This window comes from Chryseobacterium luquanense (genome assembly GCF_026460945.1).
Lineage (GTDB): Bacteria > Bacteroidota > Bacteroidia > Flavobacteriales > Weeksellaceae > Chryseobacterium > Chryseobacterium luquanense.
Genome location: NZ_JAOVZV010000005.1, coordinates 114,425 through 172,095, shown reverse-complemented (window position 1 = coordinate 172,095; position 57,671 = coordinate 114,425). Strand labels below are relative to the sequence as shown.

47 protein-coding genes, 5 tRNA genes and 2 pseudogenes (2 of these 54 running past the window's edge) are annotated in these 57,671 nt (G+C 32.4%); 22 read left to right on the top strand and 32 right to left on the bottom strand.

Annotation, left to right across the window (positions count from 1 at the left end; translation table 11 throughout):
• The 5 genes from bshC to pckA form a co-directional block, all read left to right on the top strand.
• Window positions 1-906, top strand: the 3' portion of a protein-coding gene (bshC, locus tag OEA66_RS07475; protein ID WP_267280772.1) for a bacillithiol biosynthesis cysteine-adding enzyme BshC. It extends 681 nt beyond the left edge of the window; 906 of the gene's 1,587 nt are visible here — the last part of the coding sequence; its start codon lies off the left edge, out of view; the stop codon is at window positions 904-906.
• Window positions 907-943: 37 nt separating this feature from the next.
• A complete protein-coding gene (locus OEA66_RS07470; protein ID WP_267280771.1) occupies window positions 944-2,671 on the top strand; it encodes a LysM peptidoglycan-binding domain-containing protein in 1,728 nt (575 codons plus the stop codon).
• Window positions 2,672-2,723: 52 nt separating this feature from the next.
• Window positions 2,724-3,599 (top strand): ACP S-malonyltransferase, encoded by an 876-nt coding sequence (fabD, locus tag OEA66_RS07465; RefSeq protein ID WP_267266549.1) that lies wholly within the window; start codon window positions 2,724-2,726, stop codon window positions 3,597-3,599.
• Between the two features lie 11 nt (window positions 3,600-3,610).
• On the top strand, window positions 3,611-4,516 hold the full coding sequence (locus OEA66_RS07460) for a GYDIA family GHMP kinase (protein ID WP_267280770.1): 906 nt from the start codon (window positions 3,611-3,613) through the stop codon (window positions 4,514-4,516).
• Between the two features lie 127 nt (window positions 4,517-4,643).
• Window positions 4,644-6,260, top strand: a complete 1,617-nt coding sequence (pckA, locus tag OEA66_RS07455) for a phosphoenolpyruvate carboxykinase (ATP) (RefSeq protein ID WP_267280769.1) — start codon at window positions 4,644-4,646, stop codon at window positions 6,258-6,260.
• A 130-nt stretch (window positions 6,261-6,390) separates the two neighbouring features.
• Here the strand turns inward: pckA and OEA66_RS07450 are convergent, their stop codons facing one another.
• Window positions 6,391-6,798, bottom strand: coding sequence for a type II 3-dehydroquinate dehydratase (locus tag OEA66_RS07450; RefSeq protein WP_267280768.1), 408 nt, complete (start codon window positions 6,796-6,798; stop codon window positions 6,391-6,393).
• A gap of 163 nt (window positions 6,799-6,961) precedes the next feature.
• Between OEA66_RS07450 and OEA66_RS07445 the strand changes: the two genes are divergently transcribed.
• The 5 genes from OEA66_RS07445 to OEA66_RS07425 all read left to right on the top strand — a co-directional run bounded on the left by OEA66_RS07445 (window position 6,962) and on the right by OEA66_RS07425 (window position 9,567).
• Entirely contained in the window at window positions 6,962-7,324 is a 363-nt protein-coding gene (locus tag OEA66_RS07445) for a hypothetical protein (RefSeq protein WP_267280767.1), read from the top strand.
• A 213-nt stretch (window positions 7,325-7,537) separates the two neighbouring features.
• Window positions 7,538-7,813, top strand: a complete 276-nt coding sequence (locus tag OEA66_RS07440; protein WP_267280766.1) for a YHS domain-containing protein — start codon at window positions 7,538-7,540, stop codon at window positions 7,811-7,813.
• Window positions 7,800-8,483 (top strand): SCO family protein, encoded by a 684-nt coding sequence (locus OEA66_RS07435; RefSeq protein WP_267280765.1) that lies wholly within the window; start codon window positions 7,800-7,802, stop codon window positions 8,481-8,483. Before OEA66_RS07440 ends, OEA66_RS07435 begins: the two co-directional genes overlap by 14 nt.
• A gap of 108 nt (window positions 8,484-8,591) precedes the next feature.
• Window positions 8,592-9,266 carry a superoxide dismutase gene (locus tag OEA66_RS07430; protein WP_267280764.1) on the top strand — a complete coding sequence of 225 codons (675 nt, stop codon included), beginning with the start codon at window positions 8,592-8,594 and terminating at the stop codon, window positions 9,264-9,266.
• A 64-nt stretch (window positions 9,267-9,330) separates the two neighbouring features.
• Window positions 9,331-9,567, top strand: a complete 237-nt coding sequence (locus tag OEA66_RS07425; protein WP_267280763.1) for a hypothetical protein — start codon at window positions 9,331-9,333, stop codon at window positions 9,565-9,567.
• A 480-nt stretch (window positions 9,568-10,047) separates the two neighbouring features.
• Here OEA66_RS07425 and OEA66_RS07420 read toward each other — a convergent pair whose 3' ends face one another.
• The 11 genes from OEA66_RS07420 to OEA66_RS07370 all read right to left on the bottom strand — a co-directional run bounded on the left by OEA66_RS07420 (window position 10,048) and on the right by OEA66_RS07370 (window position 18,155).
• Entirely contained in the window at window positions 10,048-11,274 is a 1,227-nt protein-coding gene (locus tag OEA66_RS07420) for an MFS transporter (protein WP_267280762.1), read from the bottom strand.
• Between the two features lie 28 nt (window positions 11,275-11,302).
• The gene (locus OEA66_RS07415) at window positions 11,303-11,959 is read right to left on the bottom strand and encodes a FadR/GntR family transcriptional regulator (RefSeq protein ID WP_267280761.1); all 657 of its coding nucleotides are present in this window, start codon (window positions 11,957-11,959) and stop codon (window positions 11,303-11,305) included.
• A gap of 130 nt (window positions 11,960-12,089) precedes the next feature.
• Window positions 12,090-12,161 (bottom strand) — tRNA-Glu (locus OEA66_RS07410).
• A 96-nt stretch (window positions 12,162-12,257) separates the two neighbouring features.
• A tRNA-Glu gene (locus OEA66_RS07405) sits at window positions 12,258-12,329 on the bottom strand.
• A gap of 96 nt (window positions 12,330-12,425) precedes the next feature.
• A tRNA-Glu gene (locus tag OEA66_RS07400) sits at window positions 12,426-12,497 on the bottom strand.
• A 96-nt stretch (window positions 12,498-12,593) separates the two neighbouring features.
• Window positions 12,594-12,665: transfer RNA gene (locus tag OEA66_RS07395), tRNA-Glu, on the bottom strand.
• Between the two features lie 10 nt (window positions 12,666-12,675).
• Complete coding sequence (rpsT, locus tag OEA66_RS07390; protein WP_048501176.1) at window positions 12,676-12,930, bottom strand: 30S ribosomal protein S20; 255 nt, start codon at window positions 12,928-12,930, stop codon at window positions 12,676-12,678.
• 77 nt (window positions 12,931-13,007) lie between these two features.
• Window positions 13,008-13,328: a hypothetical protein gene (locus OEA66_RS07385; protein WP_267280760.1), complete on the bottom strand. Its 321-nt coding sequence runs from the start codon at window positions 13,326-13,328 to the stop codon at window positions 13,008-13,010.
• Window positions 13,329-13,506: 178 nt separating this feature from the next.
• A complete protein-coding gene (locus OEA66_RS07380) occupies window positions 13,507-15,630 on the bottom strand; it encodes a cation:proton antiporter (protein ID WP_267280759.1) in 2,124 nt (707 codons plus the stop codon).
• 6 nt (window positions 15,631-15,636) lie between these two features.
• Window positions 15,637-16,200, bottom strand: a complete 564-nt coding sequence (locus OEA66_RS07375) for a hypothetical protein (RefSeq protein WP_267280758.1) — start codon at window positions 16,198-16,200, stop codon at window positions 15,637-15,639.
• 110 nt (window positions 16,201-16,310) lie between these two features.
• Complete coding sequence (locus OEA66_RS07370) at window positions 16,311-18,155, bottom strand: chloride channel protein (RefSeq protein ID WP_267280757.1); 1,845 nt, start codon at window positions 18,153-18,155, stop codon at window positions 16,311-16,313.
• 182 nt (window positions 18,156-18,337) lie between these two features.
• Here OEA66_RS07370 and OEA66_RS07365 point away from each other — a divergent pair, with 182 nt between their 5' ends.
• Window positions 18,338-18,664: a hypothetical protein gene (locus OEA66_RS07365; RefSeq protein ID WP_267280756.1), complete on the top strand. Its 327-nt coding sequence runs from the start codon at window positions 18,338-18,340 to the stop codon at window positions 18,662-18,664.
• A 533-nt stretch (window positions 18,665-19,197) separates the two neighbouring features.
• Here the strand turns inward: OEA66_RS07365 and OEA66_RS07360 are convergent.
• The 11 genes and pseudogenes from OEA66_RS07360 to OEA66_RS07315 all read right to left on the bottom strand — a co-directional run bounded on the left by OEA66_RS07360 (window position 19,198) and on the right by OEA66_RS07315 (window position 31,360).
• Entirely contained in the window at window positions 19,198-20,358 is a 1,161-nt protein-coding gene (locus OEA66_RS07360; protein WP_267280755.1) for a putative phage abortive infection protein, read from the bottom strand.
• Between the two features lie 158 nt (window positions 20,359-20,516).
• Window positions 20,517-21,368, bottom strand: a complete 852-nt coding sequence (locus OEA66_RS07355; RefSeq protein WP_267280754.1) for a toll/interleukin-1 receptor domain-containing protein — start codon at window positions 21,366-21,368, stop codon at window positions 20,517-20,519.
• Between the two features lie 80 nt (window positions 21,369-21,448).
• Window positions 21,449-23,353: an AAA family ATPase gene (locus OEA66_RS07350; protein WP_267280753.1), complete on the bottom strand. Its 1,905-nt coding sequence runs from the start codon at window positions 23,351-23,353 to the stop codon at window positions 21,449-21,451.
• Window positions 23,341-23,844 carry a hypothetical protein gene (locus OEA66_RS07345; protein WP_267280752.1) on the bottom strand — a complete coding sequence of 168 codons (504 nt, stop codon included), beginning with the start codon at window positions 23,842-23,844 and terminating at the stop codon, window positions 23,341-23,343. The genes OEA66_RS07350 and OEA66_RS07345 overlap by 13 nt, the downstream gene beginning before the upstream one ends.
• Window positions 23,834-24,940, bottom strand: a complete 1,107-nt coding sequence (locus OEA66_RS07340) for a trypsin-like serine protease (protein WP_267280751.1) — start codon at window positions 24,938-24,940, stop codon at window positions 23,834-23,836. The genes OEA66_RS07345 and OEA66_RS07340 overlap by 11 nt, the downstream gene beginning before the upstream one ends.
• Entirely contained in the window at window positions 24,933-26,030 is a 1,098-nt protein-coding gene (locus OEA66_RS07335) for a ComEC/Rec2 family competence protein (protein ID WP_267280750.1), read from the bottom strand. The genes OEA66_RS07340 and OEA66_RS07335 overlap by 8 nt, the downstream gene beginning before the upstream one ends.
• 103 nt (window positions 26,031-26,133) lie before the next feature.
• Window positions 26,134-29,192 (bottom strand): annotated as a pseudogene (locus OEA66_RS07330) (DNA polymerase III subunit alpha).
• Between the two features lie 8 nt (window positions 29,193-29,200).
• Window positions 29,201-29,824, bottom strand: a pseudogene (locus OEA66_RS07325) (DNA polymerase Y family protein); the annotation flags it as partial.
• A complete protein-coding gene (locus OEA66_RS20515; RefSeq protein ID WP_375379292.1) occupies window positions 29,814-30,191 on the bottom strand; it encodes a putative phage abortive infection protein in 378 nt (125 codons plus the stop codon). The pseudogene OEA66_RS07325 and the gene OEA66_RS20515, both read right to left, overlap by 11 nt.
• Window positions 30,145-30,606, bottom strand: coding sequence for a hypothetical protein (locus OEA66_RS07320; RefSeq protein ID WP_267280749.1), 462 nt, complete (start codon window positions 30,604-30,606; stop codon window positions 30,145-30,147). Before OEA66_RS07320 ends, OEA66_RS20515 begins: the two co-directional genes overlap by 47 nt.
• 25 nt (window positions 30,607-30,631) lie before the next feature.
• Window positions 30,632-31,360, bottom strand: coding sequence for a hypothetical protein (locus tag OEA66_RS07315; protein ID WP_267280748.1), 729 nt, complete (start codon window positions 31,358-31,360; stop codon window positions 30,632-30,634).
• Between the two features lie 763 nt (window positions 31,361-32,123).
• Here OEA66_RS07315 and OEA66_RS07310 point away from each other — a divergent pair.
• Genes OEA66_RS07310 through OEA66_RS07295 form a run of 4 tightly spaced genes read left to right on the top strand, consistent with a single transcriptional unit; the run spans window position 32,124 to window position 41,591 of the window.
• Window positions 32,124-33,461 carry a tetratricopeptide repeat protein gene (locus OEA66_RS07310; RefSeq protein WP_267280747.1) on the top strand — a complete coding sequence of 446 codons (1,338 nt, stop codon included), beginning with the start codon at window positions 32,124-32,126 and terminating at the stop codon, window positions 33,459-33,461.
• Window positions 33,458-34,660, top strand: a complete 1,203-nt coding sequence (locus OEA66_RS07305) for a lamin tail domain-containing protein (RefSeq protein ID WP_267280746.1) — start codon at window positions 33,458-33,460, stop codon at window positions 34,658-34,660. Before OEA66_RS07310 ends, OEA66_RS07305 begins: the two co-directional genes overlap by 4 nt.
• 1 nt (window position 34,661) lies before the next feature.
• Window positions 34,662-41,300, top strand: a complete 6,639-nt coding sequence (locus tag OEA66_RS07300) for an RHS repeat-associated core domain-containing protein (RefSeq protein WP_267280745.1) — start codon at window positions 34,662-34,664, stop codon at window positions 41,298-41,300.
• 3 nt (window positions 41,301-41,303) lie between these two features.
• On the top strand, window positions 41,304-41,591 hold the full coding sequence (locus tag OEA66_RS07295; protein ID WP_267280744.1) for a hypothetical protein: 288 nt from the start codon (window positions 41,304-41,306) through the stop codon (window positions 41,589-41,591).
• Between the two features lie 987 nt (window positions 41,592-42,578).
• Here OEA66_RS07295 and OEA66_RS07290 read toward each other — a convergent pair.
• The 5 genes from OEA66_RS07290 to OEA66_RS07275 all read right to left on the bottom strand — a co-directional run bounded on the left by OEA66_RS07290 (window position 42,579) and on the right by OEA66_RS07275 (window position 47,046).
• Complete coding sequence (locus tag OEA66_RS07290) at window positions 42,579-43,523, bottom strand: hypothetical protein (RefSeq protein WP_267280743.1); 945 nt, start codon at window positions 43,521-43,523, stop codon at window positions 42,579-42,581.
• Window positions 43,524-43,964: 441 nt separating this feature from the next.
• The gene (locus tag OEA66_RS20510) at window positions 43,965-44,180 is read right to left on the bottom strand and encodes a helix-turn-helix domain-containing protein (RefSeq protein ID WP_375379294.1); all 216 of its coding nucleotides are present in this window, start codon (window positions 44,178-44,180) and stop codon (window positions 43,965-43,967) included.
• 190 nt (window positions 44,181-44,370) lie between these two features.
• Window positions 44,371-45,447, bottom strand: a complete 1,077-nt coding sequence (locus OEA66_RS07285) for a tyrosine-type recombinase/integrase (RefSeq protein WP_267280742.1) — start codon at window positions 45,445-45,447, stop codon at window positions 44,371-44,373.
• Window positions 45,448-45,623: 176 nt separating this feature from the next.
• A tRNA-Glu gene (locus OEA66_RS07280) sits at window positions 45,624-45,698 on the bottom strand.
• Window positions 45,699-45,753: 55 nt separating this feature from the next.
• Window positions 45,754-47,046 (bottom strand): N-acetylmuramoyl-L-alanine amidase family protein, encoded by a 1,293-nt coding sequence (locus OEA66_RS07275; protein ID WP_267280781.1) that lies wholly within the window; start codon window positions 47,044-47,046, stop codon window positions 45,754-45,756.
• A gap of 52 nt (window positions 47,047-47,098) precedes the next feature.
• Here OEA66_RS07275 and OEA66_RS07270 point away from each other — a divergent pair, with 52 nt between their 5' ends.
• From OEA66_RS07270 to OEA66_RS07260, 3 genes are read left to right on the top strand one after another with little or no spacing between them, the layout of a single operon-like run.
• Complete coding sequence (locus OEA66_RS07270) at window positions 47,099-49,687, top strand: putative LPS assembly protein LptD (protein ID WP_267280741.1); 2,589 nt, start codon at window positions 47,099-47,101, stop codon at window positions 49,685-49,687.
• 60 nt (window positions 49,688-49,747) lie between these two features.
• A complete protein-coding gene (locus tag OEA66_RS07265) occupies window positions 49,748-50,128 on the top strand; it encodes a RidA family protein (RefSeq protein ID WP_089754687.1) in 381 nt (126 codons plus the stop codon).
• The gene (locus tag OEA66_RS07260; RefSeq protein ID WP_267280740.1) at window positions 50,128-50,580 is read left to right on the top strand and encodes a hypothetical protein; all 453 of its coding nucleotides are present in this window, start codon (window positions 50,128-50,130) and stop codon (window positions 50,578-50,580) included. Before OEA66_RS07265 ends, OEA66_RS07260 begins: the two co-directional genes overlap by 1 nt.
• A 70-nt stretch (window positions 50,581-50,650) precedes the next feature.
• Here OEA66_RS07260 and OEA66_RS07255 read toward each other — a convergent pair whose 3' ends face one another.
• On the bottom strand, window positions 50,651-52,174 hold the full coding sequence (locus OEA66_RS07255) for a trypsin-like peptidase domain-containing protein (RefSeq protein WP_267280739.1): 1,524 nt from the start codon (window positions 52,172-52,174) through the stop codon (window positions 50,651-50,653).
• Window positions 52,175-52,507: 333 nt separating this feature from the next.
• Here OEA66_RS07255 and trhO point away from each other — a divergent pair, with 333 nt between their 5' ends.
• On the top strand, window positions 52,508-53,860 hold the full coding sequence (gene trhO, locus OEA66_RS07250; protein WP_267280738.1) for an oxygen-dependent tRNA uridine(34) hydroxylase TrhO: 1,353 nt from the start codon (window positions 52,508-52,510) through the stop codon (window positions 53,858-53,860).
• 92 nt (window positions 53,861-53,952) lie between these two features.
• Window positions 53,953-54,525, top strand: a complete 573-nt coding sequence (locus tag OEA66_RS07245; protein WP_267280737.1) for a 5-formyltetrahydrofolate cyclo-ligase — start codon at window positions 53,953-53,955, stop codon at window positions 54,523-54,525.
• Here the strand turns inward: OEA66_RS07245 and OEA66_RS07240 are convergent.
• Both OEA66_RS07240 and OEA66_RS07235 read right to left on the bottom strand, forming a co-directional pair.
• Window positions 54,477-55,052, bottom strand: coding sequence for a hypothetical protein (locus OEA66_RS07240; protein WP_267280736.1), 576 nt, complete (start codon window positions 55,050-55,052; stop codon window positions 54,477-54,479). The two genes, OEA66_RS07245 and OEA66_RS07240, sit on opposite strands and share 49 nt — an antisense overlap.
• Window positions 55,036-56,202 (bottom strand): hypothetical protein, encoded by a 1,167-nt coding sequence (locus OEA66_RS07235; RefSeq protein WP_267280735.1) that lies wholly within the window; start codon window positions 56,200-56,202, stop codon window positions 55,036-55,038. The genes OEA66_RS07240 and OEA66_RS07235 overlap by 17 nt, the downstream gene beginning before the upstream one ends.
• Window positions 56,203-56,385: 183 nt before the next feature.
• On the opposite strand from OEA66_RS07235, the gene OEA66_RS07230 reads away from it, so the two are divergent.
• Window positions 56,386-56,643 (top strand): hypothetical protein, encoded by a 258-nt coding sequence (locus OEA66_RS07230; protein ID WP_267280734.1) that lies wholly within the window; start codon window positions 56,386-56,388, stop codon window positions 56,641-56,643.
• A 76-nt stretch (window positions 56,644-56,719) separates the two neighbouring features.
• On the opposite strand, the gene OEA66_RS07225 is transcribed toward OEA66_RS07230, so the two are convergent.
• Window positions 56,720-57,487, bottom strand: coding sequence for a TrmH family RNA methyltransferase (locus OEA66_RS07225; protein ID WP_267280733.1), 768 nt, complete (start codon window positions 57,485-57,487; stop codon window positions 56,720-56,722).
• A gap of 169 nt (window positions 57,488-57,656) precedes the next feature.
• Here OEA66_RS07225 and OEA66_RS07220 point away from each other — a divergent pair, with 169 nt between their 5' ends.
• A protein-coding gene (locus OEA66_RS07220; protein ID WP_267280732.1) for a trypsin-like serine protease crosses the window boundary here: on the top strand, window positions 57,657-57,671 show its start. It continues 726 nt past the right edge of the window; only the first 15 of its 741 coding nucleotides appear in the window; the start codon lies at window positions 57,657-57,659; its stop codon lies off the right edge, out of view.

Below are 57,671 nucleotides of genomic sequence, written 5' to 3'. Positions count from 1 at the left end.
GGTGATTCTAAAGCTTTAAAAAGTCAAATTAAAGATGTTTTTAGAGATGAAATTGAAAATTTTAGTCTAAATAAAAATTCAAAAGATAAAGTTGATTTTCTGACGGAAAAATACGGTAAAGTTCAGGTAAATCCTCGCGAAATAAACCTTTTCTATCTTTCTGAAACTCGAGACAGAATAGATTTTGAAGGTAAAAAATATAGAATTGTTGACACTAATATTGAGTTTACAAAAGAAGAAATTCTTGACGAACTTGAAAATTTCCCTGAAAAATTTAGTCCAAATGCAGTAATGAGACCTGTTTACCAGGAAACAGTTTTGCCTAATCTTGCTTACATTGGTGGAAATGCCGAAATTATGTATTGGCTTGAACTAAAAGATTATTTTGCTGAATTAAATTTGCCTTTCCCAATATTGATTCCAAGAAATTCAATGTTGTTTTTGAAAGAAAAAACATTAGGTAAAATTGATAAACTGGAGCTAAAAATAGAAGACTTCTTTCAAAACTTTAGTAAAATAACCAATGAAAAGATTTTAGATAATAATGAAATCCTTACTTTGCTTAATGAAAAAGAAAATCTTCTGACGAAACAGTTTTCAGAATTGAAAAATATTGCTGAAACTACAGAACAATCTTTTGGAAATTTAGTAAAAGCGGAAGAAACAAGACAGTTGAAATCTTTCGGAAGAATGAAGAAAAGACTTATTCGGGCTGAAAAAATCAAACAAAGTGAATTGTTGGAGCGTTTGGAGAAGTTATTTTTAGATGTACATCCTTCGAAAACCTGGCAGGAAAGAATTTACAATTTCTCGGTCTTTTTTGCAGATTTTGGATTTTCTTGGATAGAATTTTGTTTGGAAGAAATGGTGGTTGATGATTCAAAACTAATAATTGTTGCCATTTAATTTTAAAGAAGTATTTTTGTAAATTATAATATCGAAAATGATTAAGAGGTTTTTTATACTATCTGGTTTGTGTATGTTTTTGAGTTTAACGGCTCAGAAGACACACACTGTTGTAAAAGGTGACACTCCTTATAATATTTCTAAGAAATACGGAATTTCTGTAGATGAATTGTTGAAGTTGAATCCTAAAGTTAAAGACGGAAAACTTACATTAGGAGATGTTGTTAATGTAAAATCGGGAGGTGGCGTAAATACCGCTTCAAAAACTCCTGCTACAAATACATCTGCTAAAACCGGAAAAATTATTCTTCAGCCTAAACAAACGGTTTACGGTATTACAAAACAATACAGAATCTCTGAAACTGATTTGAGAAAACTAAATCCTGATTTGGATTCTCACTTAAAAATTGGTGATGAAATAACTTTACCATTTGACAGCATCAAAAAATATGGTGGAAATCAAGTTGTAACAACTACAGTTACAAAACCGGTTGAAACTGTTGCAGAAATGACTTCTACAAATAGTAATAAAACTAAAATAGATTCTGGAAACGAAAGGTCTTCTTCCAGTTCTCATTCTAATCAGGATGAATACGCAACGTATGTTGTGGAGCAAGGAGATACTGTTTTTTCAATTGTTAATAAATTCGGAATTTCGATTGATGAGTTAGTTGCTTTAAACCCTGATTTATCAAAAGGATTGAAAGGTGGAATGATTTTAAAAATCAGAAAGCTTGACGCAGCATATATCAAAAAAAATGGCGATGCTTTAAGTGTTGTTTTGATGCTTCCTTTCGGATATAGCACAAACGAAACTCAATATCGTGCGATGGCAACAGATTTTCTTACGGGAGCTAAATTAGCCATCGAAAGAAACGCTTTGGGCGGACAAAAATTAGATATAAAAATTGTTGATTCTGGTAATGAAGCTTCATTTAAGAGCTCTTTATCTCAAATAAATCCTAACAATACCGATTTAATTATCGGTCCTTTCTTTAAATCAAACGTAATTGATCTTTTAGATTTTACTAAAACTCAGAAAATTCCTGTGGTTGCGCCATTTGCAAACTCTCCGGAATTATACAACTACAGCAATTTAATTATTGTTGAAACCAATGAACATACTTATGCAGATAAAATTGCAGAAGAAGTAAAATCGGTTTATTCTGATCAGAAAATTTATATCCTTGCAGACGCTAAAAAAGAAAATGCAAACTATCTGAAGTCCAGCCTTGAGAAAAATGTAAAAAATGCTCAGATTACGATTGTAAATTCGGCTTCAGACATTCAGCTGGATCAAAATATGATGACAGGACAATCTGCTCCGGTTATTGCAATTTTGGCAAGTGATAATGATGCAGTAGGTGAAGCTTTTTCTAATAAAGTGATTGCTTTATCAAAAGAAGTTCAAGGCGTAAAAGCGTTCAGTATGTACGCTGCTCCAAGTTTTGATAAGAAAGTTGATGAGTTGAGCCAGGCAAGTCTGGTTTACTTAATGGACAGAAAAATCAATGCTGACGGAAATTTTGAAAAAGAAATTTTAGCTGCTTACAAAGCTAAGTATTGCAAAACTCCCGGAAAATATGCGGTAATTGGTTTTGATGTTGTGAACGATATGTTGACAAGAGAAAACAAAAAAGGAGAAATCTTTAAGCAAATCAATAAAGTGCAGACTCAGTTGGCTACTAAATTTGAATTTGTAAAATCTAAAGCAAACGGAGCTTATGTGAATACTGGTTTCCGTGTGATCAGATTGGTTCCGTAATTTTAGGAACTTTATAATTAAACTATATTTGTATTAATTTTTAAATAAATAAATGAAAGCACTTGTATTTCCTGGGCAGGGATCACAGTTTGTAGGTATGGGAAAAGAATTATACGATTCCCGTAAAGACATTAAAGATTTGATGGAATCTGCCAATGAAATTTTAGGTTTTGACATTCTATCCATTATGTTTAGTGGTGCAGATGAAGATCTTAAGAAAACGGAGGTTACTCAACCTTCAATATTTATACATTCTGTTGCTGCTTTGAAAGCAGTAAACGGTCTTGGAGCTGAAATGGTTGCAGGACATTCTTTAGGAGAATTTTCAGCATTGGTTGCAAACGGAGTTTTATCTTTTGATGATGGTTTGAAACTGGTTTCTGAAAGAGCAAAAGCTATGCAGGCTGCTTGTGATGCAAATCCTAGTTCTATGGCTGCAATTTTAGGATTGGATGATGCTAAAGTGGAAGAAATCTGCGCATCAATCAGCGGAATTGTAGTTCCTGCAAATTACAACTGTCCCGGGCAATTGGTAATTTCAGGAGAAACTGTTGCTGTAGAAGAAGCATGTGCAAAATTAAAAGAAGCCGGAGCAAAAAGAGCATTGTTATTACCGGTAAACGGAGCTTTCCATTCACCTTTAATGCAGCCTGCACAAGAAAGACTGGCTGCTGCAATTGAAAATACGAAGTTTAGAAAAGCAACAATTCCTGTTTATCAGAATATTACCACCACTTCGGTTACAGATCCTGATCAAATTAAAGCAAATCTAATTGCTCAATTAACAGGTCCTGTAAAATGGACGCAGTCTGTACAAAATATGATTAAAGATGGTGCAACTCACTTTGTAGAAGTGGGTCCTGGAAAAACACTTCAAGGTTTAATCAAGAAAATTGATGGCGAAGTAACTTCTGCTTCTGCAATCTAAATTATAATAAAATGGGCGAAATTTATTCACCGGGAAAGCTGATGCTTACTTCAGAATATTTCGCTGTAGACGGAGCTCTTGTCTTAGCTGTACCCACAAAGCTAGGACAGGAGTTTTTTTTTGAAGAAAAGTCAGACGGAAAATCAATTGTTTTCTGGGAAGCTTGTCATCAGAATAAATTATGGTTAAAAGCTGTCATCGATTATAAAAATTGGCAGGTTTTAGAGACCAATATTACTACAAGCGCAGAGTTTATTCTTAAAACTCTCAAAAACGTTCAGGGTCTTTCTGAAACAAAATTTAAAAAAACAGATACATACCATTTAAAAACCAACCTTCAGTTTCCTGCCGATTACGGTTTGGGAAGCAGTTCTACTTTGATGAATAATTTGGCGGAATGGTCTCAAATTAATCCTTTTCATTTAAATTCAATAAGTTTGGGCGGAAGTGGATATGATATTGCCGTTGCTCATGCTAAATCTGCAGTGTTATTCCAAAACAAACCTGAAATTCATTTTGAAAAGGTAAATTTTAATCCGAAATTTAAGAATGAACTGATTTTCATTCACTTAAATCAAAAGCAAAACAGCCGGGAAGGAATCAATCTTTATAAGTCTAAAATAAAGTCTCAAAAATTAGTTGACGAATTTTCTAATCTCACAAGAAATATTTTATTGTGTGATGAATTAGATAAATTTTCTGATTTAATTATGCTACATGAACAACGAATTTCAGATTTTATTGAAATTCCTACAGTTAAATCAATTTATTTTGCAGATTGTGCAAAATTTGTCAAAAGTTTAGGCGCTTGGGGCGGAGATTTTGTAATGAGTGCAAAATTTGATGGCTTTGAAGACTATTTTTGGGGCAAAGGTTTTACCACTATTTACGAATGGGATGATTTAATATATTGTTAATCAATTAGTTAAAAGGTCTATTTTTTATTTGTCATTTTCACTTATATGTTTATATTTATCGAAGTTTAACAATTAGTTAATATTACTGCTGTTAAACCAACAAAAAGAAACAGAAAATATAAGTAAAATGAAAAACGCTAAAATCGTCCAAGATTTACAAAAATTAGGGATTAAAGGAGATTACGAATTAATTTATAATCCTTCTTACGAAGAATTATATCAAGCGGAAATGTCACCTGAAAATCAGGGTTTTGAGAAAGCTGAATTAACAGAATCTGGTGCAGTATCTGTAAAAACAGGAATTTTCACAGGTCGCTCACCTAAAGACAGGTATATTGTAGAGGATGATGTTACAAAAAATACTATTTTCTGGGATGGTAAGGTAAATTTACCTACAACACCCGAAATTTTCGAATCTTGTAAAGATTTAGTTTTAAATCAACTTTCTGATGCCAAAAAAATCTACGTTGTCGATACATTTTGCGGTACCAATGATGATACAAGACTTAAAGTAAGATTTATCGTAGAAGTTGCGTGGCAAGCGCACTTCGTTACAAATATGTTCATTCGTCCCTCTCATTTCGATTTAGAAAACTATGGAGAGCCGGATTTCACAGTAATTAATGGTTCAAAAACTACAAATCCAAACTGGGAAGAGCAGGAATTAAATTCTGAAAACTTCGTGATGTTCAACCTTACTGAAAAACTTCAGATTATCGGCGGAACTTGGTACGGTGGAGAAATGAAAAAAGGAATGTTTGCGATGATGAATTATTACCTTCCATTAAAAGGAATGGCATCAATGCACTGTTCTGCAAACGTTGGTGAAGATGGAGATGTAGCGTTATTCTTCGGACTTTCGGGAACAGGAAAAACTACTTTGTCAGCAGATCCTAAAAGATATTTAATTGGTGACGACGAGCACGGGTGGGATAACAACGGAGTTTTCAATTATGAAGGCGGTTGTTATGCTAAAGTAATCGATTTGTCAGCAGAAAAAGAGCCGGATATTTTCAGAGCAATTAAGAGAGATGCACTTCTTGAAAACGTTGTAGTAAATGAGGGAATTGCTGATTATACAGACGGATCTATCACAGAAAACACGAGAGTTTCTTACCCTATTTATCATATTAACAAAATCGTTTTGCCTTCTAAAGCAGGTCACGCAAGTAAGATTGTTTATCTTTCTGCGGATGCTTTCGGAGTTTTGCCTCCGGTTTCAATTTTAGATGAAGATCAGGCTCAATATCACTTCCTTTGCGGTTACACTTCTAAATTAGCAGGAACTGAAAGAGGAATTACAGAACCTGAACCGTCTTTCTCTCCGGCATTTGGAGAAGCATTCTTAACATTACATCCAACTATGTATTCTAAGACATTGATTGGTAAAATGAAAGAGCACGGTGCTAAAGCTTACTTGGTAAACACAGGTTGGAACGGAACCGGAAAAAGAATTTCTTTAAAAGACACAAGAGCAATCATTGATTCTATCATTGACGGATCAATTGAAAATGCTGAGAAAACTACGATTCCAGTGATGAATCTTGAAATTCCAACTTCGTTACCAAATGTTTCTGAAGGAATTTTAGACCCAAGAAATACTTACAGTGACGTTGCAGAATGGGAAGAGAAAGCAAAAGATCTTGCTGCAAAATATATCAAAAACTTCGAGCAGTACTGCGGTAATGACGAAGCCAAAAAGCTGATTGCTTCTGGTCCTCAGTTACAGGAACAGACCATTTAGAAATAGTGAAGAGCCTCGTCGATTGATGAGGCTTTTTTATTTTATTTATTGAATCAAAAAATCTGCGTAATCTCTAAAATCTGCGAGTGTATGATGAAATTTGCAGAATTATTGATGTGCTGTTGGAAGACTATTTCAAACTCAAAACCGCCAATCGATAACCCTCCATCCCAAAACCTGACAAAACCGCATCCGTACATGCTGCCGTCACAGATTTTTGTCTGAATTCTTCTCTCTTGTAAATATTGCTGATGTGCACTTCCACTTTCTGTTTCTGAATATTTTTTAAACAATCAGCAATTGCATACGAATAATGTGTGAAAGCTCCCGGATTAATCACAACCGCATCAAAATTATCTTCCTGAAGTCTGTTAATCAATTCACCTTCGATGTTTGATTGGTAATAATTTATTTCATGCGAAGAAAACTCAGATTTCAGCTTTTCCAGATAATCTTCCATGGAAATGTTTCCATAGATTTCAGGTTCTCTGGTTCCCAAAAGATTCAAATTTGGACCGTTTACAATTAAAACTTTCATAGGATAAATTTAAATAATTTAAATGAAAATATAATTGTGCGCTTTCAAATTTTTTTCTTGACAAAAAATGCAAATATCCAATTTTAATACCAAAACTGACATTCATCATAAGTTACCACTCAACTCAATTTTCTACACTATATTTGTGGTAAAGATTTGATACTTGAAGTTTCTCTTATCCTTTTTCATCGTTTTCACCATTGCAATCCGTCCTGTTTTGCCATTGGTCAATTATGCGGTCAACTATGACTATATTGTGAAAAATCTTTGTGAGAACCGAAAAGTTATTGAGTCTGACTGTAAAGGAAAATGTTTCGTCAAAAAAGAACTGGCAAAAACTGAAAAGCAATCCAATAACGTTCAGAATATAAAAATTACAGGATTAGATGTGTTTCTATCTCACGAAATTTTTTCTTTTTCAAATCAATTATCATCAGAGATTCAATTAAAAAATCCTAATTCGGATTACAAAGATTCTCATACTTCAGAATATTTCTCACGAATTTTCCATCCTCCATTATCCTAACTTCATTTAAACTAAATTTCTAGTTGTGTTTAATCTATAAACTATCGAAGATTAAAAGGTGTAAGTTGTATGCTTAAAAATCTATTCGATTTACTTCAACAATCTTAACAACTAAACTGATCTTAATGGTTCAAATATTTAAGTAATATTAAATTTAGTTTAAAGCTTTAATTAGTTTCATTCAAATCAATTATTAATTTCAATTTAAATAAAATGAAATCAAAGATTTTCTTAACGGCATTACTGTCCGTTTCGTTATTTGCCTGTGCGCAGGAAACCCCAAAAGTAAAGCATAAAACAAAGAATAACGCTTCAAAATCAACTGTAAAAACAGTGAAGTTTGCCAATGCAGTTGACCCTATCTGTCACATGAAAACAGAATCTGATATGAAAGATACTGCAGTTTATAAAAATAAAACGTACGGTTTTTGCAGTAGCTACTGTAAGGATGAGTTTAAGAAAAATCCTGAGAAATATGTCCAGAAATAAAAAGACCGATAGCAGTGCAAAAAAGAAGATTATCATTCCGGTTGCAGTTATTGCCTTACTCTTTTTAGGAATAGGATTTGGAATGAGTTACTTCAAAAGCAATCTGTATACGGTGATGAAGGTTCCTGATTTTGAACTGACGGATCAGAACCATAAAGAAGTGACGAATAAAGATATGTTGGGAAAAGTTTATTTGGTTGAATTTTTCTTCAGCAAATGTCCAACGATTTGTCCGGTGATGAATTCCAACATGAGAGCGATTGAAGAGGAGATCAATAATCCTGATTTTGGAATCATTTCCATCAGTATTGATCCTGAAAATGACACCCCGAAATTGCTGAGAAGTCATGCTCAAAGAATAGGCGTTAAATCTTCAAACTGGCATTTTCTGACAGGTGACCGGGATTATATCGGTAATCTAGCTGATCAGTTTGATATCTATGTTGGTGATAAAGAAGACGAAAGCGAAAACCTCAATCACAGCGGAATGATCGCATTAGTCGATCAGGACGGAAACATCAGATGTCGGTACAACAAAGAAAATATGCCCATTCTCTATTATTCAGGATTGAATTATGAAGATGCCGAAGGAAAAATCCCTAAATTGACCGGGAAGTTTCACCCCGACAGAGAAATTTTAATTGAGGATATTAAGAAATTATTGAAATAAAGACAGAAGCATGAAGCTGGATATGGAAAGTTACGATCACACCAAAAAAAGACTTCCATCACCCATCATCCAAAAAAAATAAAAGTTTAACCTTACATACAAAACATTATGAAGATTTTTAAAGTAGCTGCATTCACTGCAGTATTTGCGGCGCAATTTGCGTTTGCACAGTTCAAGCAAACACCTTTACCATATTCTTACAACGCACTAGAGGGAAATGTGGACGCACAAACTATGGAGATTCACTATTCAAAACACGCAGCGGCTTACGTGGCAAATTTGAATAAAGCAATCGCAGGAACTCCACAAGAGAAACAGTCGTTGTTTGAAATTCTTTCAAAGGCGGGAACTTTGCCAATGGCGGTAAGAAATAACGCCGGTGGACATTACAACCATGAGTTATTCTGGACGGTTCTGACTCCACAAAAAGACACAAAGCCTTCAGCTAAATTATCAAAAGCAATCACTGATGCTTTCGGTAGCATGGATGCCTTTAAAGAAAAAATGGCTAAAGCAGGAGCGGAGCGTTTCGGTTCTGGCTGGGCGTGGCTGTCTGTTGATAAAAGTGGGAAGTTATTCGTTTCTTCAACGGCAAATCAGGATAATCCTCTGATGGATGTTGTGGAAGAAAAAGGAACTCCAATCTTCGGAATCGACGTTTGGGAGCACGCTTACTACCTGAAATATCAAAACAAAAGAGCGGATTACTTAACTGCCATCTGGAACGTTACCAACTGGAAAGAAATCAGCAGAAGATATGACGAAGCTTTAAGCAAAAAATAGGCCTGAATTTAATTTGCAGCATATTCTCACCTTTTTCACGGTATTCATGCCTCTGATTCCGTAGGTGGAGTATGCTGTAGATTATCAATACATCAGTGAAGAACTCTGCGTCAACAGGAAAAATGTTGACCTTCATTGTAACGGAAAATGTTATTTGGCCAGAGAATTAGCAAAAACAAATGATACCGATTCTTCACCACTATCAAAAGGAAAAAATTCACTTCAAAAAGTACTGGATTTTACATTCCTACAGAGATTTTCAAAACCTCAATCGGGAACCATCTCTCATTCCCAAACCTGAATTTCACTTACAAAACAGTTTACACATTCCTCTTTCTGAAACATTTTCAGACCACCGATTTTTTAGTTATGCATATTAGCTTTTTTGGGCGATTCCCTTTCCCTGGCTATTCCAGCCGCTCGGGTCGGGCTGTCCGCTCATATCTTTTTGTATTGCCAAGTGAGTCTATAAAACAACGATTCACATAAGACAAAAAGGATAACCGCTACCATCCCTATCGCAGAAGCAGCATAAAATAACAATTCAACTAAAAATCAAAATCAGAATGAAAATTTATAAATTTTTATCACTATTCTTTATTGCATTTACTTTTCTCACATTCACATCATGTATAAGCAATGATGAAGAAGATTCGTCATCAACTTTGGAATTTAAATAAATAGAAATAGAATTTTAGGAATAAAGCAATTACAGTAATTCTTTCTTAAACCTAAAATTCTACTCTTTAATTGGAATAATCCTCATCCACAGTGTTGAGGACTATTTTTTATGACCTTTTATATTAGGTAAAAATGCAGTGATGATTCCCATTAAAGGTAAAAATGCGCAGATTTTGAAAACATATTCTATGCTGGTGTCATCTGCGACGGCTCCTAAAACTGCAGAACCAATTCCGCCCATTCCAAACATAAATCCAAAAAATAATCCGGCAACCAATCCGATTTTATTGGGCATCAAATCTGTGGCGTAGACTAATATTGCAGAAAATGCTGAAGCAATGATTAATCCTATGATAACTGCAAAAGTAATGGTCCAGAATAGTGAAAGATAAGGAAGGCAAAGTGTGAAAGGAGCGGCTCCTAAAATAGAAATCCATATGATTTTTTTTCTGCCGTATTTATCTCCTAATTTTCCTCCTAAAATGGTTCCTACAGCAACGGCTGCTAAAAACATGAATAAAAATAACTGAGAATCTTGTACCGAAATGTGGAATTTATCGATCAGGAAAAAAGTAAAATAATTGGTCATTGAAGCCAGGTAAATATATTTTGAAAATACCAAAGCCAATAGAATAATCACTGAAAACAAAACCTTTTTACGGGAAAGTTGTATTTCGATAATGTCGCTTGGATGTTTTGCTGATTTTTTTAGTGATAATCTTTCGGCATACCAATTTCCGATTCTCCATAATACAATAATTCCGATAAAAGCTGCTATGGCAAACAATCCTACATAACCTTGTCCTAAAGGAAGAATAATCAACGCAACCAATAAAGGTCCGACAGCGCTTCCTGAATTTCCACCCACCTGAAATATAGATTGAGCCAATCCTTTTTGTCCGCCCGATGCTAATTGCGCAACCCTTGAAGCTTCAGGATGAAAAATAGAAGAGCCCATTCCGATTAATGCAACAGAAATAAGAATAACATAATACTGATGGGCAGCAGCCAACAAAAGTAATCCGGCCATTGATAATCCCATTCCGATGGCTAAAGATCTAGGATTGGGTTTCTTATCCGTATAAATTCCGACAAATGGTTGCAAAATAGAAGCAGTGAGTTGAAATACCAAAGTTATAATTCCAATCTGGGCAAAAGATAAACTGAATTCTCCTTTTATTATGGGATACAATGAAGGAATGGTAGATTGAATTAGATCATTTAGAAAATGAGAAAAACTAATCATGAACAGGATAGGGTAAACAATTTTTGTAGTGTCAATTGTTTTTGTAGAGATATTTTCCATAATATTACTTTTATTCATCATATCATCTGATGAATTTTATTAAATTTTTTTAGTAAATCTGATCAACTATTTTTTGTGCAATAATATACGCTTTTTCAGCATTACCATTTTCGATAGACTGATAAAGATCGGTATGTATTTTTTGAGAAATTTTAAATGAGTCGGTATTGTTGTGATGTCTGATTTCAAAAGAATTCAATATGTGTTTTGTTGCGACTTTATAAATTTCCTTTAAAAGTTTGTTTCCACAAGCTTCTGCAATGGCCAGATGGAAATTGATATCTGCCTGATAACATTCTGTAGAGAGATTTTCTTCTGCGTACTGAGTTCTTAGATCTAAATATTTTTTAATATTTTTTAAATCTTCTTCATTTCGGTTCATTGCTGCTTTTGCTGCAATTTTTGAATCCAACAGAGAGCGAACTTCCTGTACATCCTGAATCTCCGCTTTATTCATTTGCGATTCTAAAGATTCCTGAGCATTCTTAGCAACCACAAAAGTTCCTACGCCTTGCTGCACATTGAGAATTCCTTTAATGGATAATATTTTTATTGCTTCTCTAATACTTGATCGACCAACGCCGTAGATTTTCATCAGCTCAGATTCTATCGGAAGTTTTTCCCCAATCGTGTACTCATCGTTGGAAATCCCTTCAATTAGTCGTTCTGCTACTTCCTGCGCTAAAGTTTTTCTTTGAATCTGCATAACAAAAACATCATATCATCTGATGAATTGCAAAAGTATAACATTTATATTTAACTAAACTGATTTCATGTATGATTTTTGACCGCATCTAAACAAAAAAAGAGATTTCAAATTTTGAAATCTCTTTTTGTAGCCCGTAGGGGAGTCGAACCCCTCTTACCAGGATGAAAACCTGAGGTCCTAACCGATAGACGAACGGGCCATCTACCAATCTGCAAATAAATTTACAGGGTTAGTTTTTTTGTTTTATAAGTTTCAACTCTTACTTAATTACTCGGTTAATAGTAATTAAAATTAGTAGCCCGTAGGGGAGTCGAACCCCTCTTACCAGGATGAAAACCTGAGGTCCTAACCGATAGACGAACGGGCCATCTACCAATCTGCAAATAAATTTACAGGGTTAGTTTTTTTGTTTTATAAGTTTCAACTCTTACTTAATTACTCGGTTAATAGTAATTAAAATTAGTAGCCCGTAGGGGAGTCGAACCCCTCTTACCAGGATGAAAACCTGAGGTCCTAACCGATAGACGAACGGGCCATCTACCAATCTGCAAATAAATTTACAGGGTTAGTTTTTTTGTTTTATAAGTTTCAACTCTTACTTAATTACTCGGTTAATAGTAATTAAAATTAGTAGCCCGTAGGGGAGTCGAACCCCTCTTACCAGGATGAAAACCTGAGGTCCTAACCGATAGACGAACGGGCCTACTATATAATTACGCTAATTTATTAACGTGCTTAGTCAATTTACTTTTCAAGTTAGCTGCCTTATTCTTGTGAATAATGTTTTTCTTAGCTAATTTGTCTAACAAAGCGATAACTTTTGGCAATTGCTCAGTAGCAGCTGCTTTGTTTTCTTCGTTTCTTAAAACTTTTAGAGCTGTTCTAGCAGTCTTGTGATAGTATCTGTTACGAACTTTTCTAACTTCGTTTTGTCTTATTCTTTTAAGTGCTGATTTATGATTAGCCATATCGTTTAAATGTGAGTGCAAATTTATAAACTTTTTTATTACCCACCAAATTTATTTTTAATTAATTTAAAATATTTTTAGTTTTCTTCTGAAAGGTACTTTTTAAGCTTGTCTAGTGCTAATTGTACTTTGTTATTTTCAGTTTCTTTTTCGATATTGTTGATAATATTTTCCAACATAATTATCGCATTGTTCCATTCTCCAGTTGAGTTGGTGAAAGTGAGTCCGTCAATGGTGACTTCAAAAGCACTTTTTTCCCCGTTCCTGTAAAGTTTGAAACTAATTTTATCATCCTTGCCTGTAATCCCTTCCGTACTAGTTTTTAAATCATAACTTTTTGGGTTGGAGCGAATCTTATTAAAAAGCAGTTTTGCTTCTTGAATTTTTAAATTCGGCATGATATAAAATTTGGTAGTTCTGTAAGGACTGTATTATCTACGCTTAAAAATAAGTGTAAATGTTTATCAGTTTTTATCCTGTCGACCAATCTCTCAGTCATTCTAAACTTTTGCAAAAGTAATATTTTTCAAATGTTAAACAAAATCAAATTTGAAATTTACGCAAATTATTACATAATTACTTGAAAATCTTTTTAATTATATTTCCTATTTCCATAAAATCATCATGATTTCCTACCGATCTTTTCTCAGAATTGGCACTGTCAAACTCTGAAAAAGGGAAAATCAACAGATAATTTTTATCGTGGAGATATTTGTTCATGAGTTCAGGAATCAATCTCATTTGTGGAATATAAGATTTCATGCCTCTTTTTGCCATAAAAACAATAAGCGCTTCATTATCTTTTAGCTGGGTTGCTGTTTTTTCGCCATCTTTCCAGGTGTTCATGATGATGAACTCTGCTTCGATGTTGGCTTTTTTAATGATTTTTTGTAAAATATCTAAAATTTCTTCTGTTGCATAAAAAGTGATTGTAGCGCCGGAATTTCTTGCCATATTCCAAACTCTCAACAAAGCGTGAAAAAATCCTGCTTCTCTATGCGCATTTTCCGGAATCATTACAGCATATCTTTTTATAGTAGATAAAGGTTGTGCCGCATGATATACCAACACATTCACGTCGTCACTCTGTAAATATCCATTATAAAGATTGTAGGCAAAAGAAGGAGAAAAACCTTTTTCATCTTCCAAACCTATAATTAAATCGGTGATATTTTGTTCTTTAATAACGTTATTTACCCCATTAATCACATCGTTGTCATATCTTTTTAAAGATTGGATTTTCACATCCGCTGCTGCAGCTGCATCGGTTGCTTGATGTAAAAGTTTGTCTGCATTTTTCACGGAAGATTCATTTTTATCTGCATTAATCACATTTAGTGCAAATAAATTTTCTGTATTTGAATGGGCTTTAATTAAAATTCCAAGATTTACCATTCTATCGACGGTCGCTTCATAATTTAAGGCTAAAAGAATATTTTCCTGTTCGTGACTGTTTCCTGAAACGGTTTCTTCATTATCCTGTTCTGCAATTTTCTGCGCACTTGCCATCGAAATAAATGATGAAATGGTACACGAAATCAGAATTAATAAAATACTGCCGTTTAAAACGTGTTCGTTGAGTAGCCTGATTGGTTCTCCGGTTTCAGTTTCAGAAAGAATAATGTTGTAACCAACCATTACGGAAGCTAATGTTGCCGCTGCAGAAGCTGAACTTAAGCCAAAAATCAATTTCCCTTCATCTTTAGAAAGTCTGAAAGTTTTTTGCGTTGCAACAGCCGAAAGATATTTCCCTCCAATCGATGCAACGAGCATGATTCCTGCAACTTCCAAGGTTTCCCAGCTTTTAAAGAAAACTTTAAAATCAATCAGCATTCCGACACTAATCAAAAAGAAAGGAATGAAAATAGCATTTCCGACAAATTCTACACGGTTCATTAATGAAGAAGTATGAGGAATCAATCTATTTAAAGCCAATCCCGCAAAAAAGGCTCCGATAATCGCTTCAACTCCTGCTAATTCTGCCAATAAAGCAGCGAGATAAATCATTACCAATACAAAAATGTACTGCGAAATTTTATCATCCACTTTTTTGAAAAACCATCTTCCAATCATCGGGAAAATCACCAAAACAATCACTGCAAAAACAATAAATGAAATGGAAAGTTTTAACCAAAATTCTGTTCCTACATCACCTTGAGACATTCCGACAATAATCGCAAGAACCAAAAGCGCCAAAACATCGGTAATCATTGTTCCTCCAACCGTAATATTAACTGCTGAGTTTTTAGCAATTCCTAATTTACTGACTAAAGGATAGGCAATTAATGTGTGTGAAGAAAATAAACTGGCAAAAAGAATGGAAGTTAAAACCGAAAAATTTAAAATATAAATTCCACCTAGATATCCTAAAACAAAAGGGACAACGAAAGTGTAGATTCCGAACGTTAAACTTTTCCATTTATTTTTCTTGAAATCTCCCATGTCGATTTCCAGACCGGCGAGAAACATAATGTAGAGCAGTCCCGTTGTTCCAGTCACTACAATGCTGCTGTCTCTTGCCAGAACATTGAATCCATTCGGACCGATTACCGCTCCTGCAATGATTAATCCCAGTAAGTGCGGAACTTTAATTTTATTGAGTAAAAGTGGTGCTGCCAGAATAATAATCAGTACCAAAAGAAACTTCAGTACCGGATCTTCGATGGGAAGACTCAGGTTGTGTATGCTTAGTAAAGTCATTTGTGTCTATTTTTTGGAACGTACCAATTCTACAGAAAATTTCGCCATGCAGTTGTCAACCGCAATGGTTCTAATGCCTTTCATTTTAGAGTCTGAAATATCATTCAGGAGAACGTTCATGTCTACCTGTTTTTTTGCAGTGGAATCTGTTTTAAAATTAAGTTTGATTTCGTTGTTTTCAAACTTTCCGGAGTATAATCGTACTAAATTATTGTTATTGATAATTTTGGAGAATAATTGCTGTGAATCACTGTCGAATTCCCAAGTATCGGTTCGTTGATCTCCCACTACATAATCACTGCAGTTGGATTCTGTACAGATTACTTTTCCAATCCATGACCCGGTAATTTCATCTGGCCATTTCACTATTTTTATGGAATCTGAGTGTTGTAAAGCAAAGATACTATCTCTCATTTTTATGAGTGAATTGTACTCTGCTTCTTTTACTGCGAAAGATTTTTCTTTATCTAATAATTGTTTTTCTCTCAATTTCAAATCGTTTGCTTTGTCTTTGTTGTCGCAGTTAACGAGAAATAATAAGAGGAAAATGGCGAGTATAAAATTTTTCATAAAAAATAAGTTGTTCCCTAAATATAAGGAAAACTTACCGATAAAAACTATTTTTTAACCAAGAAAAGAAGTCTTAAATATTTAATTAAAGCTAAAAATGGAATCAAATTTTAGTTGGAATAATCTTTCAAAAGCTGTCTGTAACTCATCAAAATTGTTGATTTTGATATAAAACCGATGAATTGATTTTTCTCATCTACAACAGGTAAATTCCAGACTCCGGTATCGTCAAAAGTTTTAAGAATTTCCAAAGGCTGATCTTCGGGATGAATAATTGCAACCGGGGTTTTCATCATTTGAATCAGAGTTGCCGAAACTTCATCATTTGAAAATAAATAAGGTCGAATATCATCTAATGTTAAAACTCCTTTTAGTGTTTTGTCATCATTTACGACAGCAAAAATGTTTTTACTTCCGTTTTTTACCAAATCAAAAAGTTCTGTAACAGGTGCATTAACGGAAATTGTCTGAGAATACCGGTCGATGAAATCTTCGGTTTTTAGTGAAAACAATAAATTTTCGTCATGCTTATTCGTGAAAATTTTTCCCTGATCTGCCAATGATTTTAGCTCGGGAGAAATAGGAGAGAACCATTTGGCAATTAAATAAGAAATAATCGAAACAATCATCAAAGGAATAAATAAATCATACCCAAAACTTGATTCTGCAATCAGAAAAATCGCAGTTAAAGGAGCATACATTACTCCGCTCATCGTTCCTGCCATTCCGACCAAAACAAGATTGGTAACCGGAACATTTTCAAAACCCAATTGTTGACAAATAATCGCAAATAAATATCCAACTGTACCTCCTGCAAAAAGGGAAGGTGCAAAATTACCTCCGTTTCCGCCACTAAAAATGGTAAAAGAGGTTGCAAATGCTTTCAATAAAAGAACAAGAACCAAGAAAATAATAATGGTGAAATTTTTAATCTCAAAATATCTGAACAAGCTGTTTTCTATTATAAAATGTGTGTTTCCGTTGGTGAAAGCTTTCACTGTATCATAACCTTCCCCGAATAATGGTGGGAAAAGCACACAAAGCAACGATAAAACTGCTCCGCCAAACATTGCTTTTCTAAGGCGTGAAAACTTTAAATTCTTTATGAAATGCTCCACTTTTTGTGATATCACAACAAAATATCTTGCATACAATCCGCTGAAAATTCCTAAAATCAAATAATAAGGAACGTTTAAATAATTAAAAGCTTCCCTTGTATAAAATCTGAAAAGCACATCTTCCTGAAGTAAAATTCTCGAAAGAAGACTTCCACAAACCGCAGCTACAACTAAGGGAATAAAATCTGTAAAAACCACTCCGGTTAATAAGATTTCAAAAGCGAACATAATTCCTGCAATTGGAGCGTTGAATGCTGAAGCAATTCCTGCAGTTGCTCCTGCAGCCAATAAAAGGGTTCTTTCTTTATAAGTTAAACGATAGGTTTGTGCATAATTAGAGCCAATTGCTGCTCCCGTAACGGCAATGGGACTTTCAAGACCTGCAGAACCACCCAAACTAACGGTAATTGCACTTTGGATAATCTGAGAATACATTTTCACTGAAGAAACTATGCTTGAATTCTGGGCAATTTCATATAAAATAGCACCAATCCCTTTTCTGTCTTGCCCTTTGAATATACTTAAAACAACAAGCGTTGTAAGAACAATTCCTAAAAAAGGAAATATAATGTAGAATAAAATCTGATATTCAAAATGAACTTTTGTCGTGATAAAATTATGAATGCTGTGAACCAGAGTTTTTAAAACAACTCCTGCCAAACCTGCAGTACAACCCACAAGAATTCCCGAAAGTACAAGAAATTGATTTCGGCTCAGTCTGGTGTTTAGCCAATGAAGTATGAGTTCGTAGCTTCGGGCTTTTTCGAGTCCATACTTTTGAAAGTCTCTTTTAAATTTTAAAAAGCTTAGAAACTTTCTTTTATTATGAATTTTCACCTGCTTAAATTTTGAGAGTGGGTTGAAATAATAGAAGCCACAAATTTAGGGAATATTTTTTCAGGGAGGCTGAAGTTAATTTTTGTTTTGAAAAATGAGTAGTTTTGGAGAGTTTATAAGAAAATCTACTAGTGATGAAAAAAATGACTATTAGGTATTCTAAATGAAATTAATTTTAAATTATGATGAAGAGAAAGTATATTAAATTTTTGCCAATCGTTATAGTTGTAATAGTTGTTGTCGTATTTTTAGTTTATAATAATCATCCTAACAACAGATTTTATATTGAAAAAGTAAACTCCAAAGTTGTGAAAAGAAGTAATTGGCAATTAAGAACCACTGAGTTTTATTTAAAAAATGGATTAAGGATTGATTCAACGGGAATTTTACCATTAGATATTAAGGTTGGAGATTCTATTTCTAAAGAAGCGAATACTCAAAAATTTAATGTTTACAGGAAAAACAGAGCCAATAAATTTAAACTTCACAAAGTTTATAAGAAATTGTAGTTTAAAAAAGATTGATAATGATTTTTTTGATCATTAAATGACCTTATAGACAACAAAAAGTTCTCTGAAAAGAGAACTTTTTGTTGTAGTCTATAGGAGAATCTAATTCTATCTCTAAAAGACCATGAATAAAGCATTGTTTGAAACGTCAGGGACAAATCAGAGACAAAACTTTAATTTTTCATGATTAAATTGTAAGAACTAGAAATCTCCCGTCTAGGGTGGTGCAAAGGTAATATTTTTTATAATGTAAAAAATAGTCAAATAAAATAAATTAAAAGAGATCCATCATTCAGCCTAATATAAACGTTGAAAACACAAAATTCGTCTCATTCTAAATCTCTTTTTGAAATAGCATATGTTTTATCTCTTGGCAATTATCAATGGATTTTGTTTTATCAATGTAAATATTTAGTAAACATATTGTGTTTGAAAATAAGAAACCCTCTCTAATGACGTCTTAAAACTTGTTTGTAACAATTGTTAAAATTTTCAAGTTGACTAAAGATACAGTAAATTAAGACCGCTTATTTCTATGTTTGAAATTCAAAAAGATAATCGTCTTCTCTATCTTCTTCTGTTTTAATTTTTTCATTAAGGTCAAAAATTTGTTCGAGTTTAAATTCGTGATGGAGAAGTTCATTATACAGATTGTGGATCATTCTAAAATCGGTAAGAAATCTATTTCCAGAATCACAATTCTGTTCCCACTTATCACCAAACCCTGAATACCAATTATAAAAAAGCATTGCTTGTTCATGGTTTGACAACTGCGCTCTTAAAATTCTTAAATAGCTTCTTTTTTGTTCATAAGAAATTAAAGATTCGGGCTGCGAAGCAATAAATTTTACTGTTAAAAATAAATGTCGGTAAATATGTGATATTTCAGAAGCGTGTCCAATTCCAAAAGATCTACCATTCGAACTTAATTTTGTATTAATGTCTCTATAAATATATTTTGATAAGTCGTCGGTAAAAGATTTTGTTAGCAATACTTTAGTAAAAAGTTTATTTAGTTCGTTTTCTAACCCATAGAAGAAGATTTTGTACGTAATCAAAAGTTTTTCTTTCTCATTTAAATCACTTGTATAAATTGAGTGAAGAGAAACCACACTATAAATTGATTTTATCTCATTGCAATAATCTTCAAAAACTTTACGTCCAGTGGACTCCTTATTATAACCATGGTAATATAATTCATTTATATTAGATTTATGTAACTTTAGCATTTCATAAAATCGAGTTTCAATTTGTTCAATTTTATTTTTCGTTCTTTGAGTCGATTGATCTACAGTAAATTGATTTTTTGCTTCATTAATCTGTTCCTTAAATATATGTATCTGTAATTTATTTGCTTTATATTGCATGTAAAATGCTAATCCGGTAACTATTACAGCGGCTGAATTAATAAATGGATTAGTAATTCCTCCAATAGTGTCACCAATGAAACCGGTTTTTTCGGATACAAACTTTTTATATACCCACTCTTGAGAAAATATTACAACTGCTATAAATGCTGATATTAGTAAAAGTATTGCTAGTAATAACAAGAAAATACTATTCTGTGATAAATTTGTATTATATTCATTATCAATTGGTTTATACTTTTTAATAAAAATATATCCACTCCAGTTGTATAGAAATGAAATAATGAAGAAAAATACAATAATTAGAAGTAATATTACACCGATCATTTTTAATTTTCTGATTTTTTAAAAACAAAATTTTGTCTACCGTATACTGATTTAAAGACAAAAACTTTTCAGTAGTACAACAACAATTCGATTATTGTTCAGACTCATTGCTCTTTAGATCAAAAGTTATTATAATTACATCTTCACAGTAATTAAAATTACAGCCGTTTAACAAAATTTATACCTGTGTCAGTTAAAATATAATATTCACCATTTTCGCTTGATGGCAGAACAGCTTTTACCATACCTTGAAGAATCAATTCACCAATCAATACATCCAAACTATAATCAATTGATGCCCCCCAAGGTGTATCAATATCTACCGTAACAGTCTTGTCTAAGATATGTTCTAAATGAGCCATGGTTGAACCGATGGCGAGTTTATATTTTAATTGTGTGAATGCCTCAAAAAAAGAAACAGTTATTCCATTTCTCATCTGTGTGAAATTAGCTTTTAAAAGTGTTTCAATTTTATTTAAATCTATCAGTCCCAACTTATTAATGTGAAAAATGTTCTTCTCAAGTTCAAATTTCTCTTGCTCCAAATCAAATTTCTCTTTTTGAATCTTAATAAGATTATTGTTGGCAACTTTCTTACCATGTGACTGCCAAGCTTTAGATGCGAGTTTTGCAAAGGGAATTACATATTCATCTTTATTAAAAATGGGTATGCTTAGTGACTTCAAATCATATGATATGCTGTCTCGTGTTAAATCTTGATCAACGAAAATTGTTAATATATTATTTTTTTCTTCAGCTTCTCGAAAGATTGCAGAATCCAATTCTTTCTGTACCCAATATGATTCTAAAGAATTTTTAGTTAAATAGATGAAAAAAACATCACAATTAGGAATTCCATCATCAAATATTTTCTTTCTAATTGATTCTCCTACAGGTATCTCCCATTCATCATACCATACTTCGATACCGCATTTTCTTAAATCGTTTGCAATTTGCTCAATTATAACTTTATCTTTTTTAGAATGTGAAAGAAATATTTTTGGTTTCATAATTTTAAAGTTAGGTTTTTTCTTATGTGTAAAATTCTGTTGTATTTACACCAATAAATATTAAATCTCTGTGCAGAAGTTTATCTTGGTTTGAGAATAAAATTGTTAGATGATTTAGAAAACTTCTCTACAATATATTGATTGAAGCTCTCGGGAAGTTTCCCGTAACCAGTAGTTAGAATTACTTGATATTCTCTCTGAATCGTCGTTTCATCACTTCCCAAAGTTATTGCATATTCTAATAATTCTAGATTACGTTTTAAATGGTCGATATCTATACCAGAATTTTCAGGTGTGTCAATAAGTAAAAATCTTGGATGTTTTACTGAAGGAAGATTTAAAGCTAAATTGAGAATCGTAAAATAATACATCAATCTTTTTGGTACATCAGTACTATTTGCTTTATATGCAAGATTATCTATATACGGCATATAATCATCATCTATATATGCAACTTTACTTTCATATGATGATCTGGCAAGTAATTTACTATAAACCTTGTTAAAAGATTCAATTGTATCTAAATTATTCTTTTCAAATGCCACTTTTGCCTTATTGAAATTTACTTGTGCTATACCTAAATTCTTGACTTTCTTATCAAAATCCTCCTTTAGCATTTGAAATTTTAAACTGTTTTTTACGTCACTATCAATCTTAAAAAGTTCTTCTTTAATTTTGATTATCTTATCATTTAAATCATCAATTATTAAATTATTACCCGCATATTCGGCGGTTGCTATAATTTTTTTTAGTTTTTCAGTATTTTCGACTATATGTCTAGCATCTATTTCAAGTTCAGCAGTTAGTATATCAATGTCAAGTTGATATTGATGCTTAGCAATAAGAATTGCATTAATGCTTTTTTGCTTCCTCTGCAAAATATCTGTGTATTCACTTGAGTTATACACAAATTTTTCATAATCGTCAATATTGAATTTAGAACCACATATACAAAATCCTTCTTCAACATCTTTTTTATTTAAACAAAATGGACATACTTCCATCGCAAATAAATCCAGTTTATCATGCGTAAAAATGATCTTCTTTATTTGTTGAATCTCTTCTTCTAATTTTCTATAAAGTTCTTCGATATTATTTTGCTCATTTTTCAAAGAAATTAACTTGACTCTATTTTTTGAAGAGTTGACTTCAAGATTCGTCAGAGCACTTTGAATATTTGCTAATTCACCTATTTTGTCATCAACAGTTGTATTTTTCTTTAAATAATTATTACGTTGAGACTCATGTTCATGAAGGTTTTTTACAAGAGAATTTTTTTTCTGTGTTAAAAAAGTAACATCGAATAAATTACCAGCAGTTGATTTAAAACTTTCATATATTGCTTTGGCTGTATCTCGCGCTTTGGATAATGCTTTAAGGGATTCTAAATGTTTAAAATATTCTACCGAAGACATGCCCAATAGAATTTCAAATATTGACTTTCTTATTAGAATAGAGTCTGCAATAAAGTTTTCTGCTACTGGAGATTTATAGATTTTGCGAGGTTCTGTATTTTGATCATAATTCAAAAGTCTAAATAAGTCTGAGAAGTTAAAATACCAATGTGAAGCCCCTAGATACATCTCAAAAACAGGTATTTTAAGTTTCTCTAAAAGCCAATCTGAAAAAATAAAGTTTCGGGAGTATCTTACTATGGGGTAAGTTTCAATTGATACATAATCATCTACAAATACATCTGATTGATTGATGAACCTTTTAAGTGAATAAGGTTTATTATCAATCAATATATCTAACTGTATATAATTATTGGTATCTTCTAAAATCAAAAAATATTTTGCATCATCATCATCATCATTAAATGATTTAACTTTACCTCCTAATCCATATTCTATAAAATAACTAAATGTACTTTTTCCTGATCCATTATCACCAACAATTACATTAATGCCAGTTTTTAATTCTGGAGACTCATAAAAAAAATTATCTCCAGAGTATATAACTTTTTTTACAATCAAACTTCCCATGTCAAAATATTATTATTGTTAAAAATTTTTTCTACTAATGTTTTAATCGTGAGACGTCGTAAAGATGCCGTATAATTATCTTTTAACATTTTCACATTTTCAATTTCCTTTCCAAAAATTTCTTTATTAAAAAATTCTTTTGGAATTGACTCTTTATTTAGCCATAAATCTATTGTTTTGGAAGATGAGTTAATTGTAACATCAATAAAATTTTTATTTTTTAGAACTATCAACAGGTGATGTAATAATTTCTTTTTGATTTGTGCCTTTTGATAAATTTCTACTAATTGTTGTTCGCTAAATTCACTAGGATTACCACCTTCATTGACAAAATCAACTAGGTATGCAATCTTTCGAAAGTCTTTGAACCTTTTGGTTTCGCAGTTACATTCAAGAGAATTCAATAAAATTATTGTACTATATGCCAAAAAATTATAATCTTCTTTTTGAATAAACATTAAAGATCTTTTGGCGGCATTTCTATTCATCATAAACACCCTCTTTATCGAACGATAGATAACATTCGTTAATTAAATCTAAAACAATTCTTTTTATAAGCTGAGTATCCAAAATCGGATATTTGTATTTTTTTGACTTTATGTCTAAGATTTCGACACCTCTATCAGTATATCTCTCTATAAGATTCTTAATCTGTTCATCAGACAATATCGATGAGTCGTTCTCCTCTAGAAATATTTGTAATTCTTCTTGGCATTCTTCAAATATTCGATATTTGATAGCACTTAAATCTCTTTCAGAAATACCCATTAGTTCTGATTTACCTAATGCAAGTTGTTGACATAAAATCTTTATTTGTAAATTTGAAAAATCAGTATTAACAGCTTTTATTTTTTCTCCTAAATCCCTATTGTCAATTATGCCAATCTCATTGAACCTATTACTACCCCAATAATCTAATGATTGATCCATTATTACTGTAGATACTTCTAACCCAATACACTGTGCTATTTCAGTCAAAGAACAGCATTTAATATCATCATTGGAAGCATCATCTCCCAAAACGCTTTTCAAAATTCCAATTAGAAATAGCTTATCATCCATTATAATGAATGCTCCGCTTCCAGACAGGCCTTTAGCATCATCAGAACCTGCTTTAAAAGTATCCTTATGAGTGAGAGTTATTCTAAATTCTCTTCCCGAAACTTCATTAAGAACTCTTCCCTTGTAAGATCTACTTTGATTTTTATTTATATTTTGAAAGCCGGTAAAAGCCACCGGAGTATCAAATTTAAATTCATCACAAATTGAAACGTTTGGAAAAATTCGTCTTGTATCGATATTTTTTAATTTTAGTAGAACCCAGTCATCGACTTCACTTTTAGCAACAATCTCTTGTATTTCAACTTCTGAGAAAGGAGTATTAAAAGCTTTTTGCTCTTCAATTTTGATTTCAGATAGTTTAACATTTTGAAATTGTTTTTCATTCCCATATATACAATGAAAAGCTGTAATTACGTAGTAGTTCTCTTTAAATTTTAGAATAACACCACTTCCATGGCTCTCATTTTTACCATCGATGACAATTGTAATTCTTACACAAAGTTGAGTTAATATTGTATCAGTCATTTTCGAAAATATTTGCTTTTTCAAATAATTGCCAATTACCTTCTTTTAAGTCTTCATCATTAACAAATATTCCAGCATTTCGACTAATTAACTCCTTACTATAATTTAAATAAATTTTACGTAAAGGCGGTTTATCGAGTTTCTGTCTTTCAGTGTGGTACAGAATTCTTGCAATTGTCTCTCTATCTGGATGAGTATGCCATGCATTTCCACCATTTGTCGAGATTATAAATTTATCACAATCAATAATGTCTAGAAGGCTTGTCGTTGTATTATTTTTACTTCCATGATGAGATACTTTAACAAAATCAACATTTAGTTTATTAGCTTCTGAATATCCTTTAGATCTTAACACACTTTCAACAAAAGTTGGATGTGAATCACTCAGAAATAAGACACTCATATCAAACGTCTTAAAAATGAACGCTATAGAGGAACTATTAACAATGTCAGACGTAATACTTTTTTCTGGTTTATCATCAAATTTAGCTAATTGCAGTAATGAGCCTCTATCTATTTGAGAAGTTTTCAAAGACGATATATTAATGTCAGTAATTTTTTTTGAAAATTCGTCACTCAAGTCATCCCACTTTTTATATAAATGATCAATAATTTCCTGTGAGGGTGATATTATTTCAATTTCGATTCCATCGGGAAGTGTCGGCTTATACCCAACTACTACATTATTTTGTAATTTTTCTTTTATTTCTCCTTTTTCTATCAAAAGCTGCTCAAAGTCTATAGCTTGACTAAAACTAATATTTTCACTATAAGATATTAATTTTATATTTTTGGAATTAAACCAATATTCACCTACTTGGTTAGGATTAAAGTGAAAATTTTTCAAAAATTTAATAAGACCTGCGATATGATCAGAATCAATATGTGATAAAACTAATATATTGATAAGAGGAATTTTACGTAATTCTTTTTTCAGAGTTTCATCAAAAGTTTTTGCTGTTCCACCGTCTATTACAATATTAAATTCATTTTTATATTTATCAAATGTTTTAATAATTAGAGAATCTCCATGATGTGCTGGTAAAACAAGGAGTTGGGTCTTAAGATTATTATCAGAGACTTTTTCCACTTAGTAGTTGAATTAATGGTTATTTATTTTCTGGTAGTAAATTAGAAAAAAAAAATTAATCTCACAAATTTTTGAAATAACAGCTAAAATAATTCTATCTTATTTAACAATTATTCATTTTTTGTCTAGGTAGTCCAATCTCATGTTCCTGTGGGTAAGGCTTTCTAAAAGTCATACTTACGTCCTCTTTCAAATTTCTTGTGGCTTCACCTGATTTATTCTTATCCATTGAATAACGTGGGTCAGGAATAAACGGCATCTTAGCCATTTTATGAATAGTAATCGTTGGAAAGTGAAAATCCACCTCCACAGTTCCGAGAAGTAAATAACAACCACCATCTTGAAACGGATATTGCTCTAAACAATTCGGAAAATGTGCTGTATCGAAATATTCGCCTTCTGCATCAATCCATGTTCCGAAAAACATCGTTCCACGTTTGGTTGGGACATGCTTTCTGGAAATTAAGTAAGCCAACATCTTCACTTGCCGTTTATGGTTCTTGACCAGATCTTTTGCCATTACACTACCTCTGTATTTTGTCTGAAGTAGTTCAAAAGGAGAATGCGAAACCGGAAAACCAATAATCTCAATTTCATCAAAATCATCTTCGAACGGATGTCTTTTGATTTCCGGAAGCTCATATTCCCTTTGTGGTTCTTCAAGCAGAGTTAAATGCCTGTATTCAGGCTTAGAATTAGTCAGCAGGAATCTAGCCTGTATTAGTAATTCATGCTTTTGTTTTCCTGTAAACCTGAATGCTCCAATAAAGATCAATGGTTGTATGGTTTCAATACCAATTGGAATTCTCTTGATTAAATTTTCTAAAGATGTATATTCCCCATTTTTTCTTCTTTCAGCCGGAATCATTTCAGCAAGACGACTTTCCAGACTTTCAATGTGTATCAATCCTAAATAAACATCCTTATCATAAACGGTAGTTTGATACTCACTCAGGTTTACACAGGGATTATTAATGTTCGCACCCGACATTTTGGCTTCATGTACATAGACCTCTGTTCGATAGAAACCACCACCATTATTAATCGCACTAACCATGAATTCAATAGGATAGTAAACTTTGAGATACAAACTTTGGTAACTTTCAACCGCATAAGAAGCTGAATGAGCCTTGCAAAAAGAATATCCTGCAAAAGATTCTATCTGCCTGTAAACTTCTTTTGAAAGCTGTTCAGGATGTCCGAGTTGTTTGCAGGATTCAAAGAAGTGATTTTTGACTTTTTGCAAGGCTGTTAAAGATCGTCCTTTTCTGCTCATAGCTCTTCTTAGAACATCGCCATCAGGAGCGGAAAGACCACCAAAATGAAGCGCAATCTTAATCACATCTTCCTGATAGACCATAATACCATAAGTCTCCCCAAGCTCGTCTTTAAAAACGTCATGAAAGTATTCAAACTTCGTGGGGTTGTTATGCCTGAAAATATATTCTTTCATCATTCCACTTTGTGCTACACCCGGACGGATAATTGATGATGCAGCAACTAGTACTTTGTAATTCTCGCATTTTAATCTTCTAAGCAGACCACGCATCGCAGGACTTTCAATGTAAAAGCATCCAATTGTTTTTCCAATGCTCAGGAATTCATTGCATTTCGCTTCGTTTTTAGAAATCGTTGTATCTTTTATATCTACCGTAATCCCTCTCTTTTCTTTAATTAGATCAACAGTGTCTTTGATTGTTCCCAAACCTCTTTGTGAAAGGATGTCAAATTTTTCAAAACCTATATTTTCAGCAACATGCATATCAAACTGAACAATGGGAAATCCTTTTGGGGGCATTTCCAAAGCCGTAAAGTTTGTGATTGGCTCTTCTGAAATGAGAATACCACAAGAGTGCATACTTCTTTGATTGGGAAATTTCTCAAGTAGTTTTCCATATTTATGAACAAGCCTAAATACAGAATTGTTATCATGCTCACTGATAGGTTTTGTTGCAAGTGAATCCAGTTCTTCTTTCGGTAAACCAAAAGCTTTTCCTACTTCCCTGAAAATGGAGCGGTATTTAAATTCCACATTTGTTCCACAAAAAGCAACATGATCTTTACCGTATTTTTGAAAGATGTATTGTAAGATAGTATCTCTCGTCTGCCAACTCCAGTCAATATCGAAATCCGGCGGGGGTTTCCTGTTCAAGTTCAGGAATCTTTCAAAATACAAATCAAGCTCCAACGGACAGATGTCTGTAATTCCCAAACAGTAGCTTACAATAGAATTTGCACCGCTTCCCCTGCCAACATGCATAAATCCCATTTTGTTGCTATACTGCACAATATCCCAAGTAATGAGAAAATAGCCACTAAATTTTAATTCGTCAATTACTGCCAATTCTTTCTCTACTCTTGCTTTAGCTTCAGAATTCCGACCAGAGTATCTTTTTCTAAACCTTCGTAAGCAAGTTTTGTAAGAAGTTCAAAATCATTTTCCCGACTATCAGTAAAGAACCTTTTGTTTTTAGGTGTTGAAAAGTCAAATTCAAAACTACACCTTTCAATCAATTTAGCTGTGTTGTCAATTATTTCTGGAAGATTGGCAAACGCTTCTAAAATCTTTTGCTTTGGGATAAACGTTTCTGTATGTTTACAGCAATCTTTGTCTGCAAGCATTGAGATAAGTGTATTGTTATCTATAGCCCTGAGAATACGATGCAGATTATATTCTTGCTTTGTTTTAAAAGTAACAGGTTGCAAGATGACTATCTTTGCAATCAGTTTTTTCAGATGAGGTTTAATTAAAAAGTTTATTTCTTCAGGTCGTATTCCGATATACTCATCTTCTGAAAGTTTTTCAGGGATATTATGGATGGGGTAAATAATAATTGTGTGATCAAGCGTTGGATTATGCTTAGGAATTTCAACCTCATCACAATTGTAAGCAGTGAGCATTCTATTAATCTCACCAATTGCTTTCTGATTTTTTGCAAGGCAAATGTATAGTTGCTCATTTAGCACTCTGACATCAACTCCGACAATAGGTTTGATTGAATGTTCTTTACAAACCTTATAAAAATCGTAAATTCCGGTAATGGTGTTGATGTCGGTTAAAGCCAATGTTTTAAGCTTTAATGCAAGTGCTTGCTGAACCAATTCGTCGATAGAAATAGTTCCATAGCGCAGGCTGTGATATGAATGGCAATTTAAAAACATGATAAAATTTATTTTAATAATCCAGAAGCTCGACCAACACTATCAGTGCCGAACCTGTTTTTGATATTATCCATTGTCTGATACAATGAGATCAATTCTTCAGTATCTTCAAACAGATTCATTTGATGACAGCCGTGAACCAGTCCAGTAAACTTAACACCGATCAACCTGATTCTTATTCTTCTTTTATAAAGCTTTTTAAAAAGCTCGAGAACATATTTTAAAATTGTATAATCTGACGATGTGTACGGAATTTTACACTGCTTCGTTTCTGTATCGAAATTACTGTACCTGATCTTCACGACAATCACTGACGTAAGCCATTTTTCTGCTCTGAGTTGGTAGCATAACTTTTCAACCATTCCAGACAAAATACTTCTCACATTAACAACATCTATGGTGTCCTGAGAAAATGTGTCTTCAGTAAAAATCGATTTTCTCTCTGAATACTGAACAACAGGCGTGTCATCAATTCCATTAGCTTTCTTCCATAGATCGCTTCCACTTTTTCCGATGTGCCTATGCAAAACATCAACAGGCATTACAGATAAAGTCTCTATTGTCCGTACGCCTAACCTTGATAGAAGTTGGTATGTTACATTTCCAACCATTGGAATTTTTTTAACGGAAATATGCAGATTGTAAGTATTGTACTTTTAATTCGGTAACTATAAATTGGTCGTTTAATTCAGTGAATAAATGAAACTTTTCAATTAAGCTTTTCTGTATTTTTTTCCCGATTGGATATATTGAATCATAAAATATAAAAGTCAATTCATGTTGAGATAATTGGCTTTTTAATATTTCAACATATTTTATTTTTTGAATATCCGTAAGTTCAGCATCATCAATTAATTTAAGGATTTGAAAAAAGTTTTTAAAGTAATGACTGAAGACGTAATATCTTTTAGAAATAAAATAGGAGTATGCTCTATCGTAATTCTTTGCATCATTACTTATGTTCTCCGCCAAATTTGCGTAGTCGTGAATAAATGCCATCGTTGTTGAAATCTTTGTCAAAATAATCGACATAGCCTTCATCAAAGCTTTCTATTTCTAACTGCGTACTGCTTATAGATTTTACTTTGTAATCAACATCACCGTAAAATGTGATCATTTTAGAACCTGAATTGTAAGTCCACTGACCATCATCATTGGTGGGCGTATCTAAGCATACGCCATATTGCGTACTTTTGTACATTCTGATGTTCAGGAAATTGTTCGCTTTTAAATGATACAAATTTTTACCTGAGCATTCAAGATTTGTGCTCCCAATTTCCTGTCCATTCACATTATCTATAAATACGTACTTTTTTATTTTCCAATCTCCAATTAATGCGTTTGTATATGTTATTTCTTCGGGCGCATCTTCATTAGTGCTGCTACACGAAAAGTTGAAAATTAAAGCCTTCAACAGGCTCAGGGTAATAAATGTTTTTTCATTTTATAAATTCTATTACTTTTGTCTGTTGTGATTTAAAATTAAAATAATCACGTCTGATAATTACTGAAAAACGTCCTAAATACGAGATAAGTTCGTCTTCATTTTCGAAGTCAACTAAATCTCTAGGTTTGCCTTTTACGTAGCTTAAAAAGCCAGCAATTGCGTTTGAGAGCGCAGTAGTGTAATCGTTGTACTCCATAATCCAGTTGTAAACTTGCTTATATCCTTTCTCTGAAAGTTTCTTATCCTCTAAAGAAATATACATATCAAGCTGAGAAAGTTGGTTTGCCAACAAACTGAAAATTTGGATTGGCATTAGCTTCATCGTAATTAAACAATGTTCAATAAGGTCTTCAGTAAGGTTTTGAGGGAAGTATCGATATTGAAATGAGTAATTCTTTCTTTGCAATGCAATCAGTTTGTTTACTATTGCCTTATTAGGGTTGTTATTATACCAATCCCAAAGATTTTGCCGCTCTTGAACAGTTGAAATCTCTAAAAACAACTCAATTGTTTTTTCGAAATGCAACATCAACAAGTCTTGATTATTATCTTGTTGGGTATAATCTTTAGGGTTTTTTTCCATGTATTCAATTAGCGATGTCTCGACCTGAAAAATATTCTCTGGCAACCGAATAGGAATTGCTCCAAATAAGAAAAGGTCAACAAACGTTTTAATAATTTCAAAACCTTTAGGAGGTTGTGAGTAGTAGTTAAATTCCATTAATTTAAAAGCTGATGGTAAAGTTCCTATACCGGATTAGAATGCAAAAAAGCGTGGAACTATAACTTAATTCGCAAACAGAGGTTCTGGTAAACCTAACACCACAAACAAGTATAGCCCACGCCATAGGCGAGGGCATCAACTGTTTATTCTGCGGTGTTAATGAAATGTACCAGATTTCTGTTTGCAGAACAAAAGCTAACGCTTCGTTATTTCGATAAAATTTCAGCTGTAAAAGTATTAATAATAAACCAAAAAAAAAACGCCGTATTTGTAAACAGCATTATTGGAAGCAGCAGCATTAAGCAGATTAAGATTTGATTTAGACTAATGTTTTTTGATTGGGTTAAAAAATATATACCTGCTTTTATATTGCTATTATTGAGAGTCTATAACGAACTACATAGGCTTTCCATTATGGGTAATGTCTATTCTCGCATTAATTTTACAGTATTTATTACCATTTCATTTCTAAAAATCTACATTTTTCTTATGATCGGCGTCTCTTATTTGTAAAAATTGGATCTAATAGTGAACAATGTAAGAGATTTATTAGAAGGGAATTCAAGTCAAATTATTTTATTTAACTGATTTTAAAACATTTATATTTTTTTTATATCAAAGTTTGGTGATTTCAAAAAAAATAATATCTTTGCAGCAAGGAGAAGTCAAACATTGAATTTATAACCTACGAGGTAACACAATACTGGCATGAAACCCGGTCTTCTCCTTTATTTTAAAAACTAATTCACCATGTTGCACAATGAATAGAAAAGAATTCTTGTCCTTAAGTTCTTTAGGGATTTTTTCATTTATGTTTCCAAGTTTTAAGCTTTTTAGTAATACTTCCAAAGCTATAGTAGATGTCAATGTGCTACTAAAAAATGCCTGTATACTTAGAAAGCAGAAAAAATTTAATCAAGCTAAACAAGCATACGAACAAATTATTGCTCAACACCCTGATGAAATTAGGGCGTACGATGGACTCAGAAAGACTTTTCTTTCTCAGAAAAAAAAAGAGTGGCAGGTTATATTAATGTTTAAGACGGCTTTACTGCTAAATCCAAATAATCCAGAATTGAAGAAACGACTATATAAAGAGTACTTCAATGCTTGTTTAGGAAATAAAAAAGTCAAAAATTTAATAAATTTTAATGGTCGCCTCTTATCACACGTGTTGCAAAACTTTGCTACATTCGTGCAAAATCACCCTAACAATTTAGATTTACAAAAGCAATATAGCAGAATTACAAGATTATTAGATTGTAATGCTGATACGCAGAATGCAAAACAAAACCAAGCACTTAAAGCTTATAATAAGCAACAATATAAAAATTTCAAAAATAGGTTTAGCGAGCTTAATACTTCTCAGCTTGAATCTAAATTGGCTCAATTGTCATCAAAGCCCATCTCACTTGACAGAAAGCAGCATATACGGGAGCTGCACAAGTTAATTTTTCAAAAATTAAGAAAAGAGAAAAATAATACGGAAGCACTGAATAAGGCTCTTTCATATTATAATACTATAGATAAGAAGGACCCGCTGTTTCTTAAGTACGTTAGGGACTTATCAAAATTTCAAAAAAAGTATGATATATTAATTTCAGTTGAAGCACAAAATCATACATTAAAAAATAACTTCTGGTCTGCATTAGCATTACTTGATGCACATGTCAAAAAAGCGGAACACCAAAACATTAGTGTATCAGGAGTAAACGCCACATCATTATTTTTATTTTTAGAAGAAAACATGGACTCTCCTGATAAAAAATTTGAAGTAGCTACCCGAAAGATAAAATTTGATTTAATAAATAACCAAACTGATTTAGCGAAGGAAAAAATTTTAAACCAATGTAAGATCATGTATGGAGTATCAAATACCCATTCGATAGATCGCATGAATATTTTAATAGCAAAATATTTCAAAAGAAAAGGGGATGTTGAAAACAAAAATAAAATATTGAATATAGTTGGTGACCCGAAATCTTTTATAGAAAGCTCTGACCCAATAATCGTATCCACAGCATTGATTAATCAAAATCGCTCCTCAATAAAGCCTGTTCATTTACAAAATTTACAAAATTTAATAAGTAAATTATGAAATTAAAACCATTTTATTTTTTAGCATGTTTGTCGGTAAGTGGATTATTGTATTCTCAAATAGCTATTACTGAAGTTTATTATGATACACCTTTTAACGAAAAACTCCGATTTGGAAATGATTTAAATGGTTATGTTGACGCAATTAAGCACCATCGAGGTGAGTTTATTGAGATATATAATTACAGCGATTCAGATCTCAATCTTAAGGACTGGTATATTAAAGACTTACAAGGTATTTTTTGGCTACCACATAAAATCATTAAGAAGAATGAATTTATGGTGATTGCTTATAGCAGATTGCCCTACCATACTACGACTTTTTCAGACCATTTTACTCCAACATTCGGAAAAGAAAATCAAATAATTTATCAAGACCAGATTCTTCTTAGAAATAAAAAAGATAAAGTCACATTAGGTTATACTGTTGGTGGGCAAAAGTTTGTTGATACTTGGCAAGTTATGTGGGATTTCAGAAATGATCCATCTCCTAATTTCCTTCCAAATTTGACAAGTAACCCCTCTCAATTCTATTCTGTAAAATCGATACAATATCATCCTGACCCTATGTCGACAATTGATCCAAATGTTCAGCCAAATGGCTATGATTTGTATAATTACGAGGCCACACCAAATCCACTTCAAGCAAATTTTGTTCCTCCAACACAAAGTTATGCCGATTTAGTAAAAGATAATTTTCAAAATTACTATGCTTATCTAAATTGGGATAGCAATGCATCCAATCTTATCAACAATGTATGTCCGATCAATATTGAGAAGGTCTTTCAAAATTCAAAAAAAGGTGAATTAAGCAATGAAACTAAATGTTTTAATTTTGATTCATCAGGAAATGTGATATCAAGTTATAACTGTTCAGACCAATTAATTATTCCTGGTGAACCCAATGGATTAACAGCTGATGAATTGAATGCAATTAAAAATAGCATTGTGATATCTCCTAACCCGACAAAAGCCTCAGACTCTTACAATGTTACAATGAGTTGGAGCGGGCCAGCCTTAAACAAAATCAACAATGTCCAGGTTTTTAATTCTTCAGCGACAACTGTTTACGGTTTTGCTCCCGGGCAAGGTGTTAACACTACAACATTCAATCTTCAAAATCAACTTCCTGGAGCATTTGTTGCAAATTTTGTTCTTACAACTGGGCAAGTCATTTCTAAAAACATTTTAAAGTGGTAAAATGAAAAAATCTATATTTTTTACTCTATTTTTCGTAGCTGGTATTTTCAAGTCGCAAGAAACTTCTCGTATTCCTTTTGAATATAATACTTCAGGGCACTCTTCAATATCGCAAAAGCTACTAACTCCAGAAGAAATTTTAACTCCTACTATTAAAGCAGAGATGAATGTTAGTGAGTCTGGTGCAATGACCTATATGCTTCCTATCGAAATTCATTCAGGGATTAATAATTTTCAACCAAATATTTCGCTTGCTTATAATAGCCAATCAGGAAATGGAATGGCGGGTTGGGGCTGGAATATTGTTGGACTATCGACAATATCAAGAGGAGGTAAAAGCAAAGAAATTGATGGTATTACTTTGGGTACTCAATTTAATGATGATGATCCTTATTATTTAGATGGTCAAAGACTCATTCAGAACGATGCTAATAATTTCGTAACTGAAAAATTTTCAAAAATTAAAATTACAAAGGTTACATCGGGTGAATTTCAATTTATTGTAAAATATACAGATGGAAAGATAGCAAAATATAAAGAGTTAACGACAGGACAATACTACATATCACTTTTTCAAGACTCTTATGGTAATGCAATCCAATACACTTATCAAGTTGATAATTTCGTTCCAAAAGTAACTAAAATTTCATATGGAGAAGGAAATTCTTTCAATATCAATTTTGAATATAAAACACGTCAGACTCCAACTGAGGCCTACCGTAATGGTATCAAATTTGTTAACAAGCACGTTCTAGAAAGGATTTCTAGTAGTTCTACAAATAATGGTCTTTTTAGGAAATATGTCTTAACGCACGATTTAATTTACAGTAATACAATTGAGAGAATACGTAAAATCGAAGTTGAGAATATTGATGGTAAAAAGTTAAAGCCATTAGAATTCGACTATAACCTAGGAGTTACCACCGGAACTGTTGAAAAGAAAATTGATAGTAATGCTGGGTTTCTTCAAAACACTAAAGAATTAGGAGATATTGTAGCTGGAAATTTTTTTGGGAATGGGAAAATTTCTACTTGTTACATAGCTAAGGGAGTGGATGGATCATTTTCTTTAATGAGTTCACAAGCTGGGAAAATACAGATTCCTATTGAAGTTGGAGCGAAATTAATTGTTGGAAAAGCATTATCTAATGATGGCCGATTGAATGATCGGGATAAACTTTTTATTGCACATACAGGTCTTTATGCAAAATTACAAATTGTGGATTTAATGACAATGGAAAGCAGAATAGTTGACACTGCATTTCAAGGTAATGGCACATGGAATTGGAATGTAATAACAGGTGAATATACATTAAATTTGTCTCAAAATTCTGACCCCTACATTTCTGGAGATTTTAATAATGATGGATTAACTGATTTAATTCATTTTATACCTGCAACAGCATATTCTCCTACTAAAGCTCTTATGTACGAGATTGGAAAAACATTAGGTTCATCTACAGAAACAATTGAGTTGGAAGTACCAATTAATAGTGCACCAGCAAGTTCATTGTATTTATCCTTCACAAGTATACATCAAATTGAATTAGATGGAGATGGTATCCCAGAAATAATGTTTTTAGACGGTAATAAATACTCTATTTATAAAATTGATAACATTGGTAAGAAATTGGTTGCTTTACAAAACCTTCTACATGTCGCATTACCTGATTTTGAACATAATGAATATACTAAAAGGTCCACACCTATAATCTTTGGAGATTTTAATGGTGATGGTTTAACAGATTTTATAACACCAAAAAAAATCTATTATATAGACCAAGATAATAGCACGGCTGCTGTTGTTAAAAGAATGGAAACTGAACAACAGCTTTGGTGGCAATATATTAGTACTGGAACTGGTTTTATTGCAACAACTAAAGATTTCACATCTCAGCATCTTGCTTATATATGTCCCTCCCAAAAAACATATGCCAAAGCAGGAGGATCTTTTTGGCAAAAATTATGGTCGGGACCTGAAGTGGTATATGATTATACCTCCTATGGGGCTACAACTATTATCCCTACTGATTTTAATCAGGACGGAAAAACAGATCTAATTTCCTTTAGTAAATTTGGAAAAGTAAAATACAGTGATACGAAACAATTAAATCTTGCGGAGATTCAAAATGTGTTAGTTTTGTTGACAAATCAAACCTTCCCTGTCAGTCACTCCGTAGCTCAATTTGCAAATAAGATATATTTTCATGAAACGAAAACGGATGTGCAGGGGAATGTTAATTTATTAACATCCAACACTGTAATTCCGCTTACTAATGATTTAATATCACCTTTTGCGATTCCGTTAGAAGCAACCGATTTCAATCAGCTAAATACATACAAATCCAGTCTAGTAATTTCAGATCTTTTTACAAAAAAAGATATCTCATTTACGATTGATAATGATTCGTTCAATGAAAAATTGATAAGAAAAGTTATTAATGGTTCTGGAGTAGATCAGTTGGTTGACTATAGACCAATGACAAGTGACACTAATACGGATGTCGAAAGGTGTTACATTCGTAACAAAGGAAATGGAGAACTAAGTTATCCCTTTTACGTCCACAATAACAATGGAACAACTTATTTAGCTAGCAAAATTCATACCATATTTGACAATAAAGCTATTACTAAAGAATATAGATATGAAAATGCAACACAAAATCTATTTGGAAAAGGATTCTTAGGTTTTCAAAAAACATATAACAGTGATGCTTATGAATCCGAATTTAAAAACGGAAAGTACATAAATAAAAATCCAGCGAAAGCTGTTTTTTGGAGTATAACTACAAGAGATCCTATCTATGATAATGCAGTTGTTAAGAGTACCTACGGTGGGTTAAATATTTTTCTAACAGAGAGTACTAATGCCAATGCTAAGTTTGATAAGGGCAATCACCAATATTTGATATTGGCTACTGAGGAACTTACAAAAGATTATCTTAAAAAAATTACAATTTCAAAAAACTATGAATATGATCAAACAAATGATCTCAGATTAAAAACAGTTTACACAGATTTTAATGGAGAGGGATCTTCAATTTCGAAATATACTTACAAGCCAGAATTTTCTAATGGTGATCATTATTTTTATGGCAAGATAGCTACATCAGAGACTATTACATACAAAGATGGTCTATCATTTCATACTAGAAATGAATCAGACTACCATTCAGACGGAAGTTTATCTGAAGCAAGAAAATATGGTAATCAAAGTAGTAACTCGCCTGTAACAACTTCCTATACATATGATTCATTCGGAAATATTAAAACAGAAACTCTTTCAACTGGAAATATTGCGTCCCAGATTACAATGTACGAGTACGATGGAACTCATAGATTTATTAACAAAACTACCACTCCAGATGGATTAATCTCAACATCAAATATCAATAACTTAGGACGTCCTACTTCAGAAATTTCATCTTTAGGCTTAACTACATCCTATCATTACGATGATTGGGGTAATATTGACGAGATTACCGATTTCCTTGGTAAAAAAACAACTATCTGGAAATCTGTTGCTGAGCCCACATCTGGAGGTGTTTATAACCTTCATAGCAAAAGAGATGGTGGGATAGAGACTATTGCTACTTTTGATAAATTTAACAGAGAAATTCAATCCAATGAGCAATCTATTAATGGAAAATGGATTTTGTCTAAAAAAGAATATGATATTTTTGGAAAGCAAATCAAAACATCTGAATCTTTTTTTGAAGGTGAGCCAGCAAAATGGAATGCCATAGAGTATGATGAGTTTAATCGTCCTGTGAAAAACATTGCTTTTACAGGCAAGGTAATTACAACTTGCTATGAAGGGATGAAAGTTACCGTAGATGATGGTTATAAAAAAACATCAAAGACGCTCGATGCAATGGGGCATGTAATCAGACAACAGGATCATGGAGGTGTTATTTCATATTCATACTTTCCTAATGGTTCTTTAAAGGAAACAAATTACGAAGGAATAAAAACTACTTTCGAGATAGATGGCTGGGGTAATAAAACAAAAATGACTGATCCCTCAGCAGGAATATTTACTTACGAATATGATAATCTAAACAGGCTGGTCAAAGAAACCAATCCTAAAGGATATACTCTATACACCTATGATAATTTAGGTCGACCTCTTACTGAAAAAATAAGTGGTAACACTCCTGCTGAAAATACTAGTATTGAGAAAACATATACCTATAATGGTCTAACTAAACTACCAGAAACTATCTTCGGGGTGAGTAACGGAAAAAGCTTTACTTATACAACCTTGTACGATCAGTATTATCGTATTATTAGTAAAAAAGAAGAGACTCCTGACTTTATATATACGTCTAATACAACATATGATAATTTTGGAAGAGCTGATATTGCAAATATTATAACTGTTATTCCTAATATTTATACTTCCACATCATCCATTAAAAACATTTACGATGATAATGGAATTCTAATTCAGCAGAATAATAATGAAACGGGAGCAATGATTTGGCATCTTACAGCTGCTAATGCAAGAGGACAAGATACACAGATGGAGTATGGAAATGGTTATACACTCACAAACCAGTATAATCCGAATGATTTTTCTCTGTATAATATAAAACATCAAAATACTAATAATGGCACTATTGCATTAGATATAGATTATAATTATGATGTAAATAAAGGAGTTTTGAACTGGAGAAGAAATAACTCTTTCGGAAAAAAAGAAGATTTTACTTATGACAAACTTAACCGTCTTCTTTCAGAAGCTGTTAACGGAACTTTAACGAATGAATATTCTTATGATAAAAGGGGGAGAATTACTTCTAACACTGAATTAGGAAACTATAATTATAACGAAACAGATTATAAGTTACAAGGAATAAATTTTAATACTAATGGACAAAGTCTAAGTTCACAACGAGGTTTTGCAACAATTACTTATAATGCTTTTAAAAGTCCTAATACCATTGTATTAGCTGGTAAAGACAACTTAAGTTTTGAGTATAATTTATTAGAGTCTCGATACTCAATGAAATCTTCGGTTACTGGCCAAGAAAAATTTTATTCCTCAGATTTTGCTGTAGAAATTACAAAAAATAATAATGGAACAACACAAATTATTACATATGTAACTGGAGATCCGTACAATGCCAATTATATTAAGAAAGAGGTTTTAAATAGTGGCTCATTAGCAGAAAAAGAAAACTTTTTCTTACATAGAGATAATCTTGGAAGTATTTTGGCAATTACTAAAACGAATGGGTTAATTGAAGAGAAAAGATTTTTTGATGCTTGGGGAAATTTAAAAGGTTTGGTTCAATCTAATGGCCAGACATTGACGAATGTTGAGCAACTGAGACATATTCATTTATTTTTAGATAGAGGCTTTACAGGACATGAACATTTACAGACTGTTGGGTTGATAAATATGAATGCTCGTATCTACGATCCTATTCTGAGAAAGTTTTTAAGTCCGGATAATCTAGTTTCAGATCCATATAATACACAGAGTTATGACCGGTTTGGATATGTGTATAATAATCCATTACTTTATATTGATATTGATGGCAATGAACCAATATCTTTTACTGCTGCACTTATTATAGCTGTTGCTGTTGCTGTGACTACCAAAATGATTATGAATTCCATACAAGGTGTTCCCGTTTGGTATGGATTAGGAAAAGCTGCTACAACAGGAGCAGTAATGGGAGCAGTAAGTTTTGGAATTGGGTCCGTTGCATCAAGCGCAGCGGTTAGTTTTGTAGGTAAGGCTGCTTTACAGGCAGGCATGCATTCTGTTTCGGCAGGGATTATGTCTTCATTAGAAACAGGTGATTTTTCTTCTGGATTTTTATCCGGTGCCGTTTCTTCTATTATCTCAAGCGGAATTCAGGCTTTAGGAACTAATTTTAGCGGATCAGGTGCCATGCAAGATGCCAATCGTAATTGGATTTCTCAAAATAGCTTCGGAAAAGGAGATTTAATAAAAGTAACTATGATTACGGCGGGAGGTTTATCTGGAGGAATTTCTTCTACTATTGCAGGAGGTAACTTCTGGCAAGGTTTTAGGCAAGGAATTATCACTAGCGGACTAAATCACGTAGGGCATATGGGCACAAGTAAATTATTTGGTGGACCAAAAGCAACAGAGGTAACAAGTAGTTTTAAAGCAAATGATAAAGGAACATTCGTAATTGTTGAAACTGATGGATTAGGGCACGTTTATATGAAAATAGATGGTGAAGTTTTTTCTTATGGAAGATATAATGGATCATATTCTCCAAGTATGGGAGGATACGGGCCAGTAGGTGATGGTGTTTTAATGAAAGAAGGAATTTCATATTTAGAAAAGCGATTAGCAAAAAGTCCAAGTAGAGTATATAAAATATCAGGAGTTAATGCCAAAAATATAAGTAATTATTATAATAAGTTGTATGATGGTGGGACATCGCTGAAAAATGGGGGTAGAAGTATAAATACTTACTCTTTAGTAGGTCAGAATTGCTCAACAACTGTTTGGAATAGTTTAAAAGCAGGTGGATTTAGTACATTACCGTGGATAAATGATCCGAAGGCCTATATCCAAACTTTTGCTCCCCCATTAGATAAAACTGAAAGATTTTTTCAAACACAAGAATTAATAATTGATTCAAAATTTTAGATCATGAAAATCCTCAAGATTATAAATATTGTACTTTTAATTGCTACAATATATCAGTTTTATAATTTTAAAGCTATTTCGAAATACAGTATTTCTGACGCTGAATTAAATGCTGAATATTTTTATGAACAAGGGAGAATTACTAAATTAGAATATGAAAAAGATATAGTCAATATAGAAAAAGAAAAGGAAAAAATCATTCTATATGAAAAAGTAAATCAAATTTTATTAATAATAAATATTTTGTTTTTTTTATATTGGGTGTATTTAGCGGCTAGTAAAAAACAATAAAAAAACAACTCCTACTTCAAAGCAGGAGTTGTTTTTTTATTGTAAATCATAGAAGTATGATTGTTATTATTTTATTTGAATTTGCTCAACTGAGCTTTGCACGTAGGACATAAAATAAGAATAATTGGAATCTTCTTTGATGGACGATCGGTCCTTAACTCTAAATCAAAATATATTTTAGATTTAAGAGTGTGTTTTTAAATGGACTTATCTAGTTACAGACGAAGAAAAAGTCACTGTCGCAATATAGGATGGATGTGTCGAAAGTAAATCAGAAAAAAGACCCACAAATGCTACTGTTTATTGTATTAAAATTAATAAAAAAATTGATGATAAAAATGTTTTCAATTCTTTTAACTTTCGTATAAACATATTTCAATATTAAAATTCTAAGTGATAAAGTATTAGGCTTAGTATCCTAATAAAGCTAAGTAAAATAAATATATCCAAATAATTTTTAATTTTACCCTCCCCCCTTTCCTTTTGGCGGTTTCGTTTTCAAATTTGAAAGTCGATTTTATTGGGCTTGATCCTGTGCGCTTGTGTGCTGTTCTGCTGGTTTCGTTTTCCTGACGAAAACGAAACTAAATGAGCGATTATCAGAATCTAAATCTTATGGCAGCTAGTAACTATAGAAAAATATTTGATGTAGAGGCTCTGCCAAACTGCTGGTTCAATACACGTATCTTACAAACATCCTATCATATGGGAGATATATACTAAATCACCAATATTTTGCATTAAAAAGGTCTAAAATGTGCTTATCCATACATTTGTTTCTATATTTCACCATTAAAACTTCCCGAAACATCATATTATATTAATTACGCTCAAAAAAATTAATAAAAGGCCATTTATTATTAAATGTGAATACGGTAACATTGTTTCATGATAATATTCTTAATATTCCTATATCAATAATAACAAGCTTATTAAAAATTTGGTTTTCAAATATCTAAAAGTGAAAAAATATCTAAATTATTAATATTAAAGGATGGTCGGAAAATCAAGAATTTTATGATCTTTAAAAGGGAAGCAATTTTGCATTTCTATATTAAGGTCAAAAGATTTGGGCAATGCATCATAAAATTTTCTTTTATTCCCTCGTTGCGCTGCACTTAATGTTTTCCAGTATTTGGGAACTTCTGCTTGATGATAAAATCTTGTCTGGGGAGTCTTTTTAAGTTTACGCCTATCCAAAGATTTGATTGAAAAAAAGAAAATAGTCTTAAATTTTTCTGCAAGAAATTGTTTAAAAATGTTTTCCGTCGTTGGTAGAAATAAATTTTGCAGATTTTTAAAGTCAAAAAATTTAATTTTTTCTGTTCTCTCAATTTTTACTTCAAATCTCATAATATTTTTTGAACAATATCCAAGTTCTGCAAAATTTCTTTGTTTACTTGTAACAATTTGTTCGGATTTAATATAAAGTTTATGTTTTAAATATTTGTGATTTGTATTGTGTGCTACTTTATAGTGCTTATATTCTGTGTTCTCAAAAAAGTAAGTTCCTATCATAATTGCTGAATCTAGAATAAAATAAGGATCTCTCATGACTTCAAAATTTACACCCAATTCAATTGATGAAATTTTAAAGTACGGGATTTTATCTTTGCCTAAGCCCAAATTCCATAAAGTAGAAATCATGCATTGCTGCAACTTGAAAAATGAAATATTGTTAGCATTGTGTACGCCTTTATTATATAATTTATGTGGGCTAAATGCAATACATAAACGATCAGATTGTTTAAATCTGTTAACACGAAAATACGCTGTAATACCGTCGATGTTATGAAAAATTATGTAACCTTTCCATTCTTTCTTGGTTTTTATCTGATTGAATTTTTTGTTTTTATTAATGCTTTGAAGGCATAGATAAATAATATCTACATTTTGAGTAGATATTAGAGTGTGGTCAATGCTAAGTAACATTTATTTTAAAATTGGGTACTTGATATATAGAATAAGATACTTTGTATGATTAGTAGTAGCTAAAAATAGAGTGTTTTTAGCAAATCATTATTACTCCGAAATGTAAGTGTGAATGCTCATATTGAAATTTAGTACGATACATAATAATTGTTGAGAAATATGAAATTAAAAAAATAAATGATTTCTTGGAAGTGTCTCCGGAAAGAATGTCTCTTGATTAATGTCACTTATGTGACTATTCCTTCTGGTCTCATTTAATCCTTTATCAACTATTTTGAATAGTAGAACGAAAACATTTTTTTTAAAGAAGGACTGATTGGTTAAAAAGTCTTCTAAAATTATCAAAGAATTATAATCTTTAACCTTCAATCTTAATTCACCAACAATTTTATGAATGGCATCTTGTAATTGCAAACAATGCATAAATATAAAATTATCCACTTATATTGAATTTTTGTAATTAAAATTTGTTGCATCCAGTTCTAATTGTTTTATCGTTTTTTTCTTGCTAGAGAAAAGAAATTCATTGATTTCACTTCGTCTAAAAAATAGTTTTCCATTTCTTGGCTTATAAAAAGGAATTATCCTTTTACTAGTTAGTTGATATAAGTAACTAACCTGCCATCCTGTGTATTCTGCTACATCCTGTATAGACATTATCTCTTTCATAGTGTGTGTAAAATTTACTCTTTCATCTTTGTTGATTATGAGTTGTTTAACACATCAAAAATAAGAATAAGTCAAAGTAGATAAAAGTATCTTTATTTATGTAATTTTTACTTTCTACTGTATTTTTTACATTTAGATACCTGTGAGTGGTTTTTTGCAATTTTAAAAGTTATCCACATTAAGCAAGTGATCCTGTTGCAATATGTTTTATAAAGTCAATATTATTAAGATATTTGTTCGTAGTTGTAGTATTGCTATGTCCCATTGCATCCGCAACTGTCTTTAAATTTGTATTGTTAATAAGCAATCTTACAGCAAAGGTGTGTCTGCCGCAGTAGAAGGTAATGTGCTTTTTGATTCCAGCATTCTCAATAAATTTTTTTAGTAGCGCATTTACACCGTTTGTGGTGTATATTTTTTTAGTTTTTTTGCTAATCAAATTAAATACAAGTTCATTATCATTTTTTCTTTCTCCTAGAGCAGCCATCATCCTTGGACTTATCATATTATGAATTCTTCTATTGTTCTTTTTTCTATTTGTGTCAAGCATATTCTCTTTAATACTTTTCCATTTTAAAATTGCTATTTCAGCAAGTCCCAAACCTGTGTAACATGAATATAGAAATGCCTTTTTTATTTCTTCATTTAAACATTCTGTATCCCAAAGCATATTGATCTCCTCTTCAGTTAAAATATTCTTCGGCACTTCTTTTTCTGTATCAGTAGATCTCCTTCTAAATCTATATCCTGATAGAAAGCTACTGTCTAAAAGTTTTTCTGCTCTAGCTTCGGTAAGTATCATCTTAAATTTTTTAAAATATCCAATTGGGGTAGTACCAGAAAGTCCGGCATCATAATTTAAGAAATCCGCAAAATCTCTGACGGTTTTCTCATGAAGTTCTTTAAATGTAATAGTTGGACGAATTCTTTTAAAAGATAAGAAATCAGCAAATTTTTTGATTGAGCATTCAATTACTCTTTTGTCTGCTTTTGTATAGTCATCAGTATATTTTTTGCAATAGGCAAGTACCTGAATATTTTTCTTATATGAAGGTGTAAAATCTGTACCTTGATAATCTACTTCTACCGCTCTTTGATTTCTTATCTTTTCAGCTAAAAGTTTTTTTTCAATTTTGTCATCAAAAGTGCAAACTTTGAAAAGTGTTTCTTTCGTGCGTATTCCGTTTAGATATATATCTAAATAATATGAAAATGCTCCGTTCTGTAATTTTTTTGTTCTAAGTGTTACCGACATTGCCGAAATTTTAAATTAGTTTAGATGGATATTAAGAAACAAATCAGGGACAAACCGGAGACAAAATTTTATAAAATAATATAAAATGATGTCAAATAAACTAAAGTATAAAAACGACAAAAGCCCTATTGATAGGGCTTTTGAAGGGTTTGTGAAAAGATTCGTAACTTACCATATGGTAGTCTATAGGAGAATCGAACTCCTGTTGCAAGGATGAAAACCTTGAGTCCTAACCACTAGACGAATAGACCAAATTTTGAGTTTGCAAAAGTATTGATAAACTTTTAAACTTCAAAATCACAAGGTTTATTTAAAATTCTTCTGAATAACGGTATTTTTTATTCCCTTACCTTCCAGCTCTTTCTGAAGTTTTACAGCATCTTCCAATGTGTAAACTTTTCCGTAGGTGTAGTAGAACATTCCGTTTGATTTGTTTCTTTCCACATCTTTCAATGTCTGAAGAATAAACGAATTGGCGCTCAATTTATCTTTTCCTACATACACTTCAATATTATAATATCCGATGCTCAGTTTTTGATTTGGCATAAATCCTACTGCATAAGAATTTCTGAAACCAGCATCTTTGGCTGTTTTTAAATTAATATCTTTCACAGAAGCCATGTTTGTAACACCGTAATAGTATTTGTATAATCCATTTTCTTTGATGGGTAAAATATAGTTTAAACCTCTCAATTCGGGATCTCCATCGTTATATTTTACTGGCATTGTCATCAATAAAATTCTGAAATCGTTTTTCAGTGCAACCTCTGTAGGTTTTTCAGGCTCAGGTTTTTTAACAATTTGAGGTGTTCCTGCTTTTCTGTCAACCGCCTTTTTATAGTCAATAATAGCTTTGTAAATGTTTTCAGCGGTCTCTTCTTGCCCTTTTTCTGAATTTAGGAAAGCTGCATCATCATAATTATTTACAAATCCTGTCTCAATTAAAACTGAAGGCATCGCACTTCTTCTCAAAATGTGAAGGTTTTCCTGCTTTACACCTCTCGAAAAACGACCGCTTTTTTCAAAATTTCCTTCTACGAAACTTCCAACGATTAAGCTGTTTTCAAGGTATTTACTTTGCTGAAGTTTTAAAGCAATTAAAGATTCGGGAGAAGAGGCGTCGTAAGAAGCGAAAGTTTCTTTATCTTTTTCATCAAGATAAATTACGCTGTTTTCCTGTTTTGCGACTTCAAGATTTTCTCTGTTTTGAGCCGGCCCCTGTACAAAAGTTTCCGTACCTCTTGCTGTTGCAGATCTGCTTGGCGAAGAATTAACGTGCACCGAAATAAATAAATCTGCTTTACTTCTGTTTGCAGTATTTGTTCTGTCGGTTAATGAAGGGTATTCGTCAATTTTTCTTGTGTAGATTACTTTAAAATCTTTATTTTTCTCAAGCATTGCTCCCAATTTAAGAACAATTCCCAAGGTAACATACTTCTCCTGAACAAGACCGAGATCCGGATAATTTCGGTTGGCTCCGTTATCGCTTCCTCCATGTCCAGCATCTAAAACTACAGTGAATTTTTTTTGAGCTAAAATAAATGTGGAAGAGAATATCAGGAGAAATGCTAAAATTATTTTAAAATTTGGTTTGTACATCATACAGTTATAAAAATTATATTAATTTTGAGCCAAATTATACAGAATAAAATTGGACAAAACCGTCTTCAAAAATATATTACAAATTTTAATTATCCTAATTTTTAACAGTTTTTTAGCACAGGAAAGTCCTAAAAGACCAATTAAAGCTACGATAATTAATGATACCATTTCCAAAAAGGATACCACAGTTGCAGCAAAAGAATCTCTGGAGGATGTTTTAGACTATAAAGCTGATGATATTCGTAGAGATGTTCCGAAAAAAATGATTTATCTGAACAAAAATGCTCAGGTAAAATATCAGGATATGCAGATTGATGCAGATTATATCTCAATTGATGAAGAGCGAAACATATTTTTTGCCCGCGGAAAGCTAGATTCTTTAGGCAAAGTATTTGAGTGGGCTCAGGTAAATCAGGGTGGAAAAAAATATGAAGTAGAAAGCTTTAGCTATAATACAAAAACCAGAGAAGCAATTGCTTATAATGCAAGAACTGAAGAAAGCGAAGGTTTAATTGTAGCTGATAAAACAAAAAAATATAACGATTCTGTTTTTGTAATGCGTCACGCAGAATTTACAACAGATACGTATTACATCTCCAAAAAAGATACAAGACCCGATTATCACCTTTTAGCATCTTATATTAAAATGCAGAAAGGGAAGGAGAGTTCAACTTTAATTGTAGGTCCTGCTCAAATGTATATTGAAGATGTTCCCACACCTTTAGTGATGCCGTTTGCGATCTTGCCTTTTTCAAGTAAAAGATCTGCGGGTATTTTGATTCCTAGTTTTGGGGAAAGAGAAGATGTTGGTTTCTTCCTGAATGGAATTGGTTATTATCAACCGATCGGAGAGCATTTCGACCTTAAAGTTCTTGCAGATGTGTATACAAAAGGAAGCTGGAATTTACGGCCGGAAGTAAACTATCTTAAAAAATACAGATATACGGGTAACTTTTCAGCAGATATTGGAAGTACCGTTCGTGGAATTAAAGGTTTGAGTAATTATTCAAAAACAGGTACGTACAGAATTGCTTGGAGGCATACTCAGGATGCAAAAGCAAATCCTTTTCTTACGTTTTCTGCTTCTGTGGATATGACGAGTACTTCGTTTTACAATAATACAGTCAATAATAACTTTATTATGGATCAAAGTGTCTTGAGAACGCAACAAAACTCAACGCTTTCATTAACTAAAAGATTTTTAAAGCTTCCTGCAACGATTACCAGTACAGCTTCATATTCTCAGAATTTTGCAGATGGAAGTGCAAGTTTGCGTTTGCCTCAAATGAACGTAGCTATCAATCAGTTTTATTTATTTAAATCTAAAACAGGTGTAAGATCTGGTTTGCTAGAAAATATTACTGTTAATACAGGTTTAAATTTAACAAATTCTGTGGTTACAGAGTCTGGTGAGATGTTTACTGATGCCATGTGGGATAAATTGCAGACAGGTTTGAAAAATAATATCGCTTTAGGAACCAATGCTACATTTGCTAAATATTTTACGTTTAGTTTAGGAGCAACAATTGATAATGCTTTAACGACAAAAACGCTTACCAAATATTATGACCCGATTATCAATATTGAGGTTGATCAGTTTAATAAAAAAATCGCAGGCTACAGTACTTTTTCTACCACAGCAAGTGTGCAGACTCAGCTTTATGGAATGCTGAACTTCAAAAAAGGATCTACGATTGAAGCAATCAGACACATGGTTACGCCAAGTATTGGTTTCACCTATTCACCGGATTTTGGAGGTTCTCAGTTTGGTTACACCCGAAATTATTATAATGCAAATGGTGCTTTAACTCCATATTCTATTTTTGATCAGGGAATTGTTGGGTCACCTTCTACAGGTATGGTTGGAGCATTAAGCTATAGCATCGGGAATAACGTCGAGATGAAGGTAAAATCTAAAAGCGATTCTACCGGCGTGAAAAAAATGAAATTGTTTGAATCTTTAAACATCAGTGGAAACTATAATTTTGCTGCAAAAGATCACCCTTGGTCAATTATTTCTGTGAACGGACAATCTTCTTTCTTTGATAATAAATTAAGCGTTAATACGAGTTTAACGATAGATCCGTACAAAATTTTGTTTGCTCCGGGATCAGATACCGGAATCAGAACTGAGGATTTTGGTTCTTTCAGTGTGCAAGGTTTCAATATGCAGGTTTCTTATCCTTTAAGCAATGAATTATTTGGTGAGAAAAAGGACTACTCTAAAGTATATTCTCAAAAAGGAGAAATTCGAAATGAAAATTATTTCTTTGATGATGATAATTATGCTCACTTTGAGCAAGCCTGGACTTTAAATGTGAATGCAAATTACCAATATTCCCGAAATCTTTCGAGAACGGCCACGAAAATGGCTTCAATTGGCTTAGATGGAAGTCTTAAGTTAACTCCTTACTGGAATATCAACGGAAGTACGCATTACGATATGGTTTCAAAAGAATTGGCATATACTAGAATCGGTTTCTCGAGAGATCAGCGAAGTTTTACGATAAATTTCAACTGGGTTCCTTTCGGACAGTACAAAGTGTATGATTTCTTTATCGGAATTAAAGCAAATATCTTAAGTGATGCATTAAAGTATAAAGACAGAAGTTTCACCCAACCTAATGCTCCTTTCTAAAGTCATACTGATTTTACAATTTAAATTTTATCTTTGCACCCAAAATAAATAAATCTATACATGAAAAAAATAATCAATACAGTGAATGCTCCTGCAGCAATCGGACCTTATTCTCAGGCAAATCTTGCAAACGGGGTTTTGTATATTTCAGGACAAATTCCTGTAGATCCTGCAACAGGTAAGTTAGTAGAAGGAATTGAAAAAGAAACACATCAGGTAATGAAAAATCTTGAGGCGATTCTTACTGAAGCAGGGATGACATTTAAAAATGTTGTAAAAGCCAGTATTTTCCTAAAGAGTATGGATGATTTTGCGGTAATGAATGATATTTATGCATCTTATCTTGATGCAGAAAGCTTCCCGGCTCGTGAAACGGTACAGGTTTCTTGTTTGCCAAAGAATGTTGACATTGAAATTTCTATGATTGCACATCAGGATTAATGAGTTTTATAAGAAATACATTTGCTGTTTTGGTAGGTCTTGCGATTGCAGGGCTTATTATTACGCTTGGTATAAGAGCATTTCCTAAGTGGGTTACCTTTGAAGCATTCGCTCCTTTTGAGCATTGGCAGAGATTTTTAGAAAGCATGAGAAATAACGATGCGTTCTTTGGTTTTTTACTGTTTATTTCAGGGTTGGGAACTACTGTTGGAGGTGTTGTTACCGCCATGATTGTAAAATATGCAAAGGTAGCTTATGCAATTCTTATTGGTTTCATCATGCTGTTTATTGCAATGCTTGATGTAATTATTCTTCCATATCATCCTACATTTTATAAAATTTCTATTTTCCTTGTCTTTTTTCCATTTGCTTGGATGGGTGGAAAAATCGTTGAGGTAATTTATGAAAGAAATAAAAAGAAAAGAATTGCTGAGAAAATGAATAAGAAATAAAACTTCATTTCAGAAAATAAAAAAAACGCTGCAGATTTTTGCAGCGTTTTTCGTTTGTTTTAATTATTGTTTAAGGCATTTTAAATCCTCTTGTATAATTTCTACCGTAGTCGTCCATATATTTTATCTGAACAGTTCCTGAAAATTTACCTAAGATATTTTCTACATCTTTCTGAGAATTAACAGGTTTTCCATTGATGTCTGTAATAATGTAGTTGTCTACAATTCCGGCTTTTGCCATTTCGCTTCCTTCGATAACGTTTTTAGCAACAATTCCGCTGGTAAGACCATAGTAAGATTTTGTTCTGTCATCCAAACTTTGGAATTCAGCTCCAATTTTTTCAGTGACGCTTAAATCAGCTTTTGTTCTTGCTGAGGTTCCACCTTTTTGATCTTTTAAAGTTACTGTTGTTAAAGTTTCTTTACCATTTCTAGAATAAGTTAACTGAACTTTATCTCCCGGTCTTTTACTTCCGATTGAGATTGATAAATCTGCAAAATCTGTAATTTCTACACCGTCTACTTTTGTAATAATATCACCAATTTTCAGACCTGCATCTTCAGCTCCGCTACTTGCAGAGAATCCTGTAACGTAAACTCCGGATCCTGGTTTAAGATTTGTTTTTTTATCTTTATTGTAAGCTGCAACCAATTGATCGTTTGATAAATCGATAGATGTTACACCCAAGAAACCTCTTTGTACGATACCAAATTTCTTAATATCTTCAATAATTTTTCTCGCCAAATTCGCTGGAACCGCAAAACCATATCCTTGGTAATATCCGTTTGTAGAAGAAATCGCAGAGTTAATTCCAATTAAGTCTCCATTTACGTTTACCAAAGCTCCTCCGGAGTTTCCTGGGTTAATGGCAGCATCTGTTTGTATAAAACTTTCAATCGGGTTGGCTGCTTTTCCTTGTCCACTCAAAATTCCTATACCTCTTCCTTTCGCAGAAATAATTCCAGCCGTTACCGTAGAATTTAATCCCAATGGATTACCCACTGCTAAAACCCATTGTCCCACTTCAATATTATCTGAATTTGCAAAATTTAAAAATGGCAATCCTTTTTCTTCGATTTTTAGTAAGGATATGTCTGTATTGGGATCAGTTCCCACTAAAGTTGCGATGTAAGATTTTTTGTTGCTTAAAACGACTTCAAGCTTATTCGCTCCTGCAACAACATGATTGTTTGAAATGATATATCCATCCGGCGAAATAATTACTCCTGAACCTAAACCTGAAGGCATATTGTCCGGTGATTGCTGTTGTTGTCTTTGCTGGCCTCTGTCTCCGAAAGGATTTCCAAAGAAATGCTCAAATAAATCCTGTTCTGAAGCTCTGCTTGTTGCCCTGTTTTGATAATTTTTAATTGTTACAACCGCTGGAACAGTTGTTTTCGATGCTTTTACAAAATCGTCTCCAACATTGGCCGTATTCATGCCAACAAAAGATGCATTATTCGATTTTGTAAAATAAGATTGGTCTCCGCTATTAGAATCGTGACCTAAGTATTGTTGTACACCGACTGTTGTTGCTCCTGAAAGCACTCCAACTACGGCAAATGGTAATAGTTTTTTAAATGTACTCTTCATTGTATGTCTTCTTTGTTTGTTTAATTGTTGTTTTTATCTTACACAAATTTAATGCTAAATAGGTATGTAAATACTCTTAAGTGTTTCACTTTTAACTAAAATTTAACGACAATTATACCATTTTATAGTTTATGTAATAATTTTGCTGTTAGTTTAACACTGCTTAAAAAATTATTAAAGACAAAATGTCATAGTTATAGATGATATAAAGTGCCAAAAGGTTAAATTTATGATTGAAAGAAGTGTCAAAATGTGCTTTATGTCATGCTAAAGTCATTTTAAAATTTGCTTATCTTTGCAAAAATTATTTTTCTCACTTAAACCGTTTATAGCATGCAACTGTACAACACCTTAAGCGCAGAAGAAAGAGCTCAACTTATTGATGAAGCTGGTAAGGAACGTCTTACATTGTCTTTCTATGCGTATACCAATCTTTCAGATCCCCAAAAATTTCGTGACGATTTATTTATAGCCTGGAATGCACTTGATGCACTCGGCCGTATTTATGTTGCCAAAGAAGGTATTAATGCTCAAATGAGTATTCCTGCAGAAAATTTTGAAGCTTTCCGTGAGACTTTGGAAGTTTATGATTTTATGAAAGGTATTCGTTTGAATGTGGCTGTTGAACATGATAATCACTCTTTTTTAAAATTAACGATTAAGGTTAGAAACAAAATTGTCGCCGATGGTTTGAATGACGAAACTTTTGATGTAACCAATAAAGGAATTCATTTAAAAGCTCAGGAGTTCAACAATATGTTGGAAGATCCAAATACAATTGTAGTAGATTTCAGAAATCATTACGAAAGTGAAGTTGGGCATTTTGAAGGAGCAATCACTCCGGACGTTGAAAACTTCAGAGAAAGTTTGCCGATTATCAATGAGCAATTACAGGATTTTAAAGAAGATAAAAATCTTTTGATGTATTGCACCGGTGGGATTCGGTGTGAAAAAGCAAGTGCTTATTTTAAACATCAGGGTTTTAAAAATGTTTTCCAGTTAGAAGGCGGAATTATTGAATATACCCGTCAAATTAAAGAAGAAAAAATTGAAAGTAAATTTATCGGAAAAAACTTTGTCTTCGATCACCGTTTAGGCGAAAGAATTACCGATGATATTATTTCAAAGTGTCACCAATGCGGAAAACCCTGCGATAATCATACAAACTGTGCAAATGATGCGTGTCACCTTTTGTTTATACAATGTGATGATTGTAAAGCTGCGATGGAAAATACGTGTTCAACAGAATGTTTAGAAATCACGCATTTACCTGTTGAAGAACAGTTGAGATTAAGGAAAGGCTTGAAAGTTGGGAATAAAGTATTCAGAAAAGGTAAATCTGATGCTTTAACTTTTAAAAATTCGGGAGATTTATCAACAGAGACTCTTGCTAAAGCTGAAACAAAAGATATTCGTCAGAAAATTAAGATTAAGAAAGTTTTGGTTGGAAAAGTTGAACATTATTACACAAAATCTAAAATAGGACAGTTTCTAATTGAAAATAAAGAACTTTCTGTGGGTGATAAAGTTTTAATTTCAGGACCAACGACGGGAGAGCAAGAATTAACAATTACTGAACTTCATGTAAACAGAACTACCGTGGAAACTGCAAATATCGGTGATCAAATTACATTTGAGATTCCTTTTAGAGTTCGTTTGTCGGATAAAATGTATAAAATTCTTTAGGATTAAACATATTTAGGTAAATAGATTTCAGTTTATCCGTATAAATTACAAAGTTGTGTTTCTCAGGAGCGCAACTTTTTTTAAATTTAAAAATGAAAAAATCAGAAATCAGAAAATTGTATCTACAAAAACGAAAAGACTTGTCATCCGATGAGATTTTTTCACTTTCAGAAAAGATTTTTAAAAATTTTATTGATTATTTCAAACCGGTTTCCGGGCAGAAAGTACATATTTTCATTCCGATTGATAAGTTTAATGAAATACAAACACAGACTTTTATTGATTATTTTTTAAGCCGGAATATTCAGGTTTTTGTTCCTAAAATCGTTGATACAAAATTGATTTCAGTCGAAATTTTTACTGATTCGAAATTTGAAGTGAACAATTGGGGGATTTTTGAGCCAATTTCCAATGAAGATTCTGGAATTTTAGACTTTGATTTTGTTATTACCCCTTTGCTGTATTGTGATTCTAAGGGGAATAGAGTAGGTTATGGAAAAGGTTTTTACGATCATTTTTTTGAAAATATTTCAAAACAAACAAAAAAAATCGGAGTTAATTATTTTAACCCCGAAATTATCATTGAAGATGTCTGGGAAAATGATATTCCCTTAGATTATCTCGTCACACCAACTGATGTGCTGTCTTTTTTAGGCAGAGAATAAATGCTGATAAAATAGAATTTAAACTCTTTTTTCTCTTTTGAAATCAATGTATAGCGCGCATTTCTTTCAAAAGTTCCGATGGGTTTATTTTTACTGTCAAAATATTCCACATTAAACTTAGCAAGATCCAAAGTATCCTGATTCTGTACTTCTTTGTACACTTGCAGATTGTTAACCTTGATTGTTTTTACTTTTAAGCTGTCTAATTCTCTAAATAAAGGTCTAAGCGTCAAACTATCGGGGTTGTGAAAATAACCCTGCATTTGAGAGTAAATTGTATTGTCAATCTCCGTGTTTTTATTTCCTGAAAGATAAAGCGTAGAAAGCTCAAGCAATTGCTGTACTTTCTGGGTGGTAATATCTTTAATTACCTGAGCGCTGTCCATCTGCACAGCCGGATATGACTTTGTATTATTGCTGGTTCTTAATTTTTCAAGATCACTTACGGTTGGTTCTTCTTTTTTTACGCAAGAAGTAAATAAGCCCATCAATAGGATGAAAATCCATAGTTTATTTGCTGTTTTCATGGGTCGATATTTTGAATTTAATAGATACTATCTTGCCTTTTTCTTTTTTCATCTCAATTACATTGAGGTTTTTTAAGGCAGTAGTAGGTGTGGTTACTAGTGTTATATATTTTTGTTTGTCGAGTGATTCTAATCCGTAAACATCGCTGTCATAAACCTGTGTAATAACGGCTTCGTTACTGATGAGATTTTCTAATTGTTTTCTTTTTTGTTTGATTAGCTCCTCAGAATTTTCTCCGTTGATATCTTTCATGGAGAAATAATAAAGCGCCATCTTATAATCATCAGGTTTTAGCTCAATAGTTTCATTTTCAGGAGCATTTTCAAGATTTCTGTTGACTTCCAAATTTTCATAAACTGCAGAACTGATCTTCATCTTCAGGGTTTTATCTTTAGAAGGATATACAAAAGGTTGTCCTGGTTTTATTCTGTATAATATTGGAGATTCATTTTCTTTAATAACTTTTATTTCAATATCACTTTGCACACCAAGATTTCTATCTGCATCGGTAAAATGATAAGTATAAGTTTTTTGAAAAATTTCATCCTTGAAACCTAAAAGTCCTAATAAAACCACAAAAACTGAAGTTGCAGCAATCCAAGCGGTTCTTTGATGATTCTTTTTTACGGGTTTTATTTGTGGTTTTTCAGTTGTTTTAAAATTTACTGAATTTCCATCAATAGGTTGATTTTCAGTATTGTTTTTTTGTAAAACTGTATTTTCTTCTGTTTTAAAGTCCTCTTTTTTAGGTTCTTCTTCAGTTTTAGGTAGATTTAGTGCACTTGAAACTGTTTTTTCAAGTTCCTTCATTTCATCTTCACTTAAATCTTTATCATCCGTCAATAATTCTCCTGCAAAAAGATGGCTCTTTTTAAAGTCGTACCATGAGTCGTAGCCCGTATAAATACTCAATAAATTCAGCATATCAATACGAGGTAATTTTGAAACCGGTGAGGATTTAAAGTAAGTGTAAAAAGACTTTTCGCTGATGTTACCTTTTGCCTTTTTTCTAAGGTCTTCCTGAAAATATATAATATCGATACCTTTCCATTTTGAAATTTCATCATAGGAAGGGTTATATTCTTTCAAATATTGAGCTTGAACGTCTTTTTTAAGTTGCTCAAAATGTAAGAGGTCTAGATCTGTCACTTTATAAAAAAGTAGTTAAATTGTTGATTTTCAGTTTTGCTTATTTGTAAAACTATTTTACAAATTTATTACAATTATTTTTCATAAACAAATTTTACATCTGCTATACCTTTGTCTTGTTCAAATAACCGAACAGAGAAAAAGATTTAAAAAACAATATTAACAAATTAAATTTAATTTATTATGAAAAAGTCATTATTCGTAGCTGCTATCGCTGCAATCTCTTTAGTTGCTTGTAAAAAAGGTGAGCCTACAACTTCAACTGATTCTGTAGAAGCTAACAAAGATTCAGTAGTTACTGCTATCGATTCTACTAAAGATGCTGCTGTTGATTCTATCAAAACTAATGCTGATGTTGCTGTTGATTCAGTAAAAGCTGACGCTAAAGTTGCTACTGAAGCAGTTAAAGGTGAAGCTAAGAAAGAAGAAGCTAAACACTAATCAGCTCCGACTTAAAATAAAAGAACCGTTTCACTCAGTGAGGCGGTTTTTTTATGTCTTTATAGTTTAAATTAATCTAAGACTTTTTCTGTTTCAAAGTTTCGTAGCAGGTAATCGCAACAGCATTGCTCAAATTTAAAGAGTCAATACTTCCACTCATAGGAATTAAAGTATTTTGCCCTTTTCCATACCAGAAATCACTTAATCCAGAATGTTCTGTCCCAAATAAAACTGCTGAACGTTTTTTAAAATCCCTTTTATATAAATCTTCAGATGTTTCATCCATAATCGTGGTGTACATATTGAATTCATGTTTTTGTAAGAATTCATGCACTTCATTGTTTTCAGCCTGAAAAATTTCCATCCCGAAAAGGCAACCAACACTTGAGCGAATGACATTAGGATTGTAAAAATCGGTTTTTCCGTCAGCAACAATTAAAGCATCAATTCCGAAAGCTTCGCAACTTCTTAAAATTGCACCAAGATTTCCTGGTTTTTCAACGCCTTCTACAATAATTACAGTGGAATCGTCTTTAGGTTTAAAATCATTTAAATTTGATTCTTTTGCTTTGTAAATGCCAATAATTCCTTCTGAACTTCCGCGATAAGCAATTTTTTCGTACACTTTATCGCTTACCAAATGGATTTTTTGTTTTGGGGTTTTACCTTTAAAAATACTTTCGCAAATAAAAAACTCTTCCGCTTCAAAATGATATTTCTGCGCTCTTTCGTTTTCCTGTTGCCCTTCAACAACAAAAACTCCCGATTTTTTACGAAAACGATTGTCCGTTAAAAGTTTGGTGATGTTTTTTATTTTTTCGTTCTGAAAGCTTTCGATAATCATAATGCGGGGATAATAAAGGTAATTCTTTGCAAAAATAAATTTTAAAAATGATTTGTGGACATTGTTGATCATTTATTAGTTCCGGATTTTTTGGCTTCCTTTTATTTCATTCAGGCGAAATTGAATTTTGATTGAGCAAAATGTTTAAATTCGCTAAAAACATCTTACCATGAAATTAATAAAT

Bases quoted from the DNA above. Each gene is read 5' to 3' on its own strand.
- OEA66_RS07255 (WP_267280739.1), bottom strand. From the start codon at position 52,174: ATGAAGAGTACATTTAAAAAACTATTACCATTTGCCGTAGTTGGAGTG.
- OEA66_RS07435 (WP_267280765.1), top strand. From the start codon at position 7,800: ATGTCCAGAAATAAAAAGACCGATAGCAGTGCAAAAAAGAAGATTATC.
- OEA66_RS20515 (WP_375379292.1), bottom strand. From the start codon at position 30,191: ATGGCATTTATTCACGACTACGCAAATTTGGCGGAGAACATAAGTAAT.
- OEA66_RS07340 (WP_267280751.1), bottom strand. From the start codon at position 24,940: ATGACTGATACAATATTAACTCAACTTTGTGTAAGAATTACAATTGTC.
- OEA66_RS20510 (WP_375379294.1), bottom strand. From the start codon at position 44,180: ATGTCTATACAGGATGTAGCAGAATACACAGGATGGCAGGTTAGTTAC.
- OEA66_RS07265 (WP_089754687.1), top strand. From the start codon at position 49,748: ATGAAAAAAATAATCAATACAGTGAATGCTCCTGCAGCAATCGGACCT.
- OEA66_RS07415 (WP_267280761.1), bottom strand. From the start codon at position 11,959: ATGCAGATTCAAAGAAAAACTTTAGCGCAGGAAGTAGCAGAACGACTA.
- rpsT (WP_048501176.1), bottom strand. From the start codon at position 12,930: ATGGCTAATCATAAATCAGCACTTAAAAGAATAAGACAAAACGAAGTT.
- OEA66_RS07315 (WP_267280748.1), bottom strand. From the start codon at position 31,360: ATGGAATTTAACTACTACTCACAACCTCCTAAAGGTTTTGAAATTATT.
- OEA66_RS07275 (WP_267280781.1), bottom strand. From the start codon at position 47,046: ATGTACAAACCAAATTTTAAAATAATTTTAGCATTTCTCCTGATATTC.
- OEA66_RS07460 (WP_267280770.1), top strand. From the start codon at position 3,611: ATGGGCGAAATTTATTCACCGGGAAAGCTGATGCTTACTTCAGAATAT.
- OEA66_RS07285 (WP_267280742.1), bottom strand. From the start codon at position 45,447: ATGTCGGTAACACTTAGAACAAAAAAATTACAGAACGGAGCATTTTCA.
- OEA66_RS07225 (WP_267280733.1), bottom strand. From the start codon at position 57,487: ATGATTATCGAAAGCTTTCAGAACGAAAAAATAAAAAACATCACCAAA.
- OEA66_RS07365 (WP_267280756.1), top strand. From the start codon at position 18,338: ATGATGAAGAGAAAGTATATTAAATTTTTGCCAATCGTTATAGTTGTA.
- OEA66_RS07430 (WP_267280764.1), top strand. From the start codon at position 8,592: ATGAAGATTTTTAAAGTAGCTGCATTCACTGCAGTATTTGCGGCGCAA.
- OEA66_RS07305 (WP_267280746.1), top strand. From the start codon at position 33,458: ATGAAATTAAAACCATTTTATTTTTTAGCATGTTTGTCGGTAAGTGGA.
- OEA66_RS07300 (WP_267280745.1), top strand. From the start codon at position 34,662: ATGAAAAAATCTATATTTTTTACTCTATTTTTCGTAGCTGGTATTTTC.
- OEA66_RS07375 (WP_267280758.1), bottom strand. From the start codon at position 16,200: ATGAAAAATTTTATACTCGCCATTTTCCTCTTATTATTTCTCGTTAAC.
- OEA66_RS07355 (WP_267280754.1), bottom strand. From the start codon at position 21,368: ATGAAACCAAAAATATTTCTTTCACATTCTAAAAAAGATAAAGTTATA.
- pckA (WP_267280769.1), top strand. From the start codon at position 4,644: ATGAAAAACGCTAAAATCGTCCAAGATTTACAAAAATTAGGGATTAAA.
- OEA66_RS07295 (WP_267280744.1), top strand. From the start codon at position 41,304: ATGAAAATCCTCAAGATTATAAATATTGTACTTTTAATTGCTACAATA.
- OEA66_RS07290 (WP_267280743.1), bottom strand. From the start codon at position 43,523: ATGTTACTTAGCATTGACCACACTCTAATATCTACTCAAAATGTAGAT.
- OEA66_RS07345 (WP_267280752.1), bottom strand. From the start codon at position 23,844: ATGATGAATAGAAATGCCGCCAAAAGATCTTTAATGTTTATTCAAAAA.
- trhO (WP_267280738.1), top strand. From the start codon at position 52,508: ATGCAACTGTACAACACCTTAAGCGCAGAAGAAAGAGCTCAACTTATT.
- OEA66_RS07450 (WP_267280768.1), bottom strand. From the start codon at position 6,798: ATGAAAGTTTTAATTGTAAACGGTCCAAATTTGAATCTTTTGGGAACC.
- OEA66_RS07245 (WP_267280737.1), top strand. From the start codon at position 53,953: ATGAAAAAATCAGAAATCAGAAAATTGTATCTACAAAAACGAAAAGAC.
- OEA66_RS07240 (WP_267280736.1), bottom strand. From the start codon at position 55,052: ATGAAAACAGCAAATAAACTATGGATTTTCATCCTATTGATGGGCTTA.
- OEA66_RS07470 (WP_267280771.1), top strand. From the start codon at position 944: ATGATTAAGAGGTTTTTTATACTATCTGGTTTGTGTATGTTTTTGAGT.
- OEA66_RS07380 (WP_267280759.1), bottom strand. From the start codon at position 15,630: ATGACTTTACTAAGCATACACAACCTGAGTCTTCCCATCGAAGATCCG.
- OEA66_RS07360 (WP_267280755.1), bottom strand. From the start codon at position 20,358: ATGATCGGTGTAATATTACTTCTAATTATTGTATTTTTCTTCATTATT.
- OEA66_RS07310 (WP_267280747.1), top strand. From the start codon at position 32,124: ATGAATAGAAAAGAATTCTTGTCCTTAAGTTCTTTAGGGATTTTTTCA.
- OEA66_RS07260 (WP_267280740.1), top strand. From the start codon at position 50,128: ATGAGTTTTATAAGAAATACATTTGCTGTTTTGGTAGGTCTTGCGATT.
- OEA66_RS07440 (WP_267280766.1), top strand. From the start codon at position 7,538: ATGAAATCAAAGATTTTCTTAACGGCATTACTGTCCGTTTCGTTATTT.
- OEA66_RS07385 (WP_267280760.1), bottom strand. From the start codon at position 13,328: ATGCCGAATTTAAAAATTCAAGAAGCAAAACTGCTTTTTAATAAGATT.
- fabD (WP_267266549.1), top strand. From the start codon at position 2,724: ATGAAAGCACTTGTATTTCCTGGGCAGGGATCACAGTTTGTAGGTATG.
- OEA66_RS07350 (WP_267280753.1), bottom strand. From the start codon at position 23,353: ATGGGAAGTTTGATTGTAAAAAAAGTTATATACTCTGGAGATAATTTT.
- OEA66_RS07420 (WP_267280762.1), bottom strand. From the start codon at position 11,274: ATGATGAATAAAAGTAATATTATGGAAAATATCTCTACAAAAACAATT.
- OEA66_RS07230 (WP_267280734.1), top strand. From the start codon at position 56,386: ATGAAAAAGTCATTATTCGTAGCTGCTATCGCTGCAATCTCTTTAGTT.